We start from the raw sequence: 57,671 nt of genomic DNA on the forward strand, positions 1-57,671 counted from the left end.
GGGTTTTTGGGGGGGGGGGGGGGGACCCCCGCCCGGCCCCCCCCGCCCCTCGCCCTGCGTACGTGCAGCTCAGCCCTGGACGCCGAGCTTCTCCAGCACCAGCTCGCGGACCCGCTTGGCATCGGCCTGGCCTCGGGTGATCTTCATGACCGCACCGATGAGCGCGCCGGCCGCCGCGAGGTTGCCGCCGCGGATCTTGTCGGCGATGGCGCCGTTGGCCGCGATGGCCTCGTCGACGGCGGCGCCGAGGGCGCCCTCGTCCGAGACGACCTTGAGGCCGCGCTTGTCGACGACGGTGTCCGGGTCGCCCTCGCCGGCGAGCACGCCCTCGATGACCTGCCGGGCCAGCTTGTCGTTGAGGTCACCGGACGCGACCAGCGCCGAGACCCGGGCGACCTGCGCCGCGGTGATCGGCAGCTCGGCAAGCTCCACGCCGTCCTCGTTGGAACGGCGGGCCAGCTCGCCCATCCACCACTTGCGGGCCGACGCCGCGTCCGCCCCGGCCTCGATCGTGGCGACGATCAGGTCGATGGCACCAGCGTTGAGGACGGACTGCATCTCGTGTTCGGAGATGCCCCAGTCCTCCTGCAGCCGCTTGCGCCGTACGCTCGGCAGCTCGGGCAGTCCGGCACGCAGTTCCTCGACCCAGTCACGCGCCGGCGCGATCGGGACGAGGTCGGGCTCGGGGAAGTACCGGTAGTCCTCGGCCTCCTCCTTGATCCGGCCGGGGGTGGTGGAGCCGTCCTCCTCGTGGAAGTGCCGGGTCTCCTGGATGATCGTGCCGCCGGAGTTGAGCACCGCCGCGTGCCGCTGGATCTCGTAGCGGGCGGCGCGCTCGACACTGCGCAGCGAGTTGACGTTCTTGGTCTCGCTGCGGGTGCCGAACTTCTCGCGCCCGTGCGGCCGCAGCGACAGGTTGACGTCGCAGCGCATCTGGCCCTGCTCCATACGGGCCTCGGAGACGCCCAGCGCCTTGATCAGCTCGCGCAGCTCGGCGACGTACGCCTTCGCCACCTCCGGCGCCCGCGCGCCCGCGCCCTCGATGGGCTTGGTGACGATCTCGATCAGCGGGATGCCGGCCCGGTTGTAGTCGAGCAGCGAGTGGGACGCGCCGTGGATACGGCCGGTGGAGCCGCCGACGTGGAGCGACTTGCCGGTGTCCTCCTCCATGTGGGCGCGTTCGATCTGCACCCGGAAGACCTCGCCGTCCTCCAGCGAGACGTCCAGATAGCCGTTGAAGGCGATCGGCTCGTCGTACTGGGAGGTCTGGAAGTTCTTCGGCATGTCCGGGTAGAAGTAGTTCTTCCGGGCGAAGCGGCACCACTCGGCGATCTCGCAGTTGAGCGCGAGACCGATCTTGACGGCCGACTCGACGCCGATCGCGTTGACCACCGGCAGCGCGCCGGGCAGGCCCAGGCAGACAGGGCAGACCTGGCTGTTGGGCTCGGCTCCGAGCGTGGTGGAACAGCCGCAGAACATCTTGGTCTTGGTGCCGAGTTCGACGTGGACCTCGAGGCCCATCACCGGGTCGTACGCCGCGAGGGCGTCCTCGTATGACACCAGGTCGTGAGTCACAGTCATTCCTATCAACCCGCCAGCACGTCGTCGTCGCCCAGCCGGCGCAGCTCGCGCACCAGCAGCGCGATGCCGGTCGCGATGGCCGCGGCACTGATCACCGCGTCCAGCAGCAGCAGCTTGTCGTTCTCGGCCTTGCCCCTCTTCACCTGCTTGATGACACCGAGGGTGCCGAAGAGGGTCGTACCGATGGACAGGTAGGTGCCGGGCTTGCTCTTCTTGAAGCCCTTGGCCTTCTCCAGCTTGCTCACAGTGTCGGTGCCTCCTCCAGCAGCGGGTGCCCCCAGCGTGCGGTGAAGCCCGCCTCCACGGCGGCACCGACACGGTAGAGCCGGTCGTCGGCCAGGGCGGGCGCGATGATCTGCAGACCCACCGGCAGCCCGTCCTCGGGGGCGAGCCCGCACGGTACGGACATGGCCGAGTTGCCCGCCAGGTTGGCCGGGATGGTGCACAGGTCGGCGAGGTACATCGCCATCGGGTCGTCCGCCCGCTCCCCGATCGGGAAGGCGGTCGTCGGCGTGGTCGGCGAGATGATCACGTCGACCGAGCCGAAGGAGCGCTCGAAGTCCCGCGTGATGAGGGTGCGAACCTTCTGGGCGCTGCCGTAGTACGCGTCGTAGTAGCCGGAGCTGAGCGCGTACGTACCGAGCATGATCCGGCGCTTCACCTCGGGGCCGAACCCGGCCTCGCGGGTGAGGGCGGTGACCTCCTCGGCCGAGCGGGTGCCGTCGTCGCCGACCCGCAGGCCGTAGCGCAGGCCGTCGAAGCGGGCGAGGTTCGAGGACGCCTCGGAGGGGGCGATCAGGTAGTACGCGGCCAGCGCGTACGTGAAGGAGGGGCAGGAGAGCTCGACGATCTCCGCGCCCAGCTCACGCAACAGCTCCACCGCGTCGTTGAAGCGCTCGACGACGCCGGCCTGGTAGCCCTCGCCGCTGAACTCCTTGACGACGCCTACCCGAAGTCCCTTGACGTTGCCGTTGCGCGCGGCCTCGACGACCGGCGGCACGGGCGCGTCGATCGACGTCGAGTCCATCGGGTCGTGGCCCGCGATGGCCTCGTGCAGCAGCGCCGCGTCCAGGACCGTACGGGCGCAGGGCCCGCCCTGGTCGAGGGACGAGCTGAACGCCACCATGCCGTACCGGGACACCGCGCCGTACGTCGGCTTGACGCCGACCGTGCCGGTGACGGCGGCGGGCTGGCGGATGGAACCGCCGGTGTCCGTGCCGATCGCCAGCGGCGCCTGGAACGACGCCAGGGCGGCGGCACTGCCACCGCCGGAGCCGCCCGGGATCCGGGTGAGGTCCCACGGGTTGCCGGTCGGGCCGTAGGCGCTGTTCTCGGTGGAGGACCCCATGGCGAACTCGTCCATGTTGGTCTTGCCGAGGATCACGATTCCGGCGTTCCGCAGGCGGGTGGTGACCGTCGCGTCGTACGGCGGGATCCAACCGTCGAGGATCTTGCTGCCGACGGTCGTCGGGACGCCCTTCGTGGTGAAGATGTCCTTCAGGGCGAGCGGCACTCCCGCGAGCGGGCCGAGCTTCTCGCCGGCGGCGCGCTTGTCGTCGACCGCCCTGGCCGCCTTGAGGGCGCCCTCGGTGTCGACGTGCAGGAAGGCGTGCACCTTCTCGTCCACCGCGCCGATGCGGTCCAGGTGCGCCTGGGCCACCTCGACGGCGGACGCCTCGCCGGACGCGATGGTCGCGGCGGTCTCGGCTGCGTTGAGCCTGGTGAGATCGGTCATCGTGATCAGTCCTCCCCCAGGATCTGCGGCACCTTGAAGCGCTGCTGCTCCTGGGCCGGGGCGCCGGACAGCGCCTCCGCCGGGGTCAGGCAGGGCCCTACCTCGTCAGGGCGCATGACATTGGTCAACGGCAGCGGGTGGGAGGTCGGGGGTACGTCCTCGCCGGCCACCTCGGAGACGCGGGCTACCGCGCCGATGATCTCGTCCAGCTGCGAGGCGAAGTGGTCGAGCTCTTCGTCCTTCAGCTCAAGACGCGACAGCCGGCCGAGGTGGGCGACCTCCTCGCGCGTGATGCCAGGCATGCAGCGATCCTCTGGGGGTGAGTTTGGTGTTTTCGGGCCAATCCTATGGGGGCGGGCCCCCACGGGGCGAAACGCTTTGCGTACCCGCCTTCGTCGGCGCCCACTGCGTGGGCAGTGCGCCCGGCCTGGCGGCCGGGCGGTGTTTCCCACCCGCACCACCCGTGCGGCAGTCGTTGTCGGCTTTCGGTGGCCCTTGTGGGTGGTTGCACGCCGTCGGCGGCTCTCCGTGCAGTGGCCCGAAGCCACCGGCGGGGCGTAACCACCCAGAGGAGCCACCGTCAGCCGAAGAACAGAGCCGCACGGGCGAGCGAAGCGAGATGGGGGTCCCCCGGCCGAAGGCTGGGGGAGGGTGGGAAACACCGCCCGGCCGCAGGCCGGGCGCAGCCGGGAGCGCGGCTCAGCCGACGTCCGGCACAGCCTGCGCCGCAGGCGTGGGCGCCACAGGCGTGGGCGCCGGCGTGGGCGCAGCCTCGAGCTCCCTCGGGCGGTGCCAGCCCGTACGGCCGCGAAGCCGCAACCACGCCGTGGTCTCGTCCGGCGGCATCGCGGCGGCGACCAGCCAGCCCTGGATGGCGTCGCACCCCAGGTCCCGGAGCCGCTCCCAGGTCTCGTCGTCCTCGACGCCCTCCGCGACGACGAGAAGACCGAGTGAGTGCGCGAGGTCGATCGTGCAGCGCACGATCTCCGCGTCCTCCGCATCGACGACGAGCCGGGCCACGAACGACCGGTCGATCTTGAGCTCGCTCACCGGCAGCCGCCGCAGATGGACCAGCGACGAGTACCCGGTGCCGAAGTCGTCCAGCGACATCTTCACGCCGTGCCCGGTCAGCCCAGCGAGGGTGTCCGCGGCCCGCTGCGGGTCCTCGAGGAGTACGTGTTCCGTTATCTCCAGCTGGAGCGCCCCCGGCGGGACCCCGTGCCGAGCCAGCCGCGCGGCCACCGCACCGGCGAAGCCGGGCGAGTGCACGTCGCGCGGCGAGACATTGACGGCGACCGGCACTTCGAGCCCCATGGCCCGCCAGCGGGCGATCTGGCCGAGCGCCTTCTCCAGGACGTACTCCGTGAGGTGCGGCATGAGCCCGGAGGTCTCGGCGATGGCGATGAAGTCCTCGGGGCTGACCCGGCCGCGCTCCGGGTGGACCCAGCGCACCAGCGCCTCGAGCCCGACCACCTGCCCGTCGAAGCGGACCTTGGGCTGGTAGTGCAGTTCGACGTCGCCGGCGTCCAGCGCGCGGCGCAGGTCGCCGAGGAGGCCGAGCCGGTCGGGGGTGTTGCCGTCGCGCTTGGCCTCGTAGACCTCGACGCCGCTGCGGTCACGTTTCGCCTGGTACATCGCGACGTCGGCGCGCCGCAGCAGGCCCTCCGCATCGCCGGCGTGGTCCGGATAGACGGCGACCCCGGCGCTCGCTTCGAGAACCAGGGTCAGACCGTCGAGGCTTAAGGGCGAGCTCAGCGCGGCCACCAGCGTCCGGGCGATCCGCTGGGCCCGGGTCGGCGAGTCGCAGGTCGGCAGCAGCACCGCGAACTCGTCACCGCCGAGCCGGGCGGCCTCGGCGCCCCTGGGGAGGGCGAGCCGCAGGCGGTCGGCGATCTGCAGCAGCAGCCGGTCGCCGGCCATGTGCCCGAGGGTGTCGTTGACGGAGCGGAACTTGTCCAGGTCGATCAGCACCAGGGCCGTCCGGTCCCCGTTGCGCTGCGCGTCGTCAATTGCCGTCCAGGCGCGCTCCAGCAGCCACTGCCGGTTCGGCAGCCCGGTGAGGGGATCCCGCAGCTGCTCCTCGGCCCGGGCGTGCGCGATCCAGAGCGTGGAGTCCAGCGCGATGAGCGGCACCGCGAAGAGCGGGAGCAGTACGGGGAGTTGTACGGCGACGACGATGATGAGCGGCGAGATGCCGAGCAGCGCGACGCCGACGAGCCCCTGCCGGATCAGTGCCGTACGGGCCACCGTCGGCAGTCCGCCGTCGCGCGGGACGATGGCATACCACAGAAGGGTGCGGGTCGCAGCGAGGTAGGCGAGCGCGGAGACGACGACAGCCGGTACGGCGGCCATCCCCCAAGTGGAGGGGTACCAGGGCTGCTCGGCCGAGGGATGGGTGCCGAAGGCGGCCAGTCCCAGCGAGGCCGCGCCGATGCCGAGGATGTCGACGGCGCCGTGCAGCATGGCCTGCCGCCAGCGGTGCCGGCGGGCGCAGCCGACGAGTACGACGACGGCCAGGCTGACCAGGACGGCGGGCACCCAGCCGTAGAGCAGGAGCATGGCCAGGGTCAGCGAGGCGCCGGATCCCGTGCCGCCCCACCAGCGGTCGCGGCCCATGGCGACGAGATGGCCGACGATGATGCCGGTCAGGACGGCGAAGGCCCAGCCCACGGTGCCGCCGGGGAAGAGCGCGTCGCCGTCCAGTCGGACCCGGGTGACACCGGTGCCGAGTGCCAGCCCGGCGGCGCCGACGACCGCGTACCTCAGTGCTGCCGATGGCAGCGCCGGCGCGGCCGACTGACTCAGCCGCCGCGCCGGTCCGGCGCTGTCCGTCGGTTCCATGCCCGTCCCTCTCGCAGCCCGTGCCGGTGGATCGATCACGCCTTTGGCCCACGGGATGGAGGCGCGCTTCTCAACAGTAGGCCGGATAAGGCTGCCACGGGCACCGATCGGCTGCTGTTGCCCGATTGCGACCTGGCCGCCCGGATCCTTCTGGTATCGGCCGAACGGGTGATGACGTGCCGTCACTCGGCAGGGTTGACCGCCGCCGCCCGGGCCGCTTCGGCACCTTGTTCGAGGAGTACGCCGAAGCCGTCCTCGTCCAGGACCGGCACCTTCAGCTGGATGGCCTTGTCGTACTTCGAGCCGGGGTTGTCGCCGACCACCACGAAGTCGGTCTTCTTCGACACCGACCCGGTGACCTTCGCCCCACGGCTGCCGAGCGCCTCCTTCGCGCCGTCCCGGGTGTATGTGGCGAGGGTGCCGGTGACGACGACGGTGAGCCCTTCGAGGGGGCGCGGCCCTTCGTCGGAGCCCTCCTCGGTGAACTTGACCCCGGCCCGCCGCCACTTCTCGATGATCTCCAGGTGCCAGTCCTCGGCGAACCACTGCTTGAGCGAGGCCGCGATGGTCGGGCCGACGCCCTCGACCGCCGCCAGCTCCTCCTCGCCCGCGTCCTTGATCCGGTCCAGGTCGCGGAACTCACGGGCCAGGGCCTCGGCGGCGACCGGGCCGACGTGACGGATCGACAGCCCGGTGATGATCCGGGCCAGCGGGCGCTGCTTGGCGGCCTGGATGTTGTCCAGCATGGCCAGGGTGTTCTTCTTCGGCTCGCCCTTCTGGTTGGCGAAGACCGTGGCGATCTTCGGCTCGCCGCTCTCCGGGTCGCGCTTGGGCAGTCCGGTGTCCTGGTCGAGTACGTACGCCCTGATGGGGAGCAGGTCCTCGACCTTGAGGTCGAACAGGTCGCCCTCGTCGCGCAGCGGAGGATCGGCAGGCTCCAGCGGCTTGGTGAGGGCGGCGGCCGCGACATAGCCGAAGCTCTCGATGTCGAGGCACCTGCGGCCGCCGAGGTAGAACAGCCGCTCGCGCAACTGGGCGGGGCAGGAGCGGGCGTTGGGGCACCGAAGGTCGATGTCCCCCTCCTTCATCGGGCGTAGCTCCGAACCGCACTCCGGGCACTCGGCGGGCATCACGAACTCCCGCTCGGTGCCGTCCCGCAGATCGGCGACCGGGCCGAGGATCTCCGGGATGACGTCGCCGGCCTTGCGCAGCACCACGGTGTCGCCGATGAGCACGCCCTTGGCCTTGACCACGTCCTGGTTGTGCAGGGTGGCGAACTCGACCTCGGAACCGGCGACCTTGACCGGCTCGACCACGGCATAGGGCGTGACTCGGCCGGTGCGTCCTACGCCGACCCGGATGTCGACCAGCTTGGTGTTGACCTCTTCGGGGGCGTACTTCCAGGCGATGGCCCAGCGCGGGGCGCGGGCGGTGGACCCGAGGCGGCCCTGGAGCGGGATCTCGTCGATCTTGATGACGATGCCGTCGATCTCGTGCTCGACGTCATGGCGGTGCTCGCCGTAGTAGGCGATGACCTCCTTGACCTCGGCGAGGGTGTCCACGACGCGGGCGTGGGTGGTGGTCGGCAGGCCCCAGTCGCGCAGCAGGTCGTACGCCTGCGACAGCCGGTCGATGTCGAAGCCCTCACGGGCGCCGATGCCGTGCACCACCATGTGCAGCGGGCGGCTCGCGGTGACCCGGGGGTCCTTCTGGCGCAGCGAACCGGCCGCCGCGTTGCGCGGGTTGGCGAAGGGCTTGTCACCCGCCTCGACCAGGCGGGCGTTAAGCTCCTCGAACTTCTCCATGGGGAAGTAGACCTCGCCGCGGATCTCGACCAGCGCCGGGATCCGGTCCCCGGCCAGCCGGTCCGGGATCTCGGCGATGGTGCGGACGTTGGGCGTGATGTCCTCACCGGTGCGGCCGTCGCCCCGGGTCGCGGCGCGGGTGAGCCGGCCGTGCTCGTACGTGAGGTTGACGGCGAGGCCGTCCACCTTGAGCTCGCACAGGAAGTGGTACGGGCTGTGTTCGTTGTCGGGGGGGCCCAGTTCGGCGACGATGCGCTCGGCCCAGGCGTCCAGCTCCTCGTCCTCGAAGGCGTTGTCGAGGGAGAGCATGCGCTCGCGGTGCTGGACGGAGGTGAACTCGGTCGCGTACGCACCCGCGACCTTCTGCGTCGGGGAGTCGGGGGTGCGCAGCTCCGGATACTCCTCCTCCAGCGCCTCGAGCTTCCGCAGCAGGCGGTCGAAGTCGGCGTCGCTGACGACCGGTGCGTCGTTGACGTAGTAACGGAAGCGGTGCTCCTCGACCTCTTCGGCCAGCCGGCCGTGCTGCTCGCGTACCTCGGCAGGAATCTCCACTTCCCCGTCCTTCCTCACTCTGGGTTGTCGACGAGCGATCGTGCAGCCTTCGAGCAGTGCTCGAGCACGGCACGGGCATAGGCCGGTGAGGCCCCCGCCAGACCGCAGGACGGGGTGACGGCAACGGAGCGGCCCAAGGCCCCCGGTGCCAGTCCCAGCCTGCGCCACAGCGCCCGAACACCACTGACGCTACCGGCAGGGTCTGACAATCGGGAGTCCGTGCCCGGCACGACACCGGCGAACAGCGCGGTCCCCGCTTCGGCGGCCTCCCCGAAGTCGTCCCAGTCACTCTCCGTCAGCAAGTCGAAGTCGAACGACACCCCGGCGACCCCGGCACGGCGCAGCAGCGCGAAGGGCACCTCCGGCGCGCACGAGTGGGCGATCACCGGCGCCCCGACACCGCCGATCACCTCCCGCAGGCCGCCCTCCACCACCTGGCGGTCCACCGCCCGGTACGTCCGGTAGCCGCTGGCCGACCTGATGCGCCCGAGCAGGACAGCGGTCAGCGAGGGCTCGTCCAACTGCAGGACGAGCTGCGCGCCGGGGATGCGGCGGCGTACGTCGGCGACGTGCAGCCGAAGGCCTTCGGTGAGGGACTCGGTGAGGTCCCGGCAGGCCCCGGCGTCGGACAGCGCGGCCTCGCCGTTCTTGAGCTCGACGCCGGCCGCCAGCGTCCACGGGCCGACGGCCTGCACCTTCAGTACGCCGCCGTACCCTTGCGTGAACTCCTCCAGCGCGTCCAGGTCCTCGCCCAGCCACGCCCTGGCCCGCCGGGTGTCCCGCCCGGGCCGGTCCCCGAACCGCCAGCCGCTGGGCTCCACCCGGGCGTACAGCTCGACCAGCATCCCGAGCGTCCGCCCGAGCATGTCCGCGCCGGGACCCCGGGCCGGCAGCTCAGGCAGGAAGGGCAGCGCCTCCAGCGCCCCCGTCGACGTACGCGCCGCCTCCCGGGCGTCCTCGCCCGGCATGGACCCGATCCCCGTCGCCGCCCCTTCGGGCAGCACAAACTCATCCGTACTCACGCACGAAGCGTACGAGACCCGCCTAACGTCCCGGTCGCACCGTGAGGTCGTAGATCTCCGCATCGCGCGGCAGATCGATCGCCGTGAGGATGGTCGTCGCCACCGACTCCGGGTCGATCCAGCGCGCGGCGTCGTACTCCTTGCCCTCATGCCGGTGCACCTTGGCCTGCATCGGGGTCGCCGTCCGGCCCGGGTAGACCGAGGTGACGCGGACGCCGTTGCCGTGCTCCTCCAGGCGCAGCGCGTCGGCGAGCCCCTTCAGCGCGTGCTTGCTGGCGGCGTACGCGCCCCACTCGGCGTGCGCGTTCAGGCCCGCGCCGGAGTTGACGAAGACGACATGGCCGCGCGCCAGCCGCAGTTGGGGCAGGACGAGCCGGGTCAGCTCGGCAGGGGCGACCAGATTGGCCGCCAGCGTCTGCTGCCAGATCTTCGGGGTGAGTTCGCCGATCGCGCCCAGCTCGACGATGCCCGCGATGTGGTGCAGCGAGTCCAGCCGCTCCGGCAGCTCCTGGTGCGACAGCGCCCACGACAGCCGCTCCGGCTCCGCCAGGTCCCCGACCAGCGTACGAGCCCCGGGGAAGCCCACCGCCAGTTCCTTCGCCCGCCCCGCGTCACGCGCCAGCAGCCACAGCTGGTCGCCCCGCTCGATGAGGCGCCGCGCGACGGCGGCGCCGATGCCGGAACCGGCCCCGGTGATCAGATGAGTCGCCATGCCGACCATGATCCCATCCCCGTCACCGGATGCCGACGGCCGGAGGTCGGCGCAGCACCCCGAAGCAGCGACGCGTCGCGAGGGGGGGAAGGAGGTGCGCGGATGCCCGGCTACCCACCCACGGGCAGGGAGCACCCGCGAAGCGTCACCTCAGCCATCGGCGTCGACCGGCTCCGTCCCGTCGGCGGAGCGCAGGGCGACCAACGCCAGCAGGCAGGAGGCGATGGCGGCGATGCCGCAGACGATGTAGCCGACGGAGTAGCCGTGGCCGAGGGCCTCGAGGGCGAGGGAGGAGGCATGGCCGGGCGGGGTGGTGGCGGGGACGGAGTTGACGGCGAGGGGGCCGCCTTCGTGGGCGACTTCGGTGGCGGCGGCCTTGACCTGGGCGGTGAGGTCGGAGGAGGCGAGCTTGGTGGTGAACTCGGAGGCGGCGCGGGACAGGGCGATGGCGCCGATGACGGCCGGGCCGAGGGTGAAGCCGAAGTCACGCAGCAGGCTGGTGGAGGCGCTGGCCATGCCGGCGTAGTGGACGGGGACGGTGTTGACGGCGGTGGCGGTGATCGAGGAGACGGTGAACGCGAAGCCGATGCCGACCAGGCCGATGGGCAGGATGAGCGAGGTGAGCGCACGGTCGCCGACCGGGAGGGTGGCGGCGATGAAGTCGCCGACGGCTATCAGCCCGAGGCCGCCGCCGAGCACCCAGCGCGGGCTGACCTTCTCCAGGAGCCGGGAGATCAGCGGCATCAGGAGCAGGGTCCAGCTGTTGAGGAGGATGAAGGCGACCGAGGAGCGCAGCGGGCTCTGGTGCTGGATCGGGCCGAGCCGGATGCTGGTGGCGTAGGCGGTGCCGAGGTAGCTGAACATGCCGACGACGGCGACGATCGAGGCCACCGCGAAGGCGCGGTTCTTGAACAGGTCCAGGCGCAACAGCGGTGAGGCGGCGCGCCGTTCGGCCGCGATGAACAGGCCGATGAAGACGGCGGCGAGGACGTAGGCGATGACGACCGGGGTCGCGGTCCAGCCGTCCGTGGGGCCCTGGATGACCGCGTACAGCAGGGCGAACATGCCGACGCCCACGGTGATCTGGCCGGCCAGGTCCAGCGAACGGCCTTCGGGGGCGCTGGAGTTGTGCGCGAAGAGCTGGCTGAGCAGGGTGCTGACGGCGGCCAGTCCGGCCACGACGACGAAGGCGATGCGCCACGACCCGTAGTTGCCGGTGATGCCGCCGAGGACGGGGGCGACGAAGCCACCGCTGGACAGGGCGGCGGCCCAGATCGCGATCGTACGGGCGCGGTCGCGGGCGGTGTGGGTACCGGCGGCGATGACGGCCAGGGAGGTCGGGAAGAGGGCGGCGGCGCCGAGGCCGGCGATGACCTGGCCGATCCACAGCTGGTGCACACCGCTCGCGGCGGCGGCCACGACCTCACCGAGGAGCAGCAGCGCGGACCCGCCGACCAGCAGCCGCTTACGGCCGAAGAGGTCGCCGAGGACGCCGAAGGTCAGCTCGAGGACGGTGACGGGCAGCAGGAAGGCGTCCGAGATCCAGGTGAGCTGGGAGCCGATGGGGTGCAGATCCTCCTGGAACAGTCCGTTCAGGGTGGCCGGCATGGCCAGCGCGATCTGGGCCAGGCAGACGGCGAAACAGCCTGCGATCAGCGTGCCGAGGGGCAGACCGCCGCCCGGCGAGGCGCTTCCGGCCCCGAGGCCGGGGGTGGTGCGGGTTTGAGTGGACACGAAATGCTCCCTATGTACGGCGTTGTACGGCAGCGGCGCTCCGAGATTCGCTCGAATGTAGGGCTCTTTTTCGACGGCCGTCAATGGATTGCCCCATGTTTCCCGACGGCTATCCCATAACGGCGCTACGGGTGGGACTCAGGTGACGGGAATCGTGTCCAGCAGCAGCGCGGCCTCACCGCGCGCCGGACCCTCGTAGGCCTTCGCCAGCGACTGGAACAGCTCCTCGGCACGCGCGGCGGGCCAGTCCTCGGGCAGATGCTCGGCCGGCAGATGCGGGTCGGTACGGACCTGCTCCAGCCAGTCCGTGTGCAGCAGCAACTGGCGGGCCAGGTCACCGACGCCCTCGGCCTCCGCGCCCCAGCGCTCGAGGAAATCCCGGTACCCCTCGGCGACCGCCTCGACGTCGAAGGCCGTCTCCAGCACCGTACGGGCGTCGGTGGGCCCGGCGGCGGCCGCGCCCCGGAAGACCTTCAAGTGGTCGTCCAGCCCCAGCCCCTCGACCAGCGCCGGCACGTCCACCGCGCCGGGCGCCACCCACAGGCCGTTCTGCAGCAACCCGAAGCCGCCCCACACCAACCGCGAGCGCAGGTCGTGCCGCTCACGCCGCCACGCCTCGGGGAGGGAGTACCCCACCAGCGTCCAGGTGCCGTCCCAGTCCCGGTTCACCGCGCCGGTGTGCCAGATCCGGTCGTACCCGTCCTGCAGCACGGACGCCGCCCGCTCCGTCAGCCCGAAGTACGTCTTGCGGCCCACCCGGTGACGCACCAACAGCCCGCGCCCGACCATTCGCGTCAGCGTGGACCGTACCGCCTCCTCGCCCACCCCGACCCGCCCGAAGACATCGATCAGGCTGGCCGTGGCCACGGCTGTGCCCTGCCCCAGCACATGGATGCCGAAGAAGCTCAGCATCAGCGACTGCGGCCGGGCCGCCGCCTGCTGACCCGGTGACGTCACGCGGTGGCGTGCGCCTGCGTACGGCGCTCCGTCGTCGCGATCGTGGCCGAACCGACGACGCGCGTGCCGTCGTACAGGACGACCGCCTGGCCGGGCGCGATCCCCCGCACCGGCTCCCCGGTGAAGCGGACCCTCAGCTCGCCCTCGACCACCTCCGCCGTGACGGGGACATCGGCCCCGTGCGCGCGCAGCTGGGCGGTGTACGCCGCCGGGACCCCCGCGACGGGCGGGGTCCCGCACCAGCGCGGGCGGATGGCCGTCAGGGCGGTGACGTCCAGCGCGTCGGCCGGTCCCACGGTGACCGTGTTGTTCACCGGCGAGATGTCCAGCACGTACCGCGGCTTCCCGTCGGCCGCCGGCACCCCGAGTCGCAACCCCTTGCGCTGGCCGACGGTGAACCCGTAAGCGCCGGTGTGGGTGCCGAGCTTCATGCCGTCCTCGTCGAGGATGTCCCCCTCGGCGGTGCCCAGTCGCTTGGCCAGGAAGCCCTGCGTATCGCCGTCCGCGATGAAGCAGATGTCGTGACTGTCCGGCTTCTTCGCCACGGACAGCCTGCGGGCCGCCGCCTCGGCGCGGATCTCCTCCTTCGTGGTGAGCGTGTCACCCAGCGGGAAGAGCGCGTGCGCGAGCTGCCGCTCGTCCAGCACCCCCAGCACGTACGACTGGTCCTTGGCGGCGTCGCTCGCCCGGTGCAGCTCGCGGGTGCCGTCGGGGTTGACGACGACGGTGGCGTAATGGCCCGTACAGACGGCGTCGAAGCCGAGGGCTATCGCCTTGTCCAGCAGCGCCGCGAACTTGATCTTCTCATTGCAGCGCAGGCAAGGATTCGGGGTGCGGCCCTCGGCGTACTCGGCGAAGAAGTCCTCGACCACGTCCTCCCGGAAGCGGTCCGCCAGGTCCCACACGTAGAAGGGGATGCCGATCACATCCGCGGCGCGGCGTGCGTCGTGGCTGTCCTCGATCGTGCAGCACCCGCGTGCGCCGGTACGGAACGATTTCGGGTTCGCGGAGAGCGCGAGGTGCACGCCCGTCACGTCATGCCCCGCATCGGCCGCGCGGGCCGCGGCCACGGCGGAGTCCACGCCGCCGCTCATCGCGGCCAGCACGCGGAGGCGGCGGCCGTCGCCGGGGTTCGTGGGTGCACCGGGGAAGTCAGTCATAGCCCTACCAGAGTAATGGCACCGTCGGCCGCCGACGGCGAGAGAGCCGGGGGCTACATCAGGCCGGCGCGGCGGGCGCGGTCGGCGACGGGGCCGATGGCTTTGGCGAGGGCGTCGACGTCGGCCTGGGTGGACGTGTGGCCCAGCGAAAACCGCAGGGAGCCGCGGGCGAGGTCGGGGTCGGAGCCCATGGCCAGCAGCACGTGGCTGGGCTGGGGCACCCCGGCCGTGCAGGCGGAGCCGGTGGAGCATTCGATGCCCTGGGCGTCCAGCAGCAACAGCAGGGAGTCGCCTTCGCAGCCGGGGAACGAGAAGTGGGCGTTGGCCGGGAGGCGGCCCTCCGCCGAGGGGTCGCCGTTCAGTACGGCGTCCGGGACGGCGGCGCGTACCTTGGCGATGAGGTCGTCGCGCAGGGCACCCACTTCCCGCGCGAAGTCGGCGCACCGCTTCGCCGCCAGCGTGCCGGCGACGGCGAAGGCGGCGATCGCTGGCACATCCAGCGTTCCGGAGCGTACGTTGCGCTCCTGGCCGCCGCCGTGCAGCAGCGGCACCGGCGTCATCTCCCGGCGCAGAACGAGCGCGCCGACCCCGTACGGCCCGCCGACCTTGTGCCCGGTGACGGTCATCGCGTCGAGCCCCGACGCAGCGAAGTCGACCTCGACCTGACCGAAGGCCTGCACCGCGTCGGAGTGCAGCGGGACCTCGAACTCCTGGGCCACAGCGCTCAGTTCGCGCACCGGCATGATCGTGCCGACCTCGTTGTTGGCCCACATGACGATCGCCAGGGCGACGTCCCCCGGTTCACGGGCGATCGCCTCGCGCAGCGCTTCCGGGTGGACGCGCCCGTACGGGTCGACAGGGAGCCACTCGACGCGCGCGCCCTCGTGCTCGGCGAGCCAGTCCACCGCGTCCAGCACCGCATGGTGCTCGACGGGGCTGACGAGCACCCGAGTCCGGCGCGGATCGGCGTCCCTGCGTGCCCAGTACAGGCCCTTGACCGCGAGGTTGTCGGCCTCGGTGCCACCTCCCGTGAAGACGACCTCGCTGGGCCGGGCGCCGAGCGCCGCGGCCAGGGATTCGCGGGACTCCTCGACCTGCCGCCGGGCGCCGCGGCCCGAGGCGTGGAGGGAGGAGGCATTGCCCGTGACGGCGAGCAGGTCAGTCATCGCCCGCACCGCCTCCGGCAGCATCGGAGTGGTGGCGGCGTGGTCGAAGTAGGCCATGATGCCCCCGATTCTACGGGCGCGGATCCAGCGCGCGACCCCCGGCGGGTCGCAGCCGTAAGGAGCGTGTCCCCACCACCCGACGACCGCCACCCGACAACGACGGAAAGCCCCGAGATCACACCCACCCACACCCCACCACCCAACGACAACGACGAGAAGGCCCGGGTCGGAGCCCACCCACCCGACCGGCAGGCAACAGCGGCGGGGAGGGCCGGGGTCGCAGGGGTGGGGGTTCTGGACGCTCCGCATATTTGTGTGCGGCATGCCGGGCAAGGCAACGGAGGACCCGTCACGCACGTAAATATGTCGGTCCAGGACCCCCAGCCCCGGAGGCCCCGGACCGCACCGGCACCGGCACCGCTACCCGCACCGGCACCGGCACCGCAGCCGTGCCGCTCACGCTTCCTCCAGCGCCGTACTCCTCCGGTGCCAGGCCCTCGGCGCCCGCCAGTGGAACCGCATGGCCAGCAGCCGCAGCACGAAGGCGCAGATCACGGCCACGACGCCGGTCGCCGGGGTCAGCGCGTCGAAGCGGATCAGGAGTACGACCATCGTCGCGCCGACCATCGCCGGCACGGCGTACAGGTCCCGGTCCCAGCGCAGCAGCGACGGCACCTCGTTGCCGAGCACGTCCCGGAGCACGCCGCCGCCCACGGCCGTGGCGAGGCCGAGGGCGGCGGAGGCGGTGAGGTTGAGCCCGTAGTCGTACGCCTTGGTGGTGCCGATGACGGCGAAGAGGCCGAGTCCGGCCGCGTCGAAGACGTTGATCGTGGTGTTGATGCGCTCGACCTCGGGGTGGAGGAAGAAGACCACGGCCGTCGCGATCAGCGGCGTGATGAAGTACCCCTGATCGGTGAAGGCCGCCGGCGGCACGGCCCCGATGATCAGATCCCGGATCAGCCCGCCCCCGAGCGCGGTGACCTCGGCGAGTACGGCGAGGCCGAAGACGTCGAAGTTCTTGCGGACCGCGAGCAGCGCCCCGGAGATCGCGAAGACGAAGATCCCGGCGAGGTCGAGGACATGCTGAACGGAATGGCTGAACAAATCGGTGTGCACGCCGACAGTTCTACGGGACCTCCGCCCGCCCTGGCCAGGAGGCGAACCTCCTGGCCGCCTCCTGGCCGGGGGGGGACTACGCCGGCGCGTTTTCCGGGTGGTGGCAAGCCACCTCGTGCCCGGTGGCCAGGGCCACCAGCGGCGGCTCCGTGGTCTTGCAGACCTCGGTCGCCTTCCAGCAGCGCGTGTGGAAGCGGCAGCCCGGCGGCGGGGCGATCGGCGACGGCACATCGCCCGTCAGGAGAATCCGCTCGCGCTGCGTTCGCCGCTTCGGGTCCGGTACCGGCACCGCCGACAGCAGCGCGTTGGTGTACGGGTGCATCGGCTTGGCGTACAGGGACTCGCGGTCGGCGACCTCGACGATCTTGCCGAGGTACATGACCGCGATGCGGTCGGAGACGTGCCGGATGACCGACAGGTCGTGCGCGATGATCACATAGGTGAGCCCCAGCTCGCTCTGCAGGTCGTCAAGGAGGTTGACGACCTGCGCCTGGATGGAGACATCCAAAGCGGAGACCGGCTCGTCCGCCACGACCAGCTTGGGCTTGAGCGCGAGCGCCCGGGCGATGCCGATGCGCTGTCGCTGGCCGCCGGAGAACTCGTGCGGATAGCGGTTGTAGTGCTCGGGGTTGAGGCCGACGAGTTCCAGGAGGTCCTGGACCTCCTTCTTCGCCCCGTGCTCGGTCTGCACCTTCTGCAGGCGGAAGGGGGCGCCGACGATCGTGCCGATGGTGTGCCGGGGGTTCAGGGACGAGTACGGGTCCTGGAAGATCATCTGGACGTCCCGGCGCATGGGGCGCATGGCCCCGGTGCTGAGATGCGTGATGTCCCTGCCCTGGAACTCGACCTTTCCGCCGGTCGGTTCGAGCAGTCGGGTGATCAGCCGGCCCATCGTCGACTTGCCGCAGCCGGACTCCCCGACGACGCCCAGTGTCTCGCCGGGCATCACCTGGAAGTCGATGCCGTCGACCGCTTTGACGGCGCCGACCTGACGGCGCAGCACACCCTTGGTGATGGGGAAGTGCTTGACCAGCCCGCTCACGCGGAGCAGCGGCTCGGTCTCGGTCTTGGTCGCTTTGTCCGTCGGCATGGCGGCAGCCTGTTCGTTGGTCACAGCTTCGGCGCAATCTCTTCGGTCCAGATGCGCTCCCGGTCCACCTGGCTGAGGTGGCAGGCGGCGAAGTGCCCTTCGGTAACCTCGCGCAGCTCCGGTACGAGCGACTGGCTGGCCCCTTCGGTCAGCTCGGCGTACGGGCAGCGCGGGTGGAAGGCGCAGCCCGGCGGCACGTTGATCAGGCTGGGCGGGGCGCCCTTGACCGGGTTGAGCCGGTCGGTGCGCTCACGGTCCATGCGTGGCATGGAGCCCAGGAGGCCCCAGGTGTAGGGGTGCTGGGGTTCGGTGAAGACCTTCTCGGCGGAACCGCGCTCGATGCAGCGGCCGGCGTACATCACCAGCAGGTCGTCGGCGAGTTCGGCCACGACGCCGAGGTCGTGGGTGATCATGATGACCGCCGAGCCGAACTCCTTCTGGAGATCCCGGATCAGGTCGAGGATCTGCGCCTGCACGGTGACGTCGAGCGCCGTGGTCGGCTCGTCCGCGATCAGCAGTTCCGGGTTGTTGACCAGCGACATCGCGATCATCGCGCGCTGCCGCATGCCGCCGGAGAACTGGTGCGGATAGTCGGAGAACCGCTTGGCCGGCTCAGGGATCCCCACCCGGTCCAGCATCTCGACCGCCCGCTTGCGGGCGACGCCCTTGGAGACCTGGTGGTGCACCCGGTACGCCTCGACGATCTGGGCGCCGATCGTGTAGTAGGGGTGCATCGCCGACAGCGGGTCCTGGAAGATCATCGCCATCTTGTGGCCGCGCAGCCGTCGTACGCGGTCGGGGTCGGCGCCGATCAGCTCCTCGCCGTCCAGCCAGACCTCGCCGGATATCCGGGCGCGGGCGGAGCGGTGCAGGCCCATGATGCCGAGCGAGGTGACCGACTTGCCGGAACCGGACTCGCCGACGATGCCGAGGGTCTTGCCGGGCTGGAGGTCGAAGGAGAGTCCGTCCACGGACTTGACCAGGCCGTCGTCGGTGTCGAAATGGATCTTCAGGTCGCGGACCGCGAGGAAGGCCTCGGCCTCGGCGGGTGGCGCGGCGGACACCGGCTCACCCACCGCGGAGGCCGCCGTGGTCGCGGTCTGCGGTTCCTTGTCCGCGCTGGTCACGAGTACCTCACCCGGGGGTCGATTGCGGCGTACACAAGGTCCACGAGCAGGTTGCAGACCACGATGAAGAAGGCGGCGACCATGGTGACGCCGAGAACCTTGGGCAGGTCGTTGTCCACCACGGCCTGGACGGCGTAGGCGCCCAGCCCCTGGAGGGAGAAGACCTGCTCGGTGATGAGGGCACCGCCGACCAGCAGACCGAAGTCCATGCCGAAGATGGTGACGATCGGAGTGAGGGCGGCCCGCAGGCCGTGCCTGGTGATCACCGCACGTTCACGCAGGCCCTTGGCCCGTGCGGTGCGGATGTAGTCCTCGTTCATCGTCTCCAGCATTCCCGCGCGGGTCAGCCGGGCGTAGAGCGCGGAGTACAGGAACGCGAGACTGCACCAGGGAAGGATCAGGTTCCAGGCCCACTCCGCCGGATTGTCGGTGAAGGGCACGTAGCGCAGGTTGTCCCAGATGCCCCACTGGAAGCTGAACAGCGACAGGGCGAGCATGCCGGTGAAGAAGATCGGCAGGGACACCCCGGCCAGGGCGAATCCCATCGACAACCGGTCGAAGATCGAGCCCCGCTTGAGCGCCGAGAGCACGCCGATCGCCACACCGGAGACCACCCAGATCACGGCGGCGCCGACGGCCAGTGACAGCGTGACCGGGATCCGGGAGCTGAGCTCGGGCCAGACCTCGACATGGCTCTTGAAGGAGTAGCCGAAGCACGGCCGGCTGCAGCTCGCGGCGTCCGGGCCGAACTTGTAGTTGGCGCCCATCACGATGGCCTTGATGAAGTGCCAGTACTGCTCGTAGAGCGGCAGGTCGAACCCGAGGTTCTTCTTGACCGCCGCGATGGATGCGGGGTTGGCGTCCTTACCGACGTACTGGGTCGCCAACTGGGTGGTGGTCTGTCCGCCGAGGCGGGGCACGAGGAAGAAGATCGCAAAGGTGACTGCGCTGACCACCAGCAGCAGCAGTATCGCCGCGATCACGCGTCGGATGATGTACGCAGTCACAGCCGTGCGGCGCCGGGGGCCGCCGGGCCGGGGGGTCACCCGGCCCGGCGGAACCCGAAGCCTTCACCTGCCTTTCAGGAACTCGGTCGGCTTGCCGCCGCTGTTACTTGGAGGAGCCGATCAGCAGGTAGTCGTACATACCCAGGTACGCCTGCGTCACTGTGACGTTGGTGGCGTTCGCGGGGCGGTACAGCAGGTTCTTGCGGTAGATCAGCGGGACGACGGTCGCCGTGTCGAGGACCATCTTGTCGATGGTGCCCCAAGCCGCGGTGCGGGCGGTGGCGTCGGTGTTGGCGATGGCGTCGGACAGGGCCTTGTTGATGGCCGGGTCGTTCAGTTCCATCATGTTGGTGCCACCGGACGGCTTGATCGCGCTGCCGTCGACGATCTGGTCGAGGAAGCCGTAGCCGGTCGGCCAGTCGGCGCCCCAGGCCATCATGATCAGACCCAGCTTGTGCTGGTGCACGTAGCTCGGCACACCGGCGTAGTTCGAGAAGTACTTGCCGGAGGGGTACTGCTTGATGTTGACCGTGATGCCGACCTTCTTCAGCGAGTTCTGGATCGCTGTCGCCTCGGCGATCTCGGCAGGACGGTCGCTGCGGGCGGTGATGTTGGTCGTGAACCCGTTGGGCTTACCGCAGGCCGCCAGCGCGGCCTTCGCCTTGGCCACATCACCCTTGTTGCCGGCGGTCGGGTACTGGTCGAACTTGGTGTAGCCGTTGACCGACGGCGGGATCAGCGTGGTGGCGATGTCACCCTTCACGGCGCCACCGGCAGCCTGCTGGACCGAGGTCTTGTCGGTGGCGTATTCGACGGCCTTGCGGCAGTTGATGTTGTCGAACGGCGCGACCTTGGCGTCGACTGCCATGTACGAGGTGGCTCCGGCGTAGGAGTCGTCGGAGTTGGCCTTGTACTTCGGCTGCGTGATCAGCTTCGGCTGGGTCTGCGTCTGCACACCCGCGCCCGCGGCGTCGACCGTGGTGTTGCCGGCCAGCAGGTTGTTGTCAACCGTGAGCGGGTTGACCTTGAACTTGATCGTGATCTTGTCCGGCAGCGCCTTGCGGATCGGGTCCGTCTTCTGGTCCCACTCCGGGTTGCGGACCAGCGTGGCGCCCTTGCCGTCCTCGTAGGAGGAGAACTTGTAGGGACCGGTCGACTGGATGTGGTTGACGTACTTCGCGCCGTCGTCCTTCGACTGCTGCACCGGAGCGGTCTGGGAGAACGTCGCCAGGTAGTCGAAGTCGGCGAACGGCTTGCTCAGGTGGAAGACGATCGTCTGGTCGTCAGGCGTCGCGATCGAGGCGATGCCGTTGGCCGACTTGTCCGTGTAGGGACCCTTGTACTTGTCGCCGCCCACCAGGTACGACTTGAAGTAGGTCGGGCCGCCGGACAGCGCCTCGGGGGCGAAGTTGCTGCGCTCGATCGCGTACTTCACGTCCTTGGACGTCACCGTGCTGCCATCCTGGAACTTCACGCCCTTGCGGAGCGTGTACGTCCAGGTCTTGGCGTCCGCACTCGACTTGCCGAGCCCGGTGGCCAGGTCGGGGACGACGGTGAGGCCGTCCTTGCCCGCGGCGGGCTTGAAGGTCGTCAGGGTCCGCCCGTAGAGCCGGGAGAAGTTCTGCACCCACCCGTAGTACGTGTTGCCGGGGTCGAGGGAGTCCGGCACGTCCGACTCCTCGTAGGCGACCGTCCCTCCCTTCTTGTCCGTCTGGTTCACGACCGAGGTGAGCGCGGCGTTGTACTTGGCGGAGGATCCGCCACCGCCGTTGTTGCTCTTGGAGCCGTTGCATGCAGTGGCTCCCAGGGCCAAGGCCGTGGCAACCGCAAGCACGGATGTCGCTTTTCTGTACTTCATCCCGAGGAAAGCCCCCTCATTAGGCGGAAACATCAGTTACTGCGGTGGGTCAGTTCAGTTGCTGCGGGGGTCGAGGGCGTCACGCAGCCCGTCACCCAGCAGGTTGAAGGCCAGGACTGTGATGAAGATCGCCACGCCGGGCACGATCATGTACTCGGGGTCGATCTGCCAGTAGTCGACCGCGCTGGTGAGCATTCCTCCCCACGAGGCCTGCGGCGGCGAGATGCCGACCCCGAGGTAGCTGAGCGCCGCCTCGAAGAGGATGTTGGTGGGGATCAGCAGCGTCGAGTAGACGAGGATCGGCGCCACCAGGTTGGGAAGCAGCTCGCGGAAGAGAATGAAAGGGCCCCGCGCGCCCAGGCTGCGGGACGCCTCGACGAATTCGCGTTCCCGCAGGCTCAGAGTCTGGCCTCGGACGATCCGGCCCATATAGGGCCAGTTGAAGAAACCGATCACGAAGATCAGCACGCAGATACGCAGCGGCAGTCCGGTCAGCCCGAAGGCCCCGTCCTGGAGCGCGGCCGATATGGAGATCGCGAACAGCAGCAGCGGGAAGGCCAGGAAGGTGTCCATCATGCGGCTGATGACGCTGTCCACCCAGCCGCCGTAGTAGCCGGCGATGATGCCCAGCACGGTGCCGATGACATTGGACAGGACCGTCGCTCCTGTCGCCACCAGCAGTGACACCCAGGAGCCCTCGATGATGCGGGCGAGCATGTCGCGGCCGAACTGCGGGTCGACGCCCAGCGGGTGCGACCAGCTCATGCCGCCCCAGCCGCCCTTCGGCGCCAGCAGCTCCGGATCGACCAGATTCTGGTGGAACTCGTTCGGGTCGAGACCAAAGATCGACTCGATCGGCTTCGCCAACACCGCCAGGAGCACCAACAGCACGACGACGACGCCACCGGCGACCGCTACCTTGTCGCGCTTGAAGCGCATCCAGGCGATCTGGCCGAGAGAACGACCCTCGATCTCGCTCTTCTTTACCCCGCTGAGCACAGCCTCCGGCGGCGCTTCGGTCTGCGAAGCGGTGGCCTCGATCGGTGCGGTCATGGTGAAGCTGACCCCTCTCGCCAGTGGGTGACCGGCGCGCGCCCGCCGCGGTAGCGGCTCACATCATTCGTACAGGTGCACTTAGTGCGGTGCGGGCCGTTGCCCTTGCGCCGTGAGTCTTCATCGACATACCGATCACACACCAGTCCTCACATCGAATGGATGCGCAACCGTGATGTGGTGAATCATGGTCCGTTATTACCTTGTTGTTACGCGCGTTGACTGACTCTCATCCGATCGCCTTGCAGGGCCCGGAATCGCTACCGTCAGTGCATGGATGATCGGCTCCGCGCGGTGTGCGACCTCATGGTTCCCCTGGTCCGGGAGATGGCAGGGCTGCACGACTACGACGGCCAGGTGCAGGACCTCTCCCCCGACGGCGTACGCCGAGGACTCTCCGCGCTCGCCCACGCCCGGCGGGCCGGCGAGGCGCTGCCCGACCCCCACGACGAGGCCCATCTGTCGGTCTTCGAGGACACCCTCAAGATCCAGTACGGCGAGCTGGAGCTGCACCGGCGCGATCCGTATCCGCACCTGTCCAACCTCGAGCTGACCTCGTACGACCGCGAGTACGCGCCCCGCGAGGAGCGCGAGGAGGCCCGCCGCCGCCATCTGCTGCAGTGGCCGGACGCCGTCGACGCCGCCATCGCCTCACTCGACCGGGTCAGCGCGCCCGTCGCCGCCGCGCTGCTGGGCGCCGTACAGGGGCTGGCCTCCGAGCTGGACCCGGACCACCAGCCCGAAGCGGTCGCCGCCCTGGAGGCGCACGGCCGGCTGGTCGCCCACATCGCCCGGGCCGCCGAGACCGGTGACCCCGACCCCCGGCTCGGCGGCGAGGCCCTGGCGGCCCTGATGGGGAGCCAGGAGGGCATGCGGGTCGACCTGTCCGCGCTGGCCGACGAGGCCGACCGTGAACGCACCCGGCTCACCGAGCTGTTGACCGACTCCTGTGCCCGGCTCGACCCCACCCGAACCGTCGACCAGCTCATCCCCGAACTCCTCGCCGACCACCCCGCCGCGGAGGGCGTGATCCCCGAGGCCGCCCGGCTCACCGACGAGGTCATCGAGTTCACCCGCAAGAAGCGGCTCGTCCCCTGGCTCGACGGCGACTGCCTCGTCGGCCCCGCCCCGCCCTCCCGCCGCTGGTCCATGGCCATGATGACCTGGGCCGCCCCCGGCGAACCCGACTCCGCCTCCTGGTACCACGTCACCCCGCCCGACCCCGACTGGCCCGAGGACGAACGCGAGGAGTGGCTCTCCGTCTTCAGCCGCACCAGCCTCCCCGCGATCACCGTCCACGAGGTCGCCCCGGGCCACTTCGCCCACGGCCGCGCCCTGCGCCACGCGCCGACCGAGGTACGGCGCGTGCTGCACTCCCTCTCCTTCTGCGAGGGGTGGGCCCACTACGTCGAAGAGGTCTGCCTCGAGGAGGGCTTCCGCAGCCGCGACCCCCGCTTCGCGATCGGCGTCGCCCTCGAAGCGCTCGTCCGGGTGACCCGGCTGTCCTGCGCCATCGGGCTGCACACCGGCGCCCTCTCCCTCGACGACGCCACCGCCCTCTTCATGCGCGACGCCCACCTCGCCCGCGCCGGCGCCGCGTCCGAAGCCCGCCGCGGCACGTTCGACGCGGGCTACGGCCGCTACACCTGGGGCAAGCTCGAAATCCTCCGCCTCCGCGACCGCGCCCGCCACGCCTGGGGCCCCGACTTCTCCCTCGAGCGCTTCCACGGCGCCCTCCTCCACCTCGGCAGCCCGCCGTTGGGGCTGCTGGGCGCTGCGCTTCGCGACTCCTGACCACCGGGTTGTGGGAGTACGTTCCGCAAGGCGAGCGAAGCGAGGTGAGGGTCCCCCCGGCCGAAGGCTGGGGGTGGGGGCACCTCCCAAAGGAAGCTTTGGGGGAAGCTGGCACAACCCGGCCACGGACCCGCGCTGAAGAACGCACGCGTCCGGGGTCCAGGGGCAGCGCCCCTGGTTTCGGGAAGGGGCGGGGTGGGGGAACTCCCCACCGGCGTCTGCCGGCAGACGCGGACGGGGAGTCAGTGCCACGGGGCCACATCAGCCGAAGAACACAGCCGCACGGGTGGGAAAAGCCCGCCGCAGGCGCAACGGCGCCGCGGCCGACGAATTGGGTCAGCGCCCCGCAGGGCTGGTGCCCCAGCCCCACGCTGCGCCGCCCGGCGCAGGGGCGGAGCCCTGGGCGTCGCGGTCGTAGAAGGGCTGTGCCCGCACCCGCATCCACATGGCGACGGGGTCGTACTCGTCGGCCATGGCGACGGTGGAGACCGGCAGGCCCTGGGGGACGCCGGCGATGGACTGCTGCATCATCACGCGGACCGATTCGACCGCGGCGGGCCCGGCGTCGTACATGTCCAGCCCGATCGCGAGGTACGGCTCGCCGAGCGCGGGCTGGACCCAGGCCCGCCGCAAGGCGCGTACGACGGGGGTGCGGTGGGCGTGCCGGACGAGCAGGGCGTAGTACTGGGGGATCTGGAGGGCGGGCTCGGTGATGGTGAGGGGCCCCGCGGGGAGGCGGTCGAGGCCGGCCGCGATGCGCCGAAGGTCGAGCCAGGGGATGCCGACGCCGCCGCCGGGGGCGTGCGGGTTGAGCCAGAGGCCCCAGCGGTCGGGGAAGAGGGAGGCGGCGATGTCGCGGCCGGAGACAACCTCGTGGGCCCGGGCCCAGCCGCTGGCGGACAGCTCCTGCGGGGAGGTCACGCAGGGCGCGTAGCCGTAGCCGGCGACCTCCATGTTGCCGTACTGCGCCTCGGCCGTGCCCGGCGCACCCTGCCAGAGCAGCATCCAGATCCGGCTGTCGGCGAATGTCCGGAGCAGGTCTTCGTAGGCGTCGTATCTGCCGGGGGTCACCTGCCGGAGCACATGCTCCAGGCCGACCCCTCCCGCGCCCGCGCTCACGTGGACCCGCCTTTTCTCTCAAGCTCGCTCCGAAGCCCTGTCGGGGCTCATCAAACCAGGTTATGCGCCCTCAGTCTCGCGTGAAGAAGGGCTGTACCCGCTCCAGCATCCAGTCGCCGACCGGGTCCTGGGCGATGTCGAGAAGTACCAGGTTGACCGGCCACGGCACCGGCACCGCGCCGAGGGCACGCCCGAGCGCGGTCATCGCCTCGGTGCGGTCCTCCTCCTGCCAGCGGTCGAGCTCGACGCCGATGAAGAGGGCGGGCGGGTCGCCCTCGACGCTGGCGAGCGCGCGCCGGGCACTGAGCACGACCGGGGTGACCGCGAACTCCCCCGCCGCCACGGCCAGGAACTCCACCGGCTCCTCGTCCAGCCCCGGCTCCCACAGCCGCACCCGCGCGCCGGTCGGCGACCCGGGGGCCCGGTCCATACGATCCGTACGGCACAGCTCCATCACGGCGGCCGGCGGCAGCGGGATCCCCACCGCGCCCCCGGGGTTGACGGCGATGCCGATCTGCGGCGGCAGTCCGCGCGCGAACTCCCGCACCGGTGCCACGGTGAAGGACATCCCGTTGGCGGCCTGCAGGAACTGCTGCTCGGAGCTGAAGACCGGTACGTAGACCATGCCGTCCAGCTCGATCGTGGCGAGGTCGAGGTCCGCGCTGTCCGGGCCGCCGCCGTTCGGCAGCGGCACCCACACGTGGGAGCGGCCGAGGACCTCCATCACCCGCGCGGTCGCGCCGGGGTCGCCCATGGCGGCGGACAGCACCTCTTCGAGCTCGTTGGCGGGCCAGCCGCCGTAGCCCGGCGGGGCCTCCGGTATGCGCTGCGCCGGAATCTCCATGACTACCCACCTGCCGACGTACCTGCTGCTTGTACGGAAACCCTATCGGGAAACCGCCTCTGTCGACCCGCTCGGGTAACCCTGATGGACACGGATAGCGACGGTCAGGTTGCGTTAAGTCACATCATCTTCCAAGGATGGGTCAGGAAAGCACCGAACCCCGACCTTTTGGGAGAAACACGGACATGCGTATCAGCAATCTCGCTGCCACGGCCATAGCTGCATCGCTCGCCGGGTCGCTCACCCTCGGAGTCGCCGGGATCGCCGGGGCAACCGTCCACGCTCCGACCCGCGTCAGCGTCGTCGCGGACACGGGCGCGGCGTCCGCGGCCACCCCGGCGGCGGACGTCATCGCCAAACTGGGTGACACGCTGACCTACGGGGCCAAGCTGAGCCAGGAGGCAATGGCCCAGGCTCCGGACGTCGGCAAGCTCCAGGAGCTGCAGCGCAGCCTCAAGACGGCCGCCGACCAGCTGACGACAAGCCTCGGCCAGGCGGCGACCGCCAAGCCGGCGGCTGACAAGCCCGCGGCTGACATGCCTGCCATGCCGGCGGACAAGCCGGCGGCCGACAAGCCCGCCGCTGACCTGCCCGCCATGCCGGCGGACAAGCCCGCGGACAAGCCGGCCGAGGCGACCAAGGGTCTTGGCCACCGCGACGCCACCCCCATCGACGACGCGTTGGCGAAGGTCAACGACCAGCTGAAGACCCTGACCACGGACGTCACCGAACTGGTGGCGGCGGTGGGCAACAAGGACACCGCCAAGGTCACGGCCCTCGTTCCCAAGATCCTTGGGGACCTGACCTCGCTGACGACCTCCGTCCCGACCATCCTGACGACGCTGCTGGCCGGCGTGCTGCCGGTACAGCTGCCGATCGCGCTGGACAACGACCCGAACCAGCAGAGCGCCCCCAACGCCCCGCAGGCCCCCGAGGTCCCGGCTGCTCCGCAGGCCCCGCAGGCCCCGGACCAGCCCAACGCCCCGGAGAACGCCGTCACCCCGCAGGCCCCGGAAGCCCCCCAGGCTCCTCAGGCCCCGCAGGACCAGCAGGCTCCGGCCGCCCCGCAGGCTCCGGCGGCGGACCCGCAGGCCCCTGCGGCTCCCGCGGTTGCCCCGCAGCTCAACGCGCCGCAGATCGCGGAGACCGCCGAGAGCACCGGCTGAAAGAAATCCCGCACCGTGGCCCGGGCCGCTCAGCCTTCGCAGTCGAACGCGATGGCACCGAGCGCCCGGGCCGCGGCGCGATCCAGCAGTACCGCCGACACGCACGCAGCCGGCAGCTTCCCGGCCCGCGCCGCCGCCACCAGCCGCCGCGTGGCCCTGCGATGCCTGGCCATCGCGTACGCCGACACCCCGCGCCCGCGTGAGCGCTGCCCGTCCCGGGCGGCCTCCTCGGTCACGTCGAGCACCAGCAGATGCATGCCCCGGCCGCGCACTGCGGCCTGCCGGGCGAGCCAGTTCCGTACCCACGGCAGCGTTCCGCAGTCGTGGACGACCACGCTGTCCCCCGAGCGCAGTGCCCGCCGCATCCCGGCGTAGTGCGCGATCCGCACCAGCGGGCGGTAGACGGTGTAGGGCAGCCGCCGCGGCAGCCGCGCCGCCCAACGCAGCCGTACGTCCTGCGAGTCGATCAGCCGGGCGTCCTTCGCGCGCCGCATCAGGGTGCTCTTGCCGCCGCCGGGCAGGCCGGACACGACGAGCACGTCGCCGGCGGGGTAGCTGAGCGTCCGGACGGCGAGTCCGCGCAGGTCGGTCAGCCGCCCGGGCCTGGTCCGTGCCGGGACCCGAACCGCCCGCCGGGGTGCGGCCACGCCCCTCGCTGTCGCGTACGAACCGCTCAGACCCACCGGCACAGCGATCGCCCTCCCCGTCCCATATCTTCAAGAAAGGGTAATGGGGAGACCAACAGCTTCCTATGAGCGCGTCGTGATCGGGACGGGGCCGGGACCCCGCCGGGACACGATCGCGACAAGACCCGGAGCGCGTGCAATGATGGCCGCTCAATCTCATACAGGCCGTTCGAGGCCGCGCGGGAGAGCCCCGACCGGGTGACCGGAAGGGCGCCGAAGGAGCAAGTCCTCCCTTGAATCTCTCAGGCACAGTTACCGCGCGGACGAGGCACATCTGAAAAGCGGGCAGCCCCTCGCGGTGCGCTGCCCCACCCAAGGTGCAAACCTCGGTCCCCGTCAGGGGTCCAGGTGAACCTCTCAGGTTCCGATGACAGATGGGGAGGAGTCCTCGCCACGCCTGCCTTCTGGGAGCCCCGTCCGATGATGACGCCGACGCCTGCCGCCCCCCGCCGTACCGCGCTCGACGCGCTGCACCGCGCGCTCGGCGCCACGATGACCGACTTCGCCGGCTGGGACATGCCGCTGCGCTACGGCAGCGAGCGCGACGAGCACAACGCCGTACGCACCCGGGCCGGGCTCTTCGACCTCTCCCACATGGGCGAGATCACGGTCACCGGCCCGCAGGCCGGGCAGGCCCTGGACCACGCACTCGTCGGCCACATCTCCGCGCTCGCGGCCGGCCGGGCCCGCTACACCATGATCTGCCAGGAGGACGGCGGCATCCTGGACGACCTGATCGTCTACCGGCTGGACGAGTCCGAGTTCATGGTCGTCGCCAACGCCTCCAACGCCCAGGTGGTGCTCGATGCGGTCACCGCCCGGGCGGCCGGCTTCGAGGCGGACGTACGGGACGACCGGGACGCGTACGCGCTGATCGCGGTCCAGGGCCCGGAGTCGCCGGGGATCCTGGCCTCGCTGACCGATGCCGACCTGGACGGGCTGAAGTACTACGCCGGGCTGCCCGGCACCGTGGCCGGCGTCCCGGCGCTGATCGCCCGCACGGGCTACACCGGCGAGGACGGCTTCGAGCTCTTCGTGGCCCCGGCCGACGCCGAGAAGCTGTGGCAGGCGATCACCGAGGCGGGTTCGCCGGTGGGCCTCGTGCCGTGCGGGCTGTCGTGCCGGGACACGCTGCGGCTGGAGGCGGGGATGCCGCTGTACGGGCACGAGCTGACGGCCGCGCTCACCCCCTTCGACGCCGGGCTCGGCCGGGTCGTGAAGTTCGACAAGCCCGGTGACTTCGTGGGCCGCGAGGCGCTCCGGGCCGCCGCCGACCGGCCCGTCCGCAAGCTGGTCGGCCTGGTCGCCGAGGGCCGCCGGGTCCCCCGGGCGGGCTACCCCGTCGTCGCCGACGGCAAGGTCATCGGCGAGGTCACCTCCGGCGCGCCGTCCCCGACCCTGGGCAAGCCGATCGCCATCGCGTACGTGGACGCCGAGCACGCGGCGCCGGGCACCGAGGGCGTGGGAGTCGACATCCGCGGTACGCATGAGCCGTACGAGGTCGTCGCGCTTCCCTTCTACAAGCGCGCCCGCTGAAACCCCTCAACACCCCTTTCACGAGCACACCACCGCATCCAGGAGAATCAGGTCATGAGCAACCCCCAGCAGCTGCGCTACAGCAAGGAGCACGAGTGGGTCTCCGCCGCCGAGGCGGGAGTCTCCACCGTGGGCATCACTTCGCACGCCGCCGACGCGCTCGGCGATGTCGTGTACGTCCAGCTCCCGGAGGTCGGCTCCACGGTCACCGCGGGCGACACCTGCGGTGAGCTGGAGTCGACCAAGTCGGTCAGCGACCTGTACGCGCCGGTCACCGGCGAGGTCACCGAGGTCAACCAGGACGTCGTGGACGACCCGGCACTGGTGAACTCCGCCCCCTTCGAGGGCGGCTGGCTCTTCAAGGTGAAGGTCGGCGAGGAGCCGGACGACCTGCTCTCCGCCGACGAGTACGCCTCCTTCACCGGCAACTGACCTGACGTAGGAACCAGATCGGGATACTGATGTCTCTCCTCAACAGCTCCTTGCACGAACTCGACCCCGACGTCGCCGCCGCCGTCGACGCCGAGCTCGACCGCCAGCAGTCCACCCTGGAAATGATCGCCTCCGAGAACTTCGCCCCGGTCGCGGTGCTCGAGGCCCAGGGCTCAGTGCTCACCAACAAGTACGCGGAGGGCTACCCCGGCCGCCGCTACTACGGTGGCTGCGAGCACGTCGACGTCGTCGAGCAGCTCGCCATCGACCGCGTCAAGGCGCTCTTCGGCGCCGAGCACGCCAACGTACAGCCGCACTCGGGCGCGCAGGCCAACGCCGCCGCGATGTTCGCGCTGCTCTCCCCCGGTGACACGATCCTGGGCCTGAGCCTCGCCCACGGCGGGCACCTCACCCACGGCATGAAGATCAACTTCTCCGGCAAGCTCTACAACGTGGTGCCCTACCACGTGGACGCCGAGACCGGTCTGGTCGACATGGAGGAGGTCGAGCGCCTCGCCAAGGAGAACCAGCCCAAGCTGATCGTCGCCGGCTGGTCCGCCTATCCGCGCCAGCTCGACTTCGCCGCCTTCCGCCGCATCGCGGACGAGGTCGGCGCCTACCTGATGGTCGACATGGCGCACTTCGCGGGCCTGGTGGCGGCGGGTCTGCACCCCTCCCCCGTCCCGTACGCGGACGTGGTGACCACCACGACCCACAAGACGCTCGGCGGCCCGCGCGGCGGTGTCATCCTCTCCAAGGCCGAGCTGGCCAAGAAGATCAACTCCGCGGTCTTCCCCGGCCAGCAGGGCGGCCCGCTGGAGCACGTCATCGCGGCGAAGGCGGTCGCCTTCAAGGTCGCGGCGTCCGACGACTTCAAGGACCGCCAGGTCCGTACCCTCGAAGGCGCCAAGATCCTCGCCGAGCGTCTGGTCCAGCCGGACCTGACCGAGGCGGGCGTCTCGGTGCTGTCGGGCGGCACGGACGTGCACCTCGTCCTGGTCGACCTCCGCAACAGCGAGCTCGACGGCCAGCAGGCGGAGGACCGTCTCCACGAGGTCGGCATCACCGTCAACCGCAACGCCATCCCGAACGACCCCCGTCCCCCGATGGTCACCTCGGGCCTGCGCATCGGCACCCCCGCCCTTGCCACCCGCGGCTTCACCGCCGAGGACTTCCGCGAGGTCGCCGACATCATCGCCGAGGCCCTCAAGCCCGGCTTCGACGCCGACCAGTCCAAGGCGCTCGGTGCCCGGGTCTCCGCCCTCGCGGCGAAGCACCCGCTCTACCCCGGCCTCAAGAAGTAATACGTACGTCCCGGTGGGGGCGGCCCGGTCCCGTTCCCGGCGCCCCCACCAACCCCACCCAGGGAGTCACCCGTGGCCATCTCGGTCTTCGACCTCTTCTCGATCGGCATAGGCCCGTCCAGCTCCCACACCGTGGGCCCCATGCGCGCCGCCCGCATATTCGCCCGCCGCCTCAAGAACGAGGGCCTGCTGGCGCACGTCACCTCCGTCCGCGCCGAGCTCTTCGGCTCCCTCGGCGCCACCGGCCACGGCCACGGCACCCCCAAAGCCGTCCTCCTCGGCCTGGAGGGCAACTCCCCCCGCACGGTCGACGTCGAGAACGCCGACGCCGAGGTCGAGCGAATCCGTACCTCCCGGCGGCTCAACCTCCTGGGCACCCATGAGATCGAATTCGACGAGTCGTCCCAGCTCATCCTCCACCGCCGCCGCTCCCTGCCGTACCACGCCAACGGCATGACCCTCTTCGCGTACGACACCGACGGCGCACCCCTGCTGGAGAAGACGTACTACTCCGTCGGCGGCGGCTTCGTCGTCGACGAGGACGCGGTCGGCGAGGACCGCATCAAGCTCGACGACACCGTCCTGAAGTACCCCTTCCGCACCGGCGACGAGCTGCTGCGGCTCTCCCACGACACCGGCCTGTCCATCTCCGGCCTCATGCTGGAGAACGAGAAGTCCTGGCGCACCGAGACCGAGATCCGCGGAGGCCTCCTCGAGATCTGGGGCGTCATGCAGGCCTGCGTCGCCCGCGGCATGTCCCGCGAAGGCATCCTCCCCGGAGGACTGAAGGTCCGCCGCCGCGCCGCCAACTCTGCCCGCCAGCTCCGCTCCGAAGGCGACGCCCTCGCCCACGCCATGGAGTGGATCACCCTCTACGCGATGGCCGTCAACGAGGAGAACGCCGCCGGCGGCCGCGTCGTCACCGCCCCCACCAACGGCGCCGCCGGCATCATCCCCGCCGTCCTCCACTACTACGTCAACTTCGTCCCTGGCGCCGATGACGACGGCGTCGTCCGCTTCCTCCTCGCCGCCGGCGCCATCGGCATGCTCTTCAAGGAGAACGCCTCCATCTCCGGCGCCGAAGTCGGCTGCCAGGGCGAAGTCGGCTCCGCCTGCTCCATGGCCGCCGGCGGCCTCGCCGAAGTCCTCGGCGGCTCCCCCGAAAAAGTCGAGAACGCCGCCGAAATCGGCATGGAACACAACCTCGGCCTCACCTGCGACCCCGTCGGCGGCCTCGTCCAGATCCCCTGCATCGAACGCAACGGCATGGCCGCCGTCAAGGCCGTCACCGCCGCCCGCATGGCCATGCGCGGCGACGGACGCCACCACGTCTCCCTCGACAAGGTCATCAAGACCATGAAGGAGACCGGCGCCGACATGAAGGTCAAGTACAAGGAGACCTCGCGCGGAGGACTCGCGGTCAACGTCATCGAGTGCTGACGGAACACACGCTGGTCTGCGGCTTCGTCTCTTTCGGGGCTGTCAGGGCCTTCCCTGCTTGCACCGCGAAAAGTCCCTGGAAAGTCCCTCGGACAGAGCTGAAAGTCCCTGAAAAGTCCCTGGGAAATCCCTCGCGAATGGGCGTCTGGTCCGGGGGTTGGCGGCACCTGCTCAAGGGCGAATGTCCCTCGGCCAAAGCCGCCCGGCGGCTCATCGCGGAGCAGACATCGGCAACGTGATGACCCGCACCTCCGGTGCGGGTCAGGGTTATCCGCGACGTGCGGCCAGACCTCTGGGGTCCTCCACGGCGCCGCCTGGGGATACAAACCCGGCACCTACGGCTGCGCCATGCCCCGGGGCGTTGCCGCACTTCGTCCTCGCGGGGGCAGTCGGCCCCTTCGGCCGCCTGTGTCCCGGCGTTCTCGGGTGAGGCGCGGCAGGGGCTGCCTGGGGCGCACAGCTGCCGTGCCGACGCGGGGAGTTGTCATGTGCGGATGAGGAGTAGGGGGCCGGACTGCGTCCCGGCGGCTCTCGCGCCGGCGCGGTGCGTCCGGCATCGTCGGGCCCTATTCGGCGATCGCCGTGCTGTAGGTCCACCGGAGGACAGGCAGACGGCAGCCGTCGATCTCGACGGTCTCGTCGGTGAGTTCGTAGTGCTCGTGGCGGCCGTAGTAGGCCAGAATCACTCGCTCCGGCGGGCCCTCTGTCTCGGCCGACCGCACCCCTTCCAAGGCTGCCGGTCCACCCTTGAGCAGAATGTCGTACATGGTCATCGCTCCTGTCGTATGTGCTGAGGAGAGTCGGGTTCACTCCGGACAACCGAAACGAACCGGCGGACGGTCACGGAATATCGAGGCTGGTCGTGCGGTCCCTGTCAGGGGGAGACGAGAGCGAGGTACGCGGGGAGATCGCTCACGGGCACCCCGTCGATCGCCATCAGGTTCTCCGCCAACATCCAGACGGCGATGGTTGTGCTGACCCAGCCGACACCGGCCATGACCCGTACCGCCGAGCCCTTCGCTCCGGGAATCTGCGTCAGTCCCCGGTAGATGAGCGGTGTGCCGCCCGCCTGCCACGTCTGTCGCATGAGGGCTAGCGGGGCGGTGCACAGACCGCCGAGGATGAGGGTGTCCAGCGGTGCGATCTGGTACCAGTGCCCGCCCCAGAGCGAAAGCGCCTGCACCCACTCCGCGTACATGTCCATCGAGTAGGTGCCCGCCATGATGAGCGCTATCTCGACCATTCCCTGGATCAGGAAACTAGCCAGAAAGAGCACCCCGAAACGCCGCGCCGCTCCCCAGTCGGGCCGACTGTGGAAGAGCCGCCGGGTCACGCGGTCGACGATGAGGATGGGGAGCATCATCGCGGCGTAGTCCAGCCCGCCGGGCGAGATCACTGTGGCGAACTCGTCGCCGTAGTACATGGCGTTGCCGAGGAAGGGGACATCCGTGAGCCAGGTGTCCCAGTGGAACACGTACGGGTTCCACTGCAAGGCACGTCCGCAGAAGACGTCCAGCCACATGGTCAGGAGCCAGCCGAGAAAGATCGTCGTATCGAAGCCGGGACGGCCCAAACGCCGCCACTCGCGCGCGGCGATGACCGCGCACCCTATGACCGCGAGGAGGATCACCACTTCGGTGATCCGGACCGTCACCGCAGTCAGGTCCGGCAGCGATGGAGGGCGGGTGTACGTGATCTTCCACCCACCCCGTGCGGCCCAGTGAGCCAGCGTCCATGCCTGCATGCCGAGGAACAGCAAGCCGAGCACCGCGAACACCCGTCCAGGGGCGAGCAACCGCTTTCTGATCACGTGCTCCGCAGCGGTGTCCTGGTAGTTATGACGCACCGTCATTCCTGTCCCCTTCCCAACTCCTGTCGCGGCTTCACACGAGGGCTGCCAGTTGGCGCCCGCGGTCCCGGCTGCAACCGGGACCTACCGGCCGGCGAGTACGGATCCGGCGAACAGCGCCGCGTCGAAGGCGACGCGGGCGCGCGTGACGGCAGGCCCGGATCACCAGGTTGGCGACCCGCACGATGCGGACCGCGCAGACCGCTGCCCATGCCCAGAGCGCCATGACCCACGAGTTGGAGACGGTGCTGTTCCCGTTGCCGGTGACGCGCGGTTTTTCGTCGGCGGTCCCGGGGGTGAGGACGGTGGATTGCACCACGACGGCGAGAATGCCGACCGCATCCCACAGCAGGACGGGGCGGACTTTGGTGCGCCGTCGGCCGGTCGGCGGCGGTGTGGCGGGGTGGGCGCGCAGCGCGGATCACAGTTGTTCCCTCGTGGCGGAATGGGCAGCATGATCTGGGTGCGGTTCTGGGACCGGGTGATGGCGGGGTGGTGCACCGGGACCGAGCAGGACGTCCCACAGAGCGGCGGGAGTGGCCAGTCGGTGCGCAGGTGCGGACAGGGCGACCGCCGCGAAGAACGCAGCGGAGGCGGCGGGCCGGGTGGTGGCGGCGGTGCGCAACCGGTCGGCGGCGTACTGGGCGAGGCGAACGGCCGGCCCGGGGCGGGGACCGGTGGCGCCGGGGTAGCGGATGTCCTCGGTGGTGCACAGCAGCCATGGCAGGTCTGCGGTGCGGCACACGGTCTGCTGGATGCGGTGGCATTCGGTCGGCGACGTGAGTGCGCGCAGTCCGGTGGTCCGCAGTGCCTGGCGCAGGGCGAGCGCACTGTGCGCGGCGACGCTCATGCCTTGTCCGTACAGCGGGTTGAACGTGGTGGCGGCGTCGCCGATCACGAGGAGTCCGGCCGGCCAGGCCGGGGCCCGGTCGTAGTGGTGGCGGCGGTTGGCGGTGTTGCGGTGGGCCACGGTCCGGCCGGCCGGTTCGGTCCGGTCGAGGAGTTCGGCGATCAGGGGGTGGCGCAGGGAGGAGGCGAAGCGGCGGAATCCCGCATCGTCGGTCGGCGGGTGCGCGCCGAGGGTGCCGGAGAGGGTGACCATCCAGCAGCCGTTCTCCACGCGCAGGAAGAAGCCTCCCCGCCCAGGCTGGCCGCACCGCGGGTCGGGCTGGATGGTGACGCAGTCGGGCAGGGGCTGCGCTGCGGTCGGCCGGAGCAGCCGGCTGGCGTAGGCGAGCTGGGAGTCGACCACGGTGGTGCGCACAGGGGGCAGGCCGAGTCCGGTGAGCCAGCGTGGGGTTCGGGTGGAGCGGCCGGTGGCATCGACCACGAGGGTCGCGGCCAGTGTGCTCTCCGCCCCATCGGGGCGGCTGCGGGTGAGTACTCCGGTGACCCGTCCGGCGGAGCCGAGCAGGCCGACGGCCTCGGTGGCCGGCAGGAAGCGGACCTGTGGGGTGAGGTGGGTGCGCAAGGTGTGCTCGATCAGGGGCCGGGTGGCTCCCACGAGGTAGTGCCGGGTGGGGAAGGGGTGCATCCAGCCGTGCGGGCCGTAGATCTGCGTCTGGTGCGGCAGTCCGATGCGGTGGGCGCCGTGGGAGTACAGGTCGGCCATGGTCCCCGGCAGCAGGGCATCCATGGCCTCGGCGCCGCTGGACAGCAGTCCGTGCAGATGGCGTCCCTGGGGTACGCCGGCACGCGGGGCCGGACCGGCGGGCGGCCGGTCCCGGTCGAGGACGGTGACCTGTGCGCCGTGGGAGGCCAGTGCGGCGGCGGCCGTCAGTCCGGCGATACCGCACCCCAGTACGATCACCTGGGCGGTCATGGCTGCTGCACTCCTCGATTCAGCCCGCGGGGCGCTGCGGCGGGTGCTGTCCGAGGGCTCCTGTCCGCCGCCAGGGCTGCGGCCACCTGGTCGGCGTCCGTGGCCCGGTAGGGCGGGACCGCCATCGTCGCGTCACGGGGCAGGCAGGCAGCGGTGAGCCCAGTGAACATGGGGCGCACCCCGACCTCGACGAACGTTCTGGCGTTCTCGTCGTCGCAGAGGGCCCGGACCGAGGCGATGTGGTGCACAGGGGCTGTGAGGCTTTGCACGATGCGCAGGGTGAACTCCACCAGTGGGCGGCTCGCGCCGATGACGAAGTGCCGGGTCGGGGCCGGGCGCATCCAGCCGGGCGGTCCGGACAGCAGAGCCCCGTCCGACAGCGGGATGCGCTGCGCGCCGGCGGCGAGGAGGGCCTGCAGGGTGCCGGGCAGCAGGGCGTCCATGGCGCGGACACCCGTCGAGAGCAGGCCGTGCAGATGACGGCCGTGCGGTACGCCTCTGCGTTCGGCGGGCCCATCGGTCAGCCTGTCGCGCTCGACGATCGTTACCGCGTCCATGTGCGGGGCGAGTGCCGCGGCGGCGGTCAGTCCGGCGATGCCGCAGCCGAGGACCACCGCGTGCCCGCTCACGGCTGGTCCTCGACCTGGGCGCGGCTGATGTCGGCGCCGAGCATTATGGCGCTTTGGATGATCTCTGCCGGCCAGGGACCGGGCTCGTAGTGGTCACCACGTCGGTGGGCGCTGGCCCACATCTGCTCTCCTCGGGCGACGAGTTCGCCCTCCTCCTGGCCCGGCTCGGTGATGCGGTGGTACTGGAACTCCGCCTTCATCAGGTGCATGCGTGCCCAGGGGACGGTGAGCCGGATCGCGACCCGGTCGCCGTACCAGAGCTCTTTGAGGTATTCGCAGGAGCAGGACTGGGTGAGCATGGCGTAGTCGCCGGAGATGTCGCTGCTGAACATGGGCGCGGTGAGGATTCCGGCCTGCTCGCGGCAGCGGCCCTGCCAGTCGATGAGGCGGGCGTAGTAGACGGGGCCGACGGCGCTGGTGTCGCCGGCGGTGACGGTGTGTTCCAGCGTGAACCAGCGCTCGGGTGTGTCCGTCCGGTTGCCGGTGCCGGTCGTTGTTCCGCCGCGGCGGGTCACGCTGTCTCGATGCGTCATGGGGTTTCTCCCGGGGCGGGCAGGGTGACGAGGGCGGTCGCGTACCCCGTGCGGGGCGGGGCGGGGCGGGTGACCGGCCAGGCGGCCGGCGGGGCCGTCAGGTCGTACGCCAGGCACGAGCCGTACTTTTGGCACGGACCGTCGGTCGGCGTGGCCAGGTCGACGTCGACCTCGGTGAAGCAGCGGGCCACACCTCGCCCGGTGGCCTTGGCGACGGCCTCCTTCGCCGTCCACACGGCGTGGAACGCAAGGGGCCGCTCGCGCGGGGCGAGCCCGGTCACGGCGGCCCGCTCACGCGGCGTGAGGGCGTAGCGCAGCATGCGTCCGGTGGCCCGGTCCGCGCGGACACGTTCGACGTCCACGCCCACCGGTGACCCGTCCCCGGTCATCGCGAGGACTGCGAGCGGCCCGCAGTGGGAGACGCTGAACCGGGTGCGCGGATGCCCGGCCAGCTCCGGTCGGCCGTACCGGTCCGTGCTGATGGTCACCCCCTGCACCGGCAGTCCGGTGCGGAGCGCGATGGCCTGCTTGACCAGGGCTCGGCGGACCACGAAGCGCCGCCGCAGCAGCGTGGTGGGCAGGGCGCAGGCCCGCTGTCGCTCGACCGCGTCGAGCAGCGGCCACCAGCGGTCGGCCGGCCGGTCGAGGCGGAGCCAGAACACGTCGGCGGTGGGGGCGGGGCGCGTCATGGCCGCCACTCCGGGTAGCCGACCGCCGCCGGGAGCTGGTCGGTGACGCGCATGTCGAGCCCGGTGACGGCCAGTTGGACCTCGCCGTTGCGGGTTGCTGCCACCGCGCGGTCGTCCTCGGTCCGGAACCACAGGTGCAGGCCCTCGGGATGGTCGCGGAGGAGTTCGGTGTCGGTGGAGCCGGTGAACAGGTCGATGCGGGCGATGGCGACGGGTACGCCCATGACGTGGCCGCCTCCTGGCTGCGGCACGTAGCGGAACAGGCGGGCGGTGGAGTCGATGAGCAGGGCCGGTACGGTGAGGCGCGCGAAGATTCCGTCGGGTTCGAGCCGGGGCAGCCAGAGCGCCTCGCTGCCCTCGGGGCCCGCGCAGGGGCGCAGATTGGTCCGCCAGACCCCGGAGAGCTGGACCGAGCAGTCGGGGCGGGCGCTCGGGCACTCCTCCATGGGCGGCTGCGGAGGCGGGGCCTGTACGGCGGGTGCTGCGGGCCGCTCGCCGAGAACGACGCCGACGCGGCAGTGCGGGCGTCCCCGCAGTAGCACCCGGCCGGTGCGCGCGACAAGGTCGGAACGGAGCTCGACCCGAACGCGCCCCGGCCCTGTCACGCCGGCCGTGATGTGGCACACGGCCTCGGCGCCCTTCGGGTCGGTGTAGAGGGGGTCTTGGATGGCCATGTCCCGGAAGCCGGTCACGTCCGTGCCGGGCAGCAGCTGCCGGGCCGCTTCTGCGGCCAGGGCGAGCATCATCACGGCGGGCAGCAACGGACGCCCGTCGACGAGGTGTTCGGCGAGATGGGTGTCGCGGCGAGGGTCCGGTCGCCAGGTCCACCGGGCGTCGATGGCGGTGACGTGGTCGGGCGGGCCGAGCAGCCCGCCCTCGGGCGGCGGATCCGGGGCGAACGCCGGTGCGCCGCCGGTGCTCCAGCCCTGCCGCAGCCCGAGCAGGGGTGCGGGGTCGAGGGGACGGGGGGAGGCGAGTTCGGCGAGGAAGGCGTCGGCCCCCTCGGCGTTGCTCATACCGTCGGTGCCCAGGCGCCGGGCGATGCCGCCGGCGAGGTGCTTGACCATGCCGGTGTCCCGCCACAGACCCCAGCCGATCGTCACCTCGTCCGTCGTGGACTTACCTGCCGACAGGTGCTGATCGGCGCGCGCGGCTGCGAGCAGGTACTCGTTGGCTGCCGCGTAGTCGGTGTCGCCCGCGTAGCCGGTCAGTCCGCTCGCGGACCCGAAGCTGCACCACAGGCGTGGTGCCGGGTCGGCGAACGCCTCCTTCAGGTGGTGGTATCCGGCGACCTTGGTGTCGCGTACCGTGCGGAAGTCGTCCAGCGTCTTGTCCGTGGCGGCGGCCGACCGGATCTGCCCGGCTCCGTGGATAAGCAGGTCCACGGAGCCGTCCTGCTCGTGGACGCGCCGGGCCGCCCGTACGACCTGGTCGCGGTCGCGCAGGTCGCATACCAGGTAGTGGACGCGGTCTGCGCCGCACAGTGCGCGCAGGGCGCGGAGAGTCAGCTGAATTTCGCGAGAGCGCAGAAGCGCGTCGAAGCGCCGGTTGAGCGCGGCGACCGTGAGGCCCGCGCCGGTGCGCAGCTCGCGCGCCAGCCAGGCGCGGCGGGCCTCGGTGAGCCGGTCGTCGGGGGTGTCGAGCAGCTCTGCCGGAACATCCCCCTCCGAGGTGGTGCCCAGGAGCCAGATCCGGGGCCTCGCCCGGCGCGCCAGCGCGAGAAGGCACGCCGCGGTGGCGCCACGGGCGCCGCCGGTCGCGACCACCACGAAGTTCCGGTCCAGTGGCGGTGGCGCAGTGCGGCGACCAGCGGGCAGCGGGGCGTCACAGGCCACCTCGGCGTACCGCAGGCCCTGCCGGTACTGGACGATGGTCCGGTCGCGGCGCGCGGTCCGCTCGGTGGCGACCTGCGCGAGCCCGGACTCAAGACCGGCGTCGCTGACCACGGCGCTAACCGGGCATGGCAGTTCCAGGGCGAGGCTGCGCAGGAAGCCGGTGAGCAGCGTGAGATGGGGGTGGGTGGTGTGGCCGCGCAACGGGTCGAGCAGCAGTGCAACGACTGATCCTGCCGCCTCGGGGTGCAGCTCGCGGACCGCAAGCAGGACGCACTCCTGCAGACTCAGCAGCGACGGGGGCGGCGGCGCGGGCCAGACGCACTCGGGGCGTCGGACCGAGGCGACGACGAGCAGATCGCCGCAGCGTCCTGCCGCCCTGCGGGCATCCCGTACGGCTTCGGCGACGGCTGCTTCCTCCGCCCCTGGCCCTGCGAGCGTAACGACCTCGTCCCGCGCGGTGCCGGGATCGGTGCTGACGATCCGGGCGCCGTGCCGGCGGGCCAGGGGCGTCAGTGACCGGGCCAGGGTGGCCGAGTCGACGAGGATCAACGTGCCGGGACGGATCGCGGTGTCTGCCGCCGAACCGGGTGACGAGAGCTCGACCGGGACGGCGTCGCGGCGTCGGTACGCGATGACGGAGCGAGAAACGAGAGTCGGCCCGGAGCCGGGCCCGGCGGGTGTCATGCCCTGTGCGGCCTGGGTCACTTCCGCGTGTTTCGCCCGTGGGGTTGCCCCTTCGTGTGCGGTAGCGGGTGTCTCTTCTCCCGCGACCGGCGGCATTTCGTCCTGTGCGGCCGGGGGTATGCCGTCGCGTACAGCAGGATTCGTCTTTCCCCGTACAGGAGTGGGCCGTTCCGTCGTCGTGACCGCGAACGCCTCCTCCCGTACGGCCGTGTCCCGAGGGGACGTGGGCACCGACACGGGGGTCACCACGACACGTGGTCCCGGGTCCCGGTTGCGTACGGCGGCAGCGGGCATGCCCGCGTACACCGCGCGCAGGACGGCGAGGGCGCCCTCCGCGCCCTGGTAGTCGGGTGTGTCCTCGGAGAGTCCGATCTCCGGGACCTCCTCCGGGGCTGTGCCGATGGCGCCTGGGGCCACGGTCCGCAGTTCGGCGAGTACGGGCCAACCGTGCTGCTCGGCACGCGACTTGCGGGTGAGCACCAGCAGGACGGCGCCCTCCGCCAGCTGCCCTGCCCGGCTGCCGGTCAGCGCCTCGGCCAGCGGGCCGGTGTGGCCGGCGGTGCCCAGCACCAGGGCCATGTCCAGCTCCCCGGAGGCGAGGTAGCGGCAGGCCGTGTGCAGGGCGGCCTGGGTGGAGGAGTGCCCGGCGTCGAGGGCGAGTGCCAGGCCGTGCAGCTGGTGCCGGTTGGCAATCTGGCAGGAGATCATGTTGGCGAGTTGGCCCGGCATGCTCGCGTCGTTCGCCGCGGGCAGCCGCACGCGCAACCGGTCCAGGTACCCGCGCAGTCGATCGCCGCTCCTGGTTCCGCGCGCGGCGTCGGCGGCTGCCAGTAGGTCGTCGGCGGCGACGCGGACGGTGTACTCGGTCATGGCACGGGTGGGTCCTGCGTGGCCGGTGAACACCCCGGTGGTGTCCCGGTACGGCTCCCACAACTCGCCGTGCCCGGCGGCGAACCGTGCCGTGGCCGAGATCGCCATCAGATGCGTACGGTCGATGCTGCGCGCGCTGACCGGGGGCATCCGCAGCTGCCGGAAGGGCGGCAGCGGATAGTCCTCGCCGAATACGGCGGCGGGCACGGGCCCCCGGCCGCGCAGCCAGTCCACGATGTCCTGGTCGGACGGCTCACCGGGCAGGTGGGTGCTCCAGCCCACCAGGACCGCCGGATCGGCGGCGGTCCCGGGGCTGTCTTGCCGGGTCTCTCCTGGTGCCGCGCCGGCGGGCGGTGGGGAACCGTGCGCCGCCTCGGGGCCGTGCACGACGAGGTGGGCGTTTCCGCCGCCGAGGCCGTAGGCGCAGATGCCGGCCGTACGGATACGGCCGGCTCGCGACAGCCATGGGGTGTCGACGGTCGGAACTGTGAGGTTCCCGGCGCGTACGCCGTCCGGCAGGCGGGAGAAGTAACGCTCTGCCGGGATGCTTCCGTGCCGCAGCGCGAGCAGGACGTGGACGAGGGAGACCGCGCCCGCAGCCCATGCGCCGTGCCCGACCAGCGGCTTGTTCGAGGTGATCAGATGGTGGGCGTCTCCGGCGAGTTCGGCAAGCCCCTCGAGTTCGGCGGTGTCGCCGACCCGGCTGCCGGTGCCGTGCCCCACGATCCAGTCGACATCAGCGGGTTTCAGGCCGCCCACGCCGCGGGCACGCAGCACCGACAGCTTCTGCCCCTCCGGGTCGGGCGCCACGACGCTTCCACTTCCGTCGACGGAGGCCCCGAAGCCGCCGAGCAGGCCGAGGATCTCGTCGCCGTCCGCCAGAGCCCGGTCGAGACGCTTGAGCGCGACGACGACGGCCGCGTCCGAGAAGAGGACTCCGTCGGCGTCCGCGTCGAACGCCCGTACCTGGCCGCTGCGGGAGAATCCCTGCGCCTTGGAGAACAGCACGAGGTCGCGGCGCGGCCCGGTGTTCGCACCGCCGCACAGCACCAGGTCCCGTTCCCCGGCCAGCAGGGCCTTGACCGCCAGATCGACGGCGTACAGGGAGGAGGAGCAGGCGGCATCGACCGCCTGGAACTCGCTGCCCTCGGGCAGCAGCCCCGCGCCCGCGTCCCGGATCATCCGGTCGGCGAAGGCCGCACGGGGGTGTTGCGGAGTGTGCGGGTAGCGGGCGGTGAGCAGTTCGCGCAGGGGCTGCGCCTCGTCCTCGGTGTCCGTGGCGGCGTCGGCCGTCGCCCGCAGCGTGGCCTCTTCGAGGGCGAGGCTTCCGGGCGGCACGGCGATGTAGGCGCCCATCCGGTCCGTCTCGTCGCGGGTGACTCCGTCCAGCGACTGCCGCAGGCAGCGGCGCAGCATCAGGCCGGTGCCGTCCAGTCGGACGGCGGTGCCTTCGTCGTCCGGGTGTACGGGCACGGCGTGCGGGTATCCCGCGGCCCGGATGTACGACTTGTCCTCGGCCTTCTCGTCCGGCGCGTACCAGTGTTCCAAGGAGAAGTGGCCGGGTTCACCGAACACGTTCTGGTCCTGGTTGAGGACGCCCCAGAACTCCTCCGGACTGTTGGCGCCCGGAACGACCATCCCCATGCCCACCACCGCGACCGCCCGGGACGCCCCGGAGGGGCCTGCCTCTGCCGGGGCAGGGGCGGGTTCCGGCGCCGGGGTGAGGAGCGCGACGACGTCGGCCAGGCGGGTGGCGAACCCGTGGCCGCCCGCGCCGGTGCCCGCGTCCATGACCGTCTCCGTCCGCACCCGCAGCGGTACCGAACTCACCGCACAGGGGACCGTGATGTCGACCAGGGTTCCGGTGCGGTCGGCCATGAGCGGTGCGGCGGCCTCGTGGCACCAGCGCACCCAGTCGGCAGGGGAATCGGCACCAACTCGCGACGCGCCGTCAGCCGCAGCGCCGACGGCGCAGGTGACCAGCGCGTCCAGGCGGCGGCCCGACTCGCCGACGGAGGCGAAGAGCGTGCGGACGCCACTCCTGGTCTGCCCCATGTCTCCCGCGCACTGGCCCGATCCGCCCTCGGCGTGCACCTCGGCGAGGGTCTGCTCGGCGTCCTCCAGTCCGCCACCGTACGCCAGGACCACATGCGCACCGCGTCGCGCGCAGCCGAGGGCGACGGCTCGCCCGATCCCGTGCCCCTCACCCACGACCATGACCGTCCGGCCGGCCAAGTCCCCCCTCACGTGGCGCCGCCACGCGCTTCGGAGTCCTGGCCGTCGGCGGCGAGCATGATCATGAGATCGGCGAGTTTGGGAAGCGTGTTGTAGTCACGGATACGGAGGTCCGCGGGCGGGGTCGGCAGGTCGTACCGGTCGAGCAACGCGACCAGCAGCTCGGTCTTCTTGACCGAGGCGATGCCGAGGTCGGCTTCCAGATGGGCGTCGTCGGTGAAGACGTCCTCCGGATAGCCCAGGGCCTCGGCGAACGTCGAGCGCAACTCGTCGACAAGCGCACCGTATTCGGGCAGAGCGCCGGAGGAGGCGGGGGCGGAATCGGCCGGGGCCCGTTCCCCGAGGGAAAGGGACTGCGGGGCGTCACCGGCCTCCTGAGCGGGGACGGTCCCGGTCGCCGGCGCGTCCCACCGAACCGCCGGAGCAGTGTGGGCGGCCTCCCGGAGGGACACGGCCCCCGGTGCGGGAGCGGGTGCCGACACGGAGCGGGCGGTGACCGGTGCAGGGTCCTCGGCGACCACCGGGCGCGGACGCGGAGAGGTGACCGCGGTCCGCCCTGCCGGAGCCGCGACGGCGGCCGGCGGCGCGTCCGGCGCCAAGTGGCCGCCGGACTGCAGCAGCGCGTCCAGGATCTTCAGCCCGTCCGTGCTCCCGGGCGGCGGGCCGATCAACTCGGCGTCCGGCGGCAGGCATTCGACGGCGCACTGGGTCAGCAGCGGCCGGGGCCCCGCCTCCAGGAAGACGCCCACCTGGTGATGGGCGTGCAACTCCCTTATGGCCCGCACGTAGTCGACCGGATCGGTCAGGTGCCGGTTGATGACGCGCCGTACGTCCTCGACCGTGCGCACCTGGCGTCCCAGCAGCGGGGAGAAGACACGTGTGCGCGGCTCCTCGACGCGGTAGGCGGCCGTGGCCTCGGCCACCTGCCGGGCCGCCCCGGCCAGCAGGGGATTGTGATGCGGGTACACCACGAGCAGCCGGGTGGCCTGGATGCCCAGCGCACGCGCCGCCTTCTCCAGGCGGGCGAGCTCTTCGGCGTTGCCGGACACCACGGTCTGCTGGGGCGCGTTGAACAGCGAGGGCTGCAGCGACCAGCCGCCGACGGCCCCGCAAAGATGCCCGGCCCGCTGCGCGCCGACCCGCAGAGCCGTGAGCCCGCCGGCGAAGTCACCCTCGGCCAGGGCGATTTCACGCTCGCAGAGCACACGGGCGGCGTCGTACGCGGACAGACAGCCGGCTGCGGCCAGCGCGGTGAGTTCCCCGGTGCTGTGGCCGATCACAACGTCACCGGGACGGCCGTGCGCTACCAGCTCCCCGTGCAGGGCGAGCCCCGTGGCGAGCGAGGCCAGGTGCAGCCGGGTGGGTGTCTGGGCGAGTTCCTCGATCTCCGGCCCTTCGGGGTCGGTGAGCGGGACGGACACCGGCGGAACCCCGTACGCACGAGCCGCCCGGTCCACCTCGCGCAGCAGCTCGGTCACCCGGTGCTCGGTCGCGGCCAGATGCTGCAAGGTACCGGGCGCGTAGCCGCCGAGCCCCGGGAACTGTATCGCCATGTACGCCATGGGGTGCCTCCGTGGATCAGGGGCGACAGAGGGCAGGAAGAAACGTTTCTGCTCTCTTGGCGGGACAAGGCAATAGCACGCCGCGTGATCCAGTCAATGGCGCTCAGGGGCAACGAGTTGCGTGGACGTGCGCCCAGCGCACGGATGTACCGACGTGACAGTTTCGGAGATTCCTGTGCTCCGCCGTGCGCCAGAACTTGCGTTAATTCGCGCCCCTGCGCCCCTGTTTCGGGCCGGATGGCCCTCCCGGGTGTCCGGTCGATGTCATGCATCTGCCATAAAGCGGGAGGGGTCCGCGCGGAACCCAGTCGACTTCCTGGCTCGTCCTTGATTGTTCGGCCTTTGCTGTCCCTAGAATTGCCGACCGTGGAAATCATGGAGCGACCGGAGCGCTGCTCCTCATCAATGCGCGATAATGTCGACGTGGTCCGTCGAATCTGATCAAGGAAAGCCGGGGAGCATTCCGTAACTGATGCGGCGTTCGAGAAAAAGAGGTGGTCGTGCGCAACCTCTCGGTAATGGAATTCCCGGGCTACGGCGACTATGTGCCGGGAGCGCTCGGGGGGTTGCCTGGTCGTGTGCCGGAGGTGCGGGGGGTCCTGGACGAGACCGACGCTGCTCTGCGGACGTACGGGCACGGACCGCTGTCCGGTGCGCTCACCGACTCACAGGGGCCCGCCTTCGAGGACCTGGCGCGCTCGACCGTGCTTATGCACGTCGCCACGTTCGCCGTTTCCGCGGCGCTGTACGCTGCCCTGCGCGCCAGGGGCGTCACCGGTGACATTCTCCTCGGCCACAGCGAGGGGGAGTACACGGCCCTGGCGGCGGCGGGCTGCCTGTCCGTCTACGACGCGGTGCGCCTGCTGTGCGAACGCGAGGAGGCCATCGAGGAACTGGGAGAAGGGGCCGGCGGCGGCCTGACCGTGCTGATGGCGGACGCTTGGCGCGCGGCCGACCTGTGCCGGGCGGCGGGCGGTCGCACGCTGCAACTCTCCGTCTTCAACTCCCCTGGACAGACTGTTGTTTCGGGTCGTACCCGGGACCTGGACGCGCTGGAATCCCTGGCGCGGGCCATGCGTCTGCGGGTGACACGGCTCCTGGTGCCGCACCCGCGTCACAACCCGATGCTGGCCCGGGCCGGTCACCGTCTGGCCGCCGTCATGGAGGACTTCACGGTCCACGCCCCAAACACCCGCCTGTTCTCCCCTGTCGCCTTGCGCTTCGTGCGGGACGAGCGCGACGCGCGGACGACCATCGTGCAAAGCCTGACCGACCCCGTGCACCACGTCGAGGCGGTACGGATCCTCCATGATGACGAGGAGGCCGGAACATTCATCGAGGTCGGAGTGCGCCCGATGCTCGCCGGGCTCACCGCTGACTGCCTCCCCCGTGGCGTCAAGGTGGTGGGCCCGCCCTACGGGGCGCACGACGCCAGGCAGGTCCTGGACGCACTGACGGTCGACGGTACGCGCCAAGCGCCGGGTATTGGCCCGGTCCAGTGCGAAACTCCTGGTCCCTCGCCTACACGACCGCGAACCTCGTCATGACCAACAACCCCGGCCAGAGGGTGCTGGGCATGTCACGAACGATCGCGTAGTGCAGCAGGTCGCCGGCCTGTGCGACGGCGCGCTGGTACGGCCTGGGGGGCGGGCCGGCCACCGGCGGCGTGACCGGTACCCCCAAGCACGTAGGGCAGGGCACGCTCGTGCAGGAAGGCGCAGGATGGGGTCCTTGCCGTAGCCGGTAGTCGGCGTTGGCCGCCACCCAGGCAAAGGGCAGGTCGCACTCGATGGCGCCGCACAGCATCTCGATGCCCGGCCCGGGCTTGGTGGCGAAGGTGATCTCCTCGGGCACCCGGACGGCTTCCGCTGGGGTACGGCATATTCTGATACCTGGAGTCCGTCTGGTTTGAAATAGCTATAGAACCGCCCGACATGCAGTGGAACGCTCCTCCAACTACGGCCCCGGCCTCCAGCTGTACTACTCCTACACCGTCCAGGCCTGGGCCTTCGGACGCAGCGCCGACATCGCCGGGCGACCCCTGGCGAGCCGCCTCCGGCACCAAACCCCCAGCACAGGCCAATGGACCCACCTGGTAGGCGTCTACGACGCTCCCGCCCAGGAACGACGCCTTCACGTCAACGGCAAACTCACCGGCACACAAGCCTGGACCTCTACACCCCCTGGAACGCCACCGGCCCCTCCAGATCGGCCGCAGCGTCAGCAGCGGCTACCTCGACTACGCCAACGCCTCGATCAGCAACGTCCGCCTCTACCCCACCGCCCTGCCCCCGCCGACGCCTCAGCCATCGGCGACACCCCAAGGCCGTCCAACTCGACTGAGGCACGCAGCCATCTCCCCCAGGCCCGTCCCGGCCGCGCCCCCGGGACGGGCCCGACCCATGGCGCGGTCAGAGGACCCGCAGGCCCCAGACCTCGACAGACGGCCGGCGAGGGCGCGGGGGCCGGGGTGCGGCGGCTAACTTGTCGAGTCACGACAAACGCGGAGCAAGCAGATCCCCTCCCGTGACCCGGTCCCAGAAGGCACGGCTCCTGCCGACAGCCGGATTGGAACCATCCCTCCACCGTTTCCGCAAGCGTCAGTGAGGGCCGTTTGCGGCACTCGGATGCGCTCCAGGCAGACCACCCGCCGCGCTCAGGCTGTGCCAATGCGCTCCCCTCGCGCTCCCCTGACCAACCCGCGTCCCATTCAACGCGCCACCAAGAGCAACTCAATGCCAAGAAGTCCCAGGTCAAAGGGCTAAACCACCAACAAGTTCCGCTAGCCGTTCCCGCGAGACAACCGGCGACCGACGCACAGTAATGCGTAGGTCGAATCGAAGCCCGCGTAGTCCAGCCCGAGGCCGAGCGCGTATTTCCAGGAGATCCGGTCCGCGACCGCCTGGGCAGCCTCACGGTCGGCGAGGTTGTGCCGAAACTGCAAGATGGTCACGACCAGGAGGAATGCCGGAGACAGACCCGGCTGCCCGAGCGAGGAGTACATGCCCTCGAACTCGCCGGACATGAAATCCTCATCAGTGAACAACGGACCCAAGGCGTCCCGGACCCGCATCTCATCGGTCCCCCGCGGATGCACCCGCCAAGCCAGCGAAGCCGTGTCCTCCGGGACCTCCCCCACACCCACCGGCCGCAACACAGTCGGCCCCCAACACAGGCCACGCTCACCCCTGGCAGACGAGCGCCACCAATGTCCCACAACCACCCTCAGCGACTTCGCCAACGGAATCAGGACTACTTCCACCGCGTGTGGTCCACCGCTTTCCGCGCCGCCGACCTCGCCGACGCGGGCAGCGACGAGCCGGACGAGTACAGAGATACGTGCACAGCCGACGGCGACGACCACGAACAGGAAGCTGTATGAACACCGCCACCGTTCCCGAACCCCGCACCGAGGCGGCTCTGGACGCCCGCCGACGCAAGACCGAAGCCGCCCTTGAGCGCGTCCACCAGGCCATCGCCCGGATCCGACGCGAGAAAGCCCATGTCAGTGTCGCCGCCGTCGCCCGCCGAGCGGACGTCTCACGCACCTTCCTCTATGACAACACCGAGGCCAGAGCCGCGGTCGCCACCGCGCTCGCCGATGTCGGCGAAGGCCGGACGCAGTTGCTCGCCGACCAGGACGACGAGCGCGAGGCGACCTGGCGCGAACGCGCCCTGAACGCAGAGGAAGGGCTCAAGGCCGCCCGGGCCGAGATCCTCACACAGCGCACCCGCATCGGCGAACTCCTCGGCCAAATCCGCGACTTGCAGGCCGAATGGACCGAGGAAGCGATCCAGCGGATCACCACCGAGAACACCACGCTCAAACAACGGCTCCGCCAGCTCACCACTGACAACCGCACCCTCGACGAGCGACTCAAGGCCGCACGCTCCAACCTCCGCTTCCAGGACCGCCGTGTCGCCGATCTTGAAGCCCGCATCGCCGACCCGGGATCAGCGATGTGATCGCGTCCCGCTGAACAGGGGTTTTCGGGGAGCAACAGTTATTTTTCACACCGACCCCAGCTCACGCTGAAGAAGCTCGACGACTTCCCGGAGTTCCGCCGAGTCCGGCGGGCTTACGCCAGCTCCAGTACCGCCACGACGTCCTCGACAGCTGTCTCACCGGCACCAGGCTGGCGCCCGCCCCACCATGACGACATCACCTATTCAAGGTCAGTAGTGTTGGATGGCTTCCATCGTCGGCCGCCGTATCGGGCGAGGGCTTCAGTGAGTTCTGTCCGCTGCTGTTCCGTCATCGGCCCGAGGATGCAGACGGGAAATCGGTTGGGAGCCTCTGAGGCTGCCAGCCCGAATTGCTTGGCCACCTCAGAGGCTCCCAGGCGCGGGTAGGGCCATCGCCGGTGGCGTGTTCGTCGGTCGGCCGGCGCCCCGTTCGGGCCGCAGGTGGACGCCGGTGTACCCGAATGGTCCTCCAGCGGCGATCCTCTCGATGGTGACGCGCTGGATCTGGTCCCAGGTGAACTCGCGGCGTCCCTTGGCGCCGGTGGTCACGATGCCGTGCGGACCGACGTGCAGTGTCCAGCCCGTTTTGTTCTGGGCCAGACGCTCTTGATGTGCACGAAAGATCGCTGCAACAGCGCAGCCGACGGCAGCCAGGGCGAAAATTGTCGCGCCGACGATGGAGCCAGCCCACGGACTGTCGTCTCGGGCTATTCCGTCAGGGTCATAGTGAAATGGCAGGTAGAAGCCCACGAGCGACACCAGGCCCAGGGCCCCTGTCGTGATCCCGAGGCCCTTTTGCCCCCGCTCGCGCGTGCTGTCCGCATAGGAGGACAGAGGCTCCTTGCCGGTCCAGGAAACAGCGAAAGGGCCGACCGGTTCGGGCAGTTGCCGCGTCGAGGGCGACTGCGCCCCGGGCGCAAGGCCCGGTCCGCGGTCTTCTTGTCCGGTCGCGTCGCTCCGACCTGTCACCCCGTTGGTTCGGGAACCCTCCGCCGTGGCCCGGCCTGTTTCTACAAGCCACTCTGGTAGGGCGAGTTCATCTACGCCTCCGCGTTCGGTGGAACGCGGCAACGGCGTGGTGCTGTCGACGTTCGCCTGGAGACCCCGTATGCGGTCGTGGACCTTCTGTGCCGACTCAGGCCGCCGCATGGGATCACGATCCAGAAGTTCAGCGACGAGCGTGGTCAGAGCGGGCGACAGGTCCGATCGGAGCGAGTCGATCCGGGGAGCGTCCTCGTCCAGTTTTCGGCGCAGGATCGCCATGGCGTTGTACTGCCCGGTGAAAGGGGGTCGGCCGGTGAGCATCGCGAAGAGCACGCTGCCGAGTGCGTACAAGTCCGAGCGTTCGTCGCCACGTTCGCTGAGGAACTGCTCCGGTGCGCCGTACTCGATGGTTCCGGCGGGAGTCAGCTGCGATGACCGAGCCAGGGTGAACGCGGTCTGGATGAATCCGGCAATGCCGAAGTCGACGACTTTTACCTGTCGGTCGGCGGTGAGCATCACGTTGTGGGGCTTGATGTCGTAGTGGATGACGCCGGCCCGGTGCGCGGCTATAAGGGCCGCGCAGATTCCCTGGGCGATGGTCAACGCGCTGGTGGGGTCCATCGGACTCTTGTCATGGATGTGTTCGCTGAGTGTGGCGCCCTCGACCTTCTCCATGACCAGGAAGAGAACATCCTCGTGGACACCGCGGTCGTAGAGGGCGACGACGTTCGGATGGCTGATCTGTGCGGCGGCCACCGCTTCGCGCTCGAACCGCCAAGACAACTCCTGCAAGGCCGGATTGTCGGGGACGAGTATTTTAATGGCCACGTCGCGGTGCAGGGTACGGTCCCGCCCTGCCCACACCTCGCCCATACCCCCACGGCCGAGCCGCTTGACCAGCTCGTACCGGCCCGCGATCGTCTCGCCTCGCTCCACGCGTACCCCCGTTGATGCTGGCATGCCAGTTCCTCGGAACCAGGATACGAGCGGCAAGGCCAAGAACCAGGCCGATCAGAGCAGGGGATGGAGTGTTCACCGCTGGGGCTCAGAGTGCCGTCCACAACGGCATCCTTGGCCAAGCTCGTGGGACAGGAGGATGCTGACACCGAGTGAGATGCACCAACCATCACGGACATGTAGTCTATGAATCGTCGCAGTTCAGAGCCGGTGTCCGAGCTCCTGCGGTCGGTAATCTCGAATACAAACGTTCAAACGGGAAGGCAGTCATCACACAGGCCCTGTCGTACCTGGCGTGGCTGCGGGATCATCGGCACGAGTTCGAGAGCCTGGTGAAGGAAAGGCTGGGCGACGAGGTGGCCGACTCGGTCGACTGGAGTAGTCCCCGGCTAGTACTCCAGCCTCAGATCTTGATTCGGTGGTCGGTTGGTTTCGTTCTGTCTCCATACTGCGAGTCGTGTGGGCTGAACCGTTCCGGGTCGAATAGAGACTCGATTCTCTGAGAGGATTGAGTCATGGCACGACCTTCCAATTACCCCGCTGAGCTGCGCCGACGTGCGGTGCGCATGGTCGCCGAAGTGCGAGCGGATCACGCCACCGAGTGGGCCGCAATGAAAGCCGTCGCGTCCAAGCTCGGCATCGGCTCGACCGAGACCCTGCGCAAGTGGGTGCGTCAGGACCAGGTCGATGTCGGCACCCGGCCCGGGGTGAGCACGGAGGAATCGGCCGAGATGAAGCGGTTGAAGAAGGAGAACACCGAGCTGAAGCGGGCCAACGACATCCTCAAAGCCGCGGCGTCTTTCTTCGCGGCCGAGCTCGACCGGCCACACACACGCTCGTAGCGTTCATAGACGAGTACCGGGCCCGCTTCGGCGGTGTCGAGCCGATCTGCCGCGTCCTCACCGAGCACGACTGCAGCATCGCCCCCTCCACCTACTACGCCCACAAGAAACGCCAGGAAACACCCTCGGCCCGGCAGATCCGCGACGCGGAACTCAAGCCCCTGATCCAGGAGATCTTCGACGCCAACTACCGCGTCTACGGGGCCAGAAAGATCTGGCACGAGCTCAACAGGCAGGGGCACTCGGCGGCCCGCTGCACCGTCGAGCGCCTCATGCGCGAGATCGGCATCACCGGCGCGGTCCGCGGCAAGAAGGTGATCACCACGATCGCCAATCCGGCCGCGACACGGGCGCCCGACCTGGTGGACCGCGACTTCGTTGCCCAAGCACCCAATCGGTGCTGGGTCGCGGACTTCACCCACATCGCCACCTGGGCCGGCGTCGTCTACGTTGCGTTCGTCGTGGACACCTTCTCCCGCCACATCGTCGGCTGGTCTGCCTCGACGTCGAAGGAAACCCAACTCGTCCTGGACGCACTTGAGATGGGAATCTGGCAACGCGACCGCGACGGCCGCCCGCACGCCCCGGGCGAACTGGTCCACCATTCCCATGCCGGGAGCCAGTACACCTCGTTCAAGCTCGCCGAGCACCTCGACAGGGAGAACATCGCGGCCTCCATCGGCCCAGTCGGCGACGCCTACGACAACGCCCTCATGGAGTCGACGATCGGGCTCTACAAGACCGAGCTGATCAAGCCCCAACGGCCGTGGAAGACCCTGGCCGAAGTTGAACTGGCCACCGCGGAGTGGATCGACTGGTACAACTTCCGCCGCCTGCACGGTGAGATAGGCCACGTCCCGCCAGCCGAATATGAAGCCCACCACTATCTGACTGCCACAAAACTGCAGGTCACAACCACAACCTAGAGTCTCTACCGAACCCGGAACGGTTCAGCACGCTCCGTCCCAGTGAGCCGAGGGGCCTGGTGGTGTGTCGGCGCCCCGCTGGTCTTGGGTGCCGACGAGAGAAGAGCGTGCTGCAGAAGGCGGGACGCCAGAACCGCCTCTGGGGACGCCCCGAGGACGTCTTGGGACGTTTTAGGGGTGAGTCAGGCGCCGAAGGTGATCCATCAGAGCGTGCACATCGCTCAGATCAGCGAGCACGAAGGAGGCGCCGGCTTGCTGGAGTTCGGCAGCACTGTGGACGCCCGAGGCCACCGCCACGATGTCCGAGCCTGTCTTGAGCGCGGCATCGACGTCTCGGGGGGTGTCGCCGATGAGCACCACCGGGGCGCCGTCCGGAAGGCCGTAGGCAGCGCGGATCCTGCTCCGGGCAACGTCCACCAACGCCGCACGGTCGGTTGAGTCGGCACCGTAGGCTCCGACCTCAAGGTCGAGGAGAGCGTCCAAGCCGAAGGCGCCGAGCTTTACGCGCGCGTTGGCGGCGATATTGCCGGTGAGGACGGAGGAGATCATGCCGTCTTCCTCGGCTACTGACTTCAGGGCCCCGTACACCCCGGGCAGAACCCGGCCCCGCTGGCTCAGATCGGCCTCGCGGCCCGCCCCCGCCGCTTCCAACGCGGACAGGGCGTCCTCCCAATCCGGCGGCTCCAGGCCGTGGTCGAGGAACATGTCGGCGATGATGAGACGGTCCGTCCGCCCCTCCGTACGCGCGGGTCGTGCCGGCGGTCGCCCGGCAAGACGGGTGAACGCGGCGGCGTAGATCTCTTTGCTGACCCCGGCGTTGTCGATGAGGGTGTGGTCGATGTCCCAGAGCACGATAAGCGGCACTCTCCAAGCGTAAGCACAGGACCAGAGTGTCCCCACGGGGCCGGACGTCCTTGCGAGTGAGACGACAGGTCCGGTTGGATAGTCCGAGTGAATGAACGATTGCGCTCCGCACTCGTCCAGCGGGGGATCACCATTGAAGAGCTCGCAGAGCTCTGCTCCGTCGACCCGAAAACCGTCGACCGCTGGCTCTCCGGACGCGTGCCACACCGCCGCCACCGCTTTGTCGCTGCCAAGCAGCTGCAGGTCGACGAGGTGTACCTCTGGCCGAACGACCGCCAACGACCGGTACACCTCGAAGCGCTGCGGTCGGAGATCATCGAGGTCTACCCGAACCGGGCCAGCGTCCCCCGGGACACCTGGATATCCCTCCTGCTCGGTTCCATGAAGCAGATCGATGTCCTCGTCTTCTCCGGGACCTTTTTCGCCCAGACCAACCCGCACATCGCCCGCATGCTCCAGGAACGCGCGCAGGCCGGCGTCAAGGTTCGACTGTGCTTTGGCGATCCGCACGGAGATGCAGTGGCCGTCCGGGGCCGCGAGGAGGGGATCGGCGACACTTTGTCCGCGAAGATCCGGGCATCGCTGACGTACTACCGCAGCCTCGTCGGCGCCCCCGGCTGCGAAGTACGGCTGCACGACGCGACGTTGTACAACTCCCTCTTCCGCTACGACGACCAGGTGCTGGTCAACCCGCACATCTGGGGCCAGCCCGCCAGCGCCAACCCCCTCCTCCAGCTCAAGCGCATGGCCGGCACCGACTGGTTCGACCGCTACGCCGACAGCTTCGATGCCGTATGGAACACCGCGCACCTCTGGGCGCCCGACCGTCAGGAGCACCACCCACGTGGGCAGGACTGAGTATTACCACGACCCGAAGGCCCCCAAGGCGAACACCTTGATCCCGGCCAGCAACCTCCTCGTCGTCAACGACGAGGGAGCAATCCTGCTCCAGCGGCGGCGCGATACCGGGCAATGGGCATTGCCGGGGGGAGCCCAGGACATGGGGGAAACCCCGGCGCAGTGCGCCGTCCGCGAGTGCCAGGAGGAGACCGGCATCATCGCCGAGGTCACCGGTTTTCTCGGGGTGTATTCCAACCCGGCCCACATCATCGAGTACACCGACGGCGAGATCCGGCAGCAGTACGAAGCCGCCTACATCGGCCGCCCGATCGGCGGTGCTCCGACAGTGAACGACGAGGCCGACGGGGTGCGTTGGGTCCGCCCCGAGGAACTGGACGGCCTCGACATCCACGCCAGCATGCGCGAGCAGATCGGCCACTACCTCTCAGGGAACTATCCCTACCTGGGCTGACCGAAACCTACAAAGTCAGTCCTACCTCGGCCGCCCGCGCCTGCACCCGGTCCACACTCCCGTGGATGGCGGGTGCGGCCCTGCGGATGAACCGCCCGACCACGCTGTCAGTCCCGTAACCCCCGAGGATCTCCTCCACCCGGGCGTACGACGTCGTCGCGGCCCCGTCCGGAGTGGTGGTCATGTCGCAGTACACCAGGGCGTCCACCAGCAGATCATCGTCCGGCAGCGGAAACTCTGCCTCCAGGGTCTCCCGTAGTCCCCGCTCCTCGGCTTCCAGCAGCGCGAAGGAGTGGTTGGCCACCAGCCGCACGATGCGCTGATCCACCGCAGGCAACGTCCGCAAGTGGCGGGCGCCGTCCAGGGGATGGAAGCCTGTCTCCACCACGGCCGGGGCATAACCGATGTCGTGCAGGACAGCGGCAGCCCAGAGAGTCTCTATCTCGTCTCCGACGACCGGGGCCAACGCTTCAGCGCGAACCGCCACCCCACGCGAGTGCGCCCACCGGCGCGGTAGCGGGTCCGCAAGTAGGGACTCCGCGAGTTCATAAGCCCACCCGACCACAGCCATAACGGCGAGGGTACCTCCCGTTCCCGACACGATCCGGTCCGTTCTCCACGCCCCGGTCTCACGTGGCAGAAACGTCCGAGGACGTCTGAGGAACGTCCTCGGACGCGGTTCTGGCGTCCCCAGGTTTCGCGGCACGCTCACCCTGTCCGCCGGCGACGCACTACGACGTCCCTGGAACAGCACGGGCAAGGCGAACATCCGTGCCTCGGTGGCGGACGGAATCACCGCCCCCATCCGATCGCTCCTCGTTGAAGGAGCCAGCCCCGAAGGAGCGCCAAGTGGGCAACACCCCGGGCCTTCTCGTCGCCGAAGCGAGTGAGCACCTGCTCGCGGACGACCCTGCCAAGAACACCAACGCCTCGACCGAGGACGACGGCGGCCTGCTGGTCGCGGTCGAGCAGCTGACCACCGCTCACGACCGCTACGAATCGGAGCGGTCCGACACCACCAGCTCGCAGAACAGCGCGGGCGACGACGGTGAGAACCGCGACCTGAACCTTCCGAAGAACTAGGAGAACACCATGGAGCACCGGCTCGTCTCGGGTATGGAGAAGGCGCTCGGCTGGGACGGGCCGGGCGCCGTGGGCTCGGCGTTCGCCCGCGGGCAACTGGCGGACCCGGACCTGGCCTCGCGGCTGATGAACCCGGCCCGGCTGCTGGCGACCGTGCAACGGCGGCATCTGTCCAACCCGCAGTTGCGTTGCTACGCCGGCGGGAGCGAACTGCATCCGTCGAGCTACCTGTCCACCGTCGTCAACCGGCGGCGGCAGGGTGTGAGCCAGGCGGACATGGCCGCGCTCGGGCGGATCCTCAGCGGCGGCGGGACCATGGTTCTGGACAGCGTGGACACCTTCGACCCGACCCTGGAAACAGCCTGCCGCGCGCTGGGCTGGTGGTCGGGCGAACTGGCCTCGGCCAACGCATACCTGACGGTCGGCGACACCGACGGTTTCCACCTGCACTGGGACGACCACGACGTGATCGCAGTGCAGCTCTCCGGCGAGAAGTCCTGGGAGGTGAGGGGTCCATCGCGGACGGCACCGATGTACCGGGACGCGGAGCGCAACCTGACACCGTCGGAGGAGATCCTCTGGGCCGGGAAAATGGTCGCCGGCGACGTGATGCACATACCCCGGGGCTTCTGGCACACCGCGACCCGGATCGGCTCCGGAAGCGACGGGCACTCCCTGCACGTCACTTTCGGACTCACCAAGCGCACCGGCGTCTCCTGGGTCAACTCCCTGTCCGACGCGGCTCGCGCGGACCAGGACTTCCGCACCGACCTGGAGAGCGCCGAGGTCAGCGGTCAGACCGATCGGCTCATCGACCGGCTCACCTCCCTGGCCCGCGAGTACGACCCGGACCGCTACCTGGCGGACCTGCGAGCGAACACGCCGGCTGCCCGTCACATGCCTTATGTTTCGGCGTTCGGTCCGCTGGAGCAGGTGGCAGCCGTCACCGAGTTCGAGCCGGTGATCACTTCGGCAGCCGACACCGTCCAGGTGACCGCAGCCGCCAAGCGGCTCACCTTCCAACGCCGCGCCGAGCCATGGCTGCGAGCCCTCCTTTCCGGACACCCGGTCCACCTCCACGACGACGGCCCGGAACTGACGACACTCGCTGAGTTTTTGATCAAGGAGGGCCTGTGCGCACCACTGACCGACGAGTCGTCCTCGGGCTATACCGGTCTGGTCACTCCCGTGA

The 57,671-nt window shown here is 70.1% G+C and carries 48 protein-coding genes and 1 riboswitch (1 of these 49 running past the window's edge); of the genes, 14 read left to right on the top strand and 34 right to left on the bottom strand.

Annotated elements, in window-relative coordinates; all coding sequences use genetic code 11:
- Positions 1 to 69: 69 nt before the first annotated feature.
- From gatB to ACFXJ5_RS28390, 18 genes are all read right to left on the bottom strand, one after another.
- Entirely contained in the window at positions 70 to 1,581 is a 1,512-nt protein-coding gene (gatB, locus tag ACFXJ5_RS28305; RefSeq protein ID WP_384636914.1) for an Asp-tRNA(Asn)/Glu-tRNA(Gln) amidotransferase subunit GatB, read from the bottom strand.
- A 5-nt stretch (positions 1,582 to 1,586) separates the two neighbouring features.
- On the bottom strand, positions 1,587 to 1,826 hold the full coding sequence (locus ACFXJ5_RS28310; protein ID WP_384636916.1) for a hypothetical protein: 240 nt from the start codon (positions 1,824 to 1,826) through the stop codon (positions 1,587 to 1,589).
- Positions 1,823 to 3,316, bottom strand: a complete 1,494-nt coding sequence (gene gatA / locus ACFXJ5_RS28315; protein ID WP_384636919.1) for an Asp-tRNA(Asn)/Glu-tRNA(Gln) amidotransferase subunit GatA — start codon at positions 3,314 to 3,316, stop codon at positions 1,823 to 1,825. Before gatA ends, ACFXJ5_RS28310 begins: the two co-directional genes overlap by 4 nt.
- Positions 3,317 to 3,321: 5 nt before the next feature.
- A complete protein-coding gene (gatC, locus tag ACFXJ5_RS28320) occupies positions 3,322 to 3,618 on the bottom strand; it encodes an Asp-tRNA(Asn)/Glu-tRNA(Gln) amidotransferase subunit GatC (RefSeq protein WP_384636922.1) in 297 nt (98 codons plus the stop codon).
- Positions 3,619 to 4,015: 397 nt separating this feature from the next.
- Positions 4,016 to 6,157 (bottom strand): putative bifunctional diguanylate cyclase/phosphodiesterase, encoded by a 2,142-nt coding sequence (locus tag ACFXJ5_RS28325; RefSeq protein WP_384636924.1) that lies wholly within the window; start codon positions 6,155 to 6,157, stop codon positions 4,016 to 4,018.
- 182 nt (positions 6,158 to 6,339) lie between these two features.
- A complete protein-coding gene (gene ligA, locus ACFXJ5_RS28330) occupies positions 6,340 to 8,514 on the bottom strand; it encodes an NAD-dependent DNA ligase LigA (protein WP_384636927.1) in 2,175 nt (724 codons plus the stop codon).
- Between the two features lie 14 nt (positions 8,515 to 8,528).
- Positions 8,529 to 9,536, bottom strand: a complete 1,008-nt coding sequence (locus tag ACFXJ5_RS28335) for a methionine synthase (protein ID WP_384636930.1) — start codon at positions 9,534 to 9,536, stop codon at positions 8,529 to 8,531.
- Positions 9,537 to 9,558: 22 nt separating this feature from the next.
- The gene (locus ACFXJ5_RS28340; protein WP_384636933.1) at positions 9,559 to 10,248 is read right to left on the bottom strand and encodes an SDR family oxidoreductase; all 690 of its coding nucleotides are present in this window, start codon (positions 10,246 to 10,248) and stop codon (positions 9,559 to 9,561) included.
- A gap of 150 nt (positions 10,249 to 10,398) precedes the next feature.
- Positions 10,399 to 11,982, bottom strand: coding sequence for an MFS transporter (locus ACFXJ5_RS28345; RefSeq protein WP_384636936.1), 1,584 nt, complete (start codon positions 11,980 to 11,982; stop codon positions 10,399 to 10,401).
- Between the two features lie 138 nt (positions 11,983 to 12,120).
- Positions 12,121 to 12,939 (bottom strand): PaaX family transcriptional regulator C-terminal domain-containing protein, encoded by an 819-nt coding sequence (locus ACFXJ5_RS28350; protein ID WP_384636939.1) that lies wholly within the window; start codon positions 12,937 to 12,939, stop codon positions 12,121 to 12,123.
- Entirely contained in the window at positions 12,936 to 14,099 is a 1,164-nt protein-coding gene (gene mnmA / locus ACFXJ5_RS28355; protein WP_384636941.1) for a tRNA 2-thiouridine(34) synthase MnmA, read from the bottom strand. The genes ACFXJ5_RS28350 and mnmA overlap by 4 nt, the downstream gene beginning before the upstream one ends.
- A gap of 53 nt (positions 14,100 to 14,152) precedes the next feature.
- Positions 14,153 to 15,322 (bottom strand): cysteine desulfurase family protein, encoded by a 1,170-nt coding sequence (locus tag ACFXJ5_RS28360; protein WP_384636944.1) that lies wholly within the window; start codon positions 15,320 to 15,322, stop codon positions 14,153 to 14,155.
- A 399-nt stretch (positions 15,323 to 15,721) separates the two neighbouring features.
- A complete protein-coding gene (locus tag ACFXJ5_RS28365; RefSeq protein ID WP_384636947.1) occupies positions 15,722 to 16,381 on the bottom strand; it encodes a trimeric intracellular cation channel family protein in 660 nt (219 codons plus the stop codon).
- Between the two features lie 76 nt (positions 16,382 to 16,457).
- The gene (locus ACFXJ5_RS28370) at positions 16,458 to 17,471 is read right to left on the bottom strand and encodes an ABC transporter ATP-binding protein (RefSeq protein ID WP_384636950.1); all 1,014 of its coding nucleotides are present in this window, start codon (positions 17,469 to 17,471) and stop codon (positions 16,458 to 16,460) included.
- Between the two features lie 20 nt (positions 17,472 to 17,491).
- Complete coding sequence (locus tag ACFXJ5_RS28375) at positions 17,492 to 18,547, bottom strand: ABC transporter ATP-binding protein (protein ID WP_384637166.1); 1,056 nt, start codon at positions 18,545 to 18,547, stop codon at positions 17,492 to 17,494.
- A gap of 47 nt (positions 18,548 to 18,594) precedes the next feature.
- Positions 18,595 to 19,605 (bottom strand): ABC transporter permease, encoded by a 1,011-nt coding sequence (locus tag ACFXJ5_RS28380; RefSeq protein ID WP_384636953.1) that lies wholly within the window; start codon positions 19,603 to 19,605, stop codon positions 18,595 to 18,597.
- A 103-nt stretch (positions 19,606 to 19,708) separates the two neighbouring features.
- Positions 19,709 to 21,463, bottom strand: coding sequence for an ABC transporter substrate-binding protein (locus ACFXJ5_RS28385; protein WP_384636956.1), 1,755 nt, complete (start codon positions 21,461 to 21,463; stop codon positions 19,709 to 19,711).
- Positions 21,464 to 21,517: 54 nt separating this feature from the next.
- On the bottom strand, positions 21,518 to 22,516 hold the full coding sequence (locus ACFXJ5_RS28390; protein WP_384636959.1) for an ABC transporter permease: 999 nt from the start codon (positions 22,514 to 22,516) through the stop codon (positions 21,518 to 21,520).
- A 273-nt stretch (positions 22,517 to 22,789) separates the two neighbouring features.
- Here ACFXJ5_RS28390 and ACFXJ5_RS28395 point away from each other — a divergent pair, with 273 nt between their 5' ends.
- Positions 22,790 to 24,310, top strand: a complete 1,521-nt coding sequence (locus ACFXJ5_RS28395) for a DUF885 family protein (RefSeq protein WP_384636961.1) — start codon at positions 22,790 to 22,792, stop codon at positions 24,308 to 24,310.
- 336 nt (positions 24,311 to 24,646) lie between these two features.
- On the opposite strand, the gene ACFXJ5_RS28400 is transcribed toward ACFXJ5_RS28395, so the two are convergent.
- Together ACFXJ5_RS28400 and ACFXJ5_RS28405 are read right to left on the bottom strand one after the other, a co-directional pair.
- Positions 24,647 to 25,429 carry an enhanced serine sensitivity protein SseB C-terminal domain-containing protein gene (locus ACFXJ5_RS28400; RefSeq protein WP_384636964.1) on the bottom strand — a complete coding sequence of 261 codons (783 nt, stop codon included), beginning with the start codon at positions 25,427 to 25,429 and terminating at the stop codon, positions 24,647 to 24,649.
- Positions 25,430 to 25,499: 70 nt separating this feature from the next.
- Positions 25,500 to 26,273 (bottom strand): enhanced serine sensitivity protein SseB, encoded by a 774-nt coding sequence (locus tag ACFXJ5_RS28405; RefSeq protein WP_384636966.1) that lies wholly within the window; start codon positions 26,271 to 26,273, stop codon positions 25,500 to 25,502.
- Positions 26,274 to 26,458: 185 nt separating this feature from the next.
- Between ACFXJ5_RS28405 and ACFXJ5_RS28410 the strand changes: the two genes are divergently transcribed.
- Positions 26,459 to 27,439 (top strand): hypothetical protein, encoded by a 981-nt coding sequence (locus ACFXJ5_RS28410; protein ID WP_384636969.1) that lies wholly within the window; start codon positions 26,459 to 26,461, stop codon positions 27,437 to 27,439.
- A gap of 29 nt (positions 27,440 to 27,468) precedes the next feature.
- Here ACFXJ5_RS28410 and ACFXJ5_RS28415 read toward each other — a convergent pair whose 3' ends face one another.
- Positions 27,469 to 28,086, bottom strand: coding sequence for an AAA family ATPase (locus ACFXJ5_RS28415; protein ID WP_384636972.1), 618 nt, complete (start codon positions 28,084 to 28,086; stop codon positions 27,469 to 27,471).
- A 209-nt stretch (positions 28,087 to 28,295) separates the two neighbouring features.
- Positions 28,296 to 28,393: riboswitch (glycine riboswitch) on the top strand.
- A gap of 155 nt (positions 28,394 to 28,548) precedes the next feature.
- Here ACFXJ5_RS28415 and gcvT point away from each other — a divergent pair.
- From gcvT to ACFXJ5_RS28435, 4 genes are all read left to right on the top strand, one after another.
- A complete protein-coding gene (gene gcvT / locus ACFXJ5_RS28420) occupies positions 28,549 to 29,661 on the top strand; it encodes a glycine cleavage system aminomethyltransferase GcvT (RefSeq protein WP_384637169.1) in 1,113 nt (370 codons plus the stop codon).
- Positions 29,662 to 29,715: 54 nt separating this feature from the next.
- On the top strand, positions 29,716 to 30,093 hold the full coding sequence (gene gcvH, locus ACFXJ5_RS28425) for a glycine cleavage system protein GcvH (RefSeq protein ID WP_384636975.1): 378 nt from the start codon (positions 29,716 to 29,718) through the stop codon (positions 30,091 to 30,093).
- Between the two features lie 29 nt (positions 30,094 to 30,122).
- On the top strand, positions 30,123 to 31,397 hold the full coding sequence (gene glyA / locus ACFXJ5_RS28430) for a serine hydroxymethyltransferase (RefSeq protein WP_384636978.1): 1,275 nt from the start codon (positions 30,123 to 30,125) through the stop codon (positions 31,395 to 31,397).
- Positions 31,398 to 31,469: 72 nt separating this feature from the next.
- Positions 31,470 to 32,837, top strand: a complete 1,368-nt coding sequence (locus ACFXJ5_RS28435; protein WP_384636981.1) for an L-serine ammonia-lyase — start codon at positions 31,470 to 31,472, stop codon at positions 32,835 to 32,837.
- Positions 32,838 to 33,403: 566 nt separating this feature from the next.
- Here the strand turns inward: ACFXJ5_RS28435 and ACFXJ5_RS28440 are convergent.
- The 8 genes from ACFXJ5_RS28440 to ACFXJ5_RS28475 all read right to left on the bottom strand — a co-directional run bounded on the left by ACFXJ5_RS28440 (position 33,404) and on the right by ACFXJ5_RS28475 (position 45,536).
- The gene (locus ACFXJ5_RS28440; protein ID WP_384636984.1) at positions 33,404 to 33,604 is read right to left on the bottom strand and encodes a DUF5988 family protein; all 201 of its coding nucleotides are present in this window, start codon (positions 33,602 to 33,604) and stop codon (positions 33,404 to 33,406) included.
- A gap of 107 nt (positions 33,605 to 33,711) precedes the next feature.
- Positions 33,712 to 34,689: a spirocyclase AveC family protein gene (locus ACFXJ5_RS28445; RefSeq protein WP_384636987.1), complete on the bottom strand. Its 978-nt coding sequence runs from the start codon at positions 34,687 to 34,689 to the stop codon at positions 33,712 to 33,714.
- A gap of 418 nt (positions 34,690 to 35,107) precedes the next feature.
- Positions 35,108 to 36,508, bottom strand: a complete 1,401-nt coding sequence (locus ACFXJ5_RS28450; RefSeq protein WP_384636990.1) for an NAD(P)/FAD-dependent oxidoreductase — start codon at positions 36,506 to 36,508, stop codon at positions 35,108 to 35,110.
- Positions 36,505 to 37,137 (bottom strand): hypothetical protein, encoded by a 633-nt coding sequence (locus tag ACFXJ5_RS28455; RefSeq protein ID WP_384636992.1) that lies wholly within the window; start codon positions 37,135 to 37,137, stop codon positions 36,505 to 36,507. The genes ACFXJ5_RS28450 and ACFXJ5_RS28455 overlap by 4 nt, the downstream gene beginning before the upstream one ends.
- Complete coding sequence (locus tag ACFXJ5_RS28460; RefSeq protein WP_384636994.1) at positions 37,134 to 37,670, bottom strand: acyl-CoA thioesterase; 537 nt, start codon at positions 37,668 to 37,670, stop codon at positions 37,134 to 37,136. Before ACFXJ5_RS28460 ends, ACFXJ5_RS28455 begins: the two co-directional genes overlap by 4 nt.
- A complete protein-coding gene (locus tag ACFXJ5_RS28465) occupies positions 37,667 to 38,359 on the bottom strand; it encodes a 4'-phosphopantetheinyl transferase family protein (RefSeq protein ID WP_384636997.1) in 693 nt (230 codons plus the stop codon). The genes ACFXJ5_RS28460 and ACFXJ5_RS28465 overlap by 4 nt, the downstream gene beginning before the upstream one ends.
- Entirely contained in the window at positions 38,356 to 43,959 is a 5,604-nt protein-coding gene (locus ACFXJ5_RS28470; RefSeq protein WP_384636999.1) for an SDR family NAD(P)-dependent oxidoreductase, read from the bottom strand. The genes ACFXJ5_RS28465 and ACFXJ5_RS28470 overlap by 4 nt, the downstream gene beginning before the upstream one ends.
- A 32-nt stretch (positions 43,960 to 43,991) precedes the next feature.
- Complete coding sequence (locus ACFXJ5_RS28475) at positions 43,992 to 45,536, bottom strand: acyltransferase domain-containing protein (RefSeq protein WP_384637002.1); 1,545 nt, start codon at positions 45,534 to 45,536, stop codon at positions 43,992 to 43,994.
- A 527-nt stretch (positions 45,537 to 46,063) separates the two neighbouring features.
- Between ACFXJ5_RS28475 and ACFXJ5_RS28480 the strand changes: the two genes are divergently transcribed.
- Entirely contained in the window at positions 46,064 to 47,092 is a 1,029-nt protein-coding gene (locus tag ACFXJ5_RS28480) for an ACP S-malonyltransferase (RefSeq protein ID WP_384637005.1), read from the top strand.
- On the opposite strand, the gene ACFXJ5_RS28485 is transcribed toward ACFXJ5_RS28480, so the two are convergent.
- Entirely contained in the window at positions 47,067 to 47,399 is a 333-nt protein-coding gene (locus tag ACFXJ5_RS28485; RefSeq protein ID WP_384637008.1) for a hypothetical protein, read from the bottom strand. The genes ACFXJ5_RS28480 and ACFXJ5_RS28485 overlap by 26 nt on opposite strands.
- An 85-nt stretch (positions 47,400 to 47,484) precedes the next feature.
- On the opposite strand from ACFXJ5_RS28485, the gene ACFXJ5_RS28490 reads away from it, so the two are divergent.
- Positions 47,485 to 48,075 carry a LamG-like jellyroll fold domain-containing protein gene (locus tag ACFXJ5_RS28490; protein WP_384637011.1) on the top strand — a complete coding sequence of 197 codons (591 nt, stop codon included), beginning with the start codon at positions 47,485 to 47,487 and terminating at the stop codon, positions 48,073 to 48,075.
- Between the two features lie 252 nt (positions 48,076 to 48,327).
- Here ACFXJ5_RS28490 and ACFXJ5_RS28495 read toward each other — a convergent pair whose 3' ends face one another.
- Positions 48,328 to 48,909 carry a transposase gene (locus ACFXJ5_RS28495; protein ID WP_384637014.1) on the bottom strand — a complete coding sequence of 194 codons (582 nt, stop codon included), beginning with the start codon at positions 48,907 to 48,909 and terminating at the stop codon, positions 48,328 to 48,330.
- A 14-nt stretch (positions 48,910 to 48,923) separates the two neighbouring features.
- Between ACFXJ5_RS28495 and ACFXJ5_RS28500 the strand changes: the two genes are divergently transcribed.
- Complete coding sequence (locus ACFXJ5_RS28500) at positions 48,924 to 49,511, top strand: DUF6262 family protein (RefSeq protein WP_384637017.1); 588 nt, start codon at positions 48,924 to 48,926, stop codon at positions 49,509 to 49,511.
- Positions 49,512 to 49,874: 363 nt separating this feature from the next.
- On the opposite strand, the gene ACFXJ5_RS28505 is transcribed toward ACFXJ5_RS28500, so the two are convergent.
- Positions 49,875 to 51,455: a protein kinase domain-containing protein gene (locus ACFXJ5_RS28505; protein ID WP_384637020.1), complete on the bottom strand. Its 1,581-nt coding sequence runs from the start codon at positions 51,453 to 51,455 to the stop codon at positions 49,875 to 49,877.
- 512 nt (positions 51,456 to 51,967) lie between these two features.
- On the opposite strand from ACFXJ5_RS28505, the gene ACFXJ5_RS28510 reads away from it, so the two are divergent.
- Positions 51,968 to 53,220 (top strand): IS3 family transposase gene (locus ACFXJ5_RS28510; protein ID WP_384637023.1). Its coding sequence is split into 2 segments (ribosomal slippage): positions 51,968 to 52,250 and positions 52,250 to 53,220, totalling 1,254 coding nucleotides; the frame shifts between segments, so codons are not numbered across the junction.
- Between the two features lie 171 nt (positions 53,221 to 53,391).
- On the opposite strand, the gene ACFXJ5_RS28515 is transcribed toward ACFXJ5_RS28510, so the two are convergent.
- On the bottom strand, positions 53,392 to 54,084 hold the full coding sequence (locus ACFXJ5_RS28515) for an HAD family hydrolase (RefSeq protein WP_384637026.1): 693 nt from the start codon (positions 54,082 to 54,084) through the stop codon (positions 53,392 to 53,394).
- Positions 54,085 to 54,171: 87 nt separating this feature from the next.
- Here ACFXJ5_RS28515 and ACFXJ5_RS28520 point away from each other — a divergent pair, with 87 nt between their 5' ends.
- Both ACFXJ5_RS28520 and ACFXJ5_RS28525 read left to right on the top strand, forming a co-directional pair.
- Positions 54,172 to 54,942 (top strand): helix-turn-helix domain-containing protein, encoded by a 771-nt coding sequence (locus ACFXJ5_RS28520; RefSeq protein ID WP_384637029.1) that lies wholly within the window; start codon positions 54,172 to 54,174, stop codon positions 54,940 to 54,942.
- Positions 54,929 to 55,396 carry an NUDIX hydrolase gene (locus ACFXJ5_RS28525; protein WP_384637032.1) on the top strand — a complete coding sequence of 156 codons (468 nt, stop codon included), beginning with the start codon at positions 54,929 to 54,931 and terminating at the stop codon, positions 55,394 to 55,396. Before ACFXJ5_RS28520 ends, ACFXJ5_RS28525 begins: the two co-directional genes overlap by 14 nt.
- 7 nt (positions 55,397 to 55,403) lie before the next feature.
- Here ACFXJ5_RS28525 and ACFXJ5_RS28530 read toward each other — a convergent pair whose 3' ends face one another.
- On the bottom strand, positions 55,404 to 56,201 hold the full coding sequence (locus ACFXJ5_RS28530; RefSeq protein ID WP_384637035.1) for an HD domain-containing protein: 798 nt from the start codon (positions 56,199 to 56,201) through the stop codon (positions 55,404 to 55,406).
- 44 nt (positions 56,202 to 56,245) lie between these two features.
- On the opposite strand from ACFXJ5_RS28530, the gene ACFXJ5_RS28535 reads away from it, so the two are divergent.
- Both ACFXJ5_RS28535 and ACFXJ5_RS28540 read left to right on the top strand, forming a co-directional pair.
- Positions 56,246 to 56,479, top strand: coding sequence for a hypothetical protein (locus ACFXJ5_RS28535; RefSeq protein WP_384637038.1), 234 nt, complete (start codon positions 56,246 to 56,248; stop codon positions 56,477 to 56,479).
- Positions 56,480 to 56,488: 9 nt separating this feature from the next.
- Positions 56,489 to 57,671, top strand: the 5' portion of a protein-coding gene (locus ACFXJ5_RS28540) for a JmjC domain-containing protein (protein WP_384637040.1). Its footprint extends 32 nt past the window's final position; only the first 1,183 of its 1,215 coding nucleotides appear in the window; the start codon lies at positions 56,489 to 56,491; its stop codon lies off the right edge, out of view.

Origin of the sequence: Streptomyces sp. NPDC059373, assembly GCF_042751495.1 — a bacterium.
Lineage (GTDB): Bacteria > Actinomycetota > Actinomycetes > Streptomycetales > Streptomycetaceae > Actinacidiphila.

What these genes read in the sequence shown, in the direction of transcription:
- gatB (WP_384636914.1), bottom strand. Translation starts at nt 1,581, where the DNA reads ATGACTGTGACTCACGACCTGGTGTCATACGAGGACGCCCTCGCGGCG.
- gatA (WP_384636919.1), bottom strand. Translation starts at nt 3,316, where the DNA reads ATGACCGATCTCACCAGGCTCAACGCAGCCGAGACCGCCGCGACCATC.
- gatC (WP_384636922.1), bottom strand. Translation starts at nt 3,618, where the DNA reads ATGCCTGGCATCACGCGCGAGGAGGTCGCCCACCTCGGCCGGCTGTCG.
- ACFXJ5_RS28325 (WP_384636924.1), bottom strand. Translation starts at nt 6,157, where the DNA reads ATGGAACCGACGGACAGCGCCGGACCGGCGCGGCGGCTGAGTCAGTCG.
- ACFXJ5_RS28340 (WP_384636933.1), bottom strand. Translation starts at nt 10,248, where the DNA reads ATGGCGACTCATCTGATCACCGGGGCCGGTTCCGGCATCGGCGCCGCC.
- mnmA (WP_384636941.1), bottom strand. Translation starts at nt 14,099, where the DNA reads ATGACTGACTTCCCCGGTGCACCCACGAACCCCGGCGACGGCCGCCGC.
- ACFXJ5_RS28360 (WP_384636944.1), bottom strand. Translation starts at nt 15,322, where the DNA reads ATGGCCTACTTCGACCACGCCGCCACCACTCCGATGCTGCCGGAGGCG.
- ACFXJ5_RS28370 (WP_384636950.1), bottom strand. Translation starts at nt 17,471, where the DNA reads ATGCCGACGGACAAAGCGACCAAGACCGAGACCGAGCCGCTGCTCCGC.
- ACFXJ5_RS28385 (WP_384636956.1), bottom strand. Translation starts at nt 21,463, where the DNA reads ATGAAGTACAGAAAAGCGACATCCGTGCTTGCGGTTGCCACGGCCTTG.
- ACFXJ5_RS28390 (WP_384636959.1), bottom strand. Translation starts at nt 22,516, where the DNA reads ATGACCGCACCGATCGAGGCCACCGCTTCGCAGACCGAAGCGCCGCCG.
- ACFXJ5_RS28395 (WP_384636961.1), top strand. Translation starts at nt 22,790, where the DNA reads ATGGATGATCGGCTCCGCGCGGTGTGCGACCTCATGGTTCCCCTGGTC.
- ACFXJ5_RS28405 (WP_384636966.1), bottom strand. Translation starts at nt 26,273, where the DNA reads ATGGAGATTCCGGCGCAGCGCATACCGGAGGCCCCGCCGGGCTACGGC.
- ACFXJ5_RS28410 (WP_384636969.1), top strand. Translation starts at nt 26,459, where the DNA reads ATGCGTATCAGCAATCTCGCTGCCACGGCCATAGCTGCATCGCTCGCC.
- gcvT (WP_384637169.1), top strand. Translation starts at nt 28,549, where the DNA reads ATGACGCCGACGCCTGCCGCCCCCCGCCGTACCGCGCTCGACGCGCTG.
- gcvH (WP_384636975.1), top strand. Translation starts at nt 29,716, where the DNA reads ATGAGCAACCCCCAGCAGCTGCGCTACAGCAAGGAGCACGAGTGGGTC.
- glyA (WP_384636978.1), top strand. Translation starts at nt 30,123, where the DNA reads ATGTCTCTCCTCAACAGCTCCTTGCACGAACTCGACCCCGACGTCGCC.
- ACFXJ5_RS28440 (WP_384636984.1), bottom strand. Translation starts at nt 33,604, where the DNA reads ATGTACGACATTCTGCTCAAGGGTGGACCGGCAGCCTTGGAAGGGGTG.
- ACFXJ5_RS28445 (WP_384636987.1), bottom strand. Translation starts at nt 34,689, where the DNA reads ATGACGGTGCGTCATAACTACCAGGACACCGCTGCGGAGCACGTGATC.
- ACFXJ5_RS28450 (WP_384636990.1), bottom strand. Translation starts at nt 36,508, where the DNA reads ATGACCGCCCAGGTGATCGTACTGGGGTGCGGTATCGCCGGACTGACG.
- ACFXJ5_RS28460 (WP_384636994.1), bottom strand. Translation starts at nt 37,670, where the DNA reads ATGACGCATCGAGACAGCGTGACCCGCCGCGGCGGAACAACGACCGGC.
- ACFXJ5_RS28465 (WP_384636997.1), bottom strand. Translation starts at nt 38,359, where the DNA reads ATGACGCGCCCCGCCCCCACCGCCGACGTGTTCTGGCTCCGCCTCGAC.
- ACFXJ5_RS28475 (WP_384637002.1), bottom strand. Translation starts at nt 45,536, where the DNA reads ATGGCGATACAGTTCCCGGGGCTCGGCGGCTACGCGCCCGGTACCTTG.
- ACFXJ5_RS28480 (WP_384637005.1), top strand. Translation starts at nt 46,064, where the DNA reads ATGGAATTCCCGGGCTACGGCGACTATGTGCCGGGAGCGCTCGGGGGG.
- ACFXJ5_RS28500 (WP_384637017.1), top strand. Translation starts at nt 48,924, where the DNA reads ATGAACACCGCCACCGTTCCCGAACCCCGCACCGAGGCGGCTCTGGAC.
- ACFXJ5_RS28505 (WP_384637020.1), bottom strand. Translation starts at nt 51,455, where the DNA reads ATGCCAGCATCAACGGGGGTACGCGTGGAGCGAGGCGAGACGATCGCG.
- ACFXJ5_RS28530 (WP_384637035.1), bottom strand. Translation starts at nt 56,201, where the DNA reads ATGGGGGCGGTGATTCCGTCCGCCACCGAGGCACGGATGTTCGCCTTG.